At 70.0% G+C, this 56,670-nt stretch carries 52 protein-coding genes and 1 pseudogene (1 of these 53 running past the window's edge); 23 read left to right on the forward strand and 30 right to left on the reverse strand.

All coding sequences use genetic code 11. The annotated features are described in order from the left end of the window. Positions 1-563, reverse strand: partial view of a phosphoribosylformylglycinamidine synthase subunit PurL gene (gene purL, locus AC0NZN_RS11160; RefSeq protein WP_474592376.1) — the beginning only. It extends 1,792 nt beyond the left edge of the window; 563 of the gene's 2,355 nt are visible here — the first part of the coding sequence; it begins with the start codon at positions 561-563; its stop codon lies off the left edge, out of view. A gap of 153 nt (positions 564-716) precedes the next feature. Between purL and AC0NZN_RS11165 the strand changes: the two genes are divergently transcribed. From AC0NZN_RS11165 to AC0NZN_RS11190, 6 genes are all read left to right on the forward strand, one after another. Next, positions 717-1,874: an imelysin family protein gene (locus tag AC0NZN_RS11165; protein ID WP_474592377.1), complete on the forward strand. Its 1,158-nt coding sequence runs from the start codon at positions 717-719 to the stop codon at positions 1,872-1,874. Then, the gene (gene efeB / locus AC0NZN_RS11170) at positions 1,871-3,109 is read left to right on the forward strand and encodes an iron uptake transporter deferrochelatase/peroxidase subunit (RefSeq protein ID WP_474592378.1); all 1,239 of its coding nucleotides are present in this window, start codon (positions 1,871-1,873) and stop codon (positions 3,107-3,109) included. The genes AC0NZN_RS11165 and efeB overlap by 4 nt, the downstream gene beginning before the upstream one ends. 112 nt (positions 3,110-3,221) lie before the next feature. After that, positions 3,222-4,847, forward strand: a complete 1,626-nt coding sequence (locus AC0NZN_RS11175) for a phospholipase C (RefSeq protein WP_474592379.1) — start codon at positions 3,222-3,224, stop codon at positions 4,845-4,847. A gap of 114 nt (positions 4,848-4,961) precedes the next feature. Then, positions 4,962-5,348 (forward strand): ArsR/SmtB family transcription factor, encoded by a 387-nt coding sequence (locus AC0NZN_RS11180; protein WP_474592380.1) that lies wholly within the window; start codon positions 4,962-4,964, stop codon positions 5,346-5,348. Next, positions 5,323-6,306 (forward strand): SRPBCC family protein, encoded by a 984-nt coding sequence (locus tag AC0NZN_RS11185; protein WP_474592381.1) that lies wholly within the window; start codon positions 5,323-5,325, stop codon positions 6,304-6,306. The genes AC0NZN_RS11180 and AC0NZN_RS11185 overlap by 26 nt, the downstream gene beginning before the upstream one ends. Positions 6,307-6,327: 21 nt before the next feature. Further along, positions 6,328-7,185, forward strand: a complete 858-nt coding sequence (locus tag AC0NZN_RS11190; RefSeq protein WP_474592382.1) for an alpha/beta fold hydrolase — start codon at positions 6,328-6,330, stop codon at positions 7,183-7,185. A 59-nt stretch (positions 7,186-7,244) separates the two neighbouring features. Here the strand turns inward: AC0NZN_RS11190 and sufU are convergent, their stop codons facing one another. Both sufU and AC0NZN_RS11200 read right to left on the reverse strand, forming a co-directional pair. After that, positions 7,245-7,691, reverse strand: a complete 447-nt coding sequence (sufU, locus tag AC0NZN_RS11195; protein ID WP_474592383.1) for a Fe-S cluster assembly sulfur transfer protein SufU — start codon at positions 7,689-7,691, stop codon at positions 7,245-7,247. Continuing rightward, on the reverse strand, positions 7,688-8,953 hold the full coding sequence (locus AC0NZN_RS11200; protein WP_474592384.1) for an aminotransferase class V-fold PLP-dependent enzyme: 1,266 nt from the start codon (positions 8,951-8,953) through the stop codon (positions 7,688-7,690). Before AC0NZN_RS11200 ends, sufU begins: the two co-directional genes overlap by 4 nt. Positions 8,954-9,036: 83 nt before the next feature. On the opposite strand from AC0NZN_RS11200, the gene AC0NZN_RS11205 reads away from it, so the two are divergent. Next, positions 9,037-10,437: a sodium/glutamate symporter gene (locus AC0NZN_RS11205; RefSeq protein ID WP_474592385.1), complete on the forward strand. Its 1,401-nt coding sequence runs from the start codon at positions 9,037-9,039 to the stop codon at positions 10,435-10,437. Here AC0NZN_RS11205 and AC0NZN_RS11210 read toward each other — a convergent pair. The 14 genes from AC0NZN_RS11210 to purS all read right to left on the reverse strand — a co-directional run bounded on the left by AC0NZN_RS11210 (position 10,416) and on the right by purS (position 26,803). Further along, positions 10,416-11,090, reverse strand: coding sequence for a response regulator (locus AC0NZN_RS11210; RefSeq protein ID WP_474592386.1), 675 nt, complete (start codon positions 11,088-11,090; stop codon positions 10,416-10,418). The two genes, AC0NZN_RS11205 and AC0NZN_RS11210, sit on opposite strands and share 22 nt — an antisense overlap. Further along, the gene (locus AC0NZN_RS11215) at positions 11,087-13,609 is read right to left on the reverse strand and encodes an ATP-binding protein (protein ID WP_474592387.1); all 2,523 of its coding nucleotides are present in this window, start codon (positions 13,607-13,609) and stop codon (positions 11,087-11,089) included. Before AC0NZN_RS11215 ends, AC0NZN_RS11210 begins: the two co-directional genes overlap by 4 nt. Positions 13,610-13,642: 33 nt before the next feature. Next, positions 13,643-14,203, reverse strand: a complete 561-nt coding sequence (kdpC, locus tag AC0NZN_RS11220; protein WP_474592560.1) for a potassium-transporting ATPase subunit KdpC — start codon at positions 14,201-14,203, stop codon at positions 13,643-13,645. A 113-nt stretch (positions 14,204-14,316) separates the two neighbouring features. Next, complete coding sequence (gene kdpB, locus AC0NZN_RS11225; RefSeq protein WP_474592388.1) at positions 14,317-16,470, reverse strand: potassium-transporting ATPase subunit KdpB; 2,154 nt, start codon at positions 16,468-16,470, stop codon at positions 14,317-14,319. Continuing rightward, entirely contained in the window at positions 16,467-18,149 is a 1,683-nt protein-coding gene (gene kdpA, locus AC0NZN_RS11230; RefSeq protein ID WP_474592389.1) for a potassium-transporting ATPase subunit KdpA, read from the reverse strand. Before kdpA ends, kdpB begins: the two co-directional genes overlap by 4 nt. Then, positions 18,149-18,238 carry a potassium-transporting ATPase subunit F gene (locus AC0NZN_RS11235; protein WP_474592390.1) on the reverse strand — a complete coding sequence of 30 codons (90 nt, stop codon included), beginning with the start codon at positions 18,236-18,238 and terminating at the stop codon, positions 18,149-18,151. The genes kdpA and AC0NZN_RS11235 overlap by 1 nt, the downstream gene beginning before the upstream one ends. After that, a complete protein-coding gene (locus AC0NZN_RS11240; RefSeq protein WP_474592391.1) occupies positions 18,235-18,375 on the reverse strand; it encodes a hypothetical protein in 141 nt (46 codons plus the stop codon). The genes AC0NZN_RS11235 and AC0NZN_RS11240 overlap by 4 nt, the downstream gene beginning before the upstream one ends. Positions 18,376-18,624: 249 nt before the next feature. Further along, complete coding sequence (locus AC0NZN_RS11245) at positions 18,625-20,763, reverse strand: APC family permease (RefSeq protein WP_474592561.1); 2,139 nt, start codon at positions 20,761-20,763, stop codon at positions 18,625-18,627. Between the two features lie 104 nt (positions 20,764-20,867). After that, positions 20,868-22,082 carry an amidohydrolase gene (locus AC0NZN_RS11250; RefSeq protein ID WP_474592392.1) on the reverse strand — a complete coding sequence of 405 codons (1,215 nt, stop codon included), beginning with the start codon at positions 22,080-22,082 and terminating at the stop codon, positions 20,868-20,870. Positions 22,083-22,125: 43 nt separating this feature from the next. Beyond that, a complete protein-coding gene (locus AC0NZN_RS11255; protein WP_474592393.1) occupies positions 22,126-23,151 on the reverse strand; it encodes a LacI family DNA-binding transcriptional regulator in 1,026 nt (341 codons plus the stop codon). Positions 23,152-23,217: 66 nt separating this feature from the next. Beyond that, the gene (locus AC0NZN_RS11260; protein ID WP_474592394.1) at positions 23,218-24,855 is read right to left on the reverse strand and encodes a glycoside hydrolase family 13 protein; all 1,638 of its coding nucleotides are present in this window, start codon (positions 24,853-24,855) and stop codon (positions 23,218-23,220) included. Between the two features lie 48 nt (positions 24,856-24,903). Then, positions 24,904-25,839 (reverse strand): 2-hydroxyacid dehydrogenase, encoded by a 936-nt coding sequence (locus AC0NZN_RS11265; protein ID WP_474592395.1) that lies wholly within the window; start codon positions 25,837-25,839, stop codon positions 24,904-24,906. An 11-nt stretch (positions 25,840-25,850) separates the two neighbouring features. Then, complete coding sequence (gene purQ / locus AC0NZN_RS11270; protein WP_474592396.1) at positions 25,851-26,558, reverse strand: phosphoribosylformylglycinamidine synthase subunit PurQ; 708 nt, start codon at positions 26,556-26,558, stop codon at positions 25,851-25,853. Next, positions 26,555-26,803, reverse strand: coding sequence for a phosphoribosylformylglycinamidine synthase subunit PurS (gene purS / locus AC0NZN_RS11275; protein ID WP_474592397.1), 249 nt, complete (start codon positions 26,801-26,803; stop codon positions 26,555-26,557). Before purS ends, purQ begins: the two co-directional genes overlap by 4 nt. A 257-nt stretch (positions 26,804-27,060) precedes the next feature. Between purS and AC0NZN_RS11280 the strand changes: the two genes are divergently transcribed. From AC0NZN_RS11280 to AC0NZN_RS11300, 5 genes are all read left to right on the forward strand, one after another. Beyond that, a complete protein-coding gene (locus tag AC0NZN_RS11280) occupies positions 27,061-28,389 on the forward strand; it encodes an ABC transporter substrate-binding protein (protein ID WP_474592398.1) in 1,329 nt (442 codons plus the stop codon). An 84-nt stretch (positions 28,390-28,473) separates the two neighbouring features. Continuing rightward, on the forward strand, positions 28,474-29,529 hold the full coding sequence (locus tag AC0NZN_RS11285) for a carbohydrate ABC transporter permease (RefSeq protein ID WP_474592399.1): 1,056 nt from the start codon (positions 28,474-28,476) through the stop codon (positions 29,527-29,529). Continuing rightward, the gene (locus AC0NZN_RS11290) at positions 29,526-30,446 is read left to right on the forward strand and encodes a carbohydrate ABC transporter permease (RefSeq protein ID WP_474592400.1); all 921 of its coding nucleotides are present in this window, start codon (positions 29,526-29,528) and stop codon (positions 30,444-30,446) included. Before AC0NZN_RS11285 ends, AC0NZN_RS11290 begins: the two co-directional genes overlap by 4 nt. Before the next feature lie 29 nt (positions 30,447-30,475). Continuing rightward, positions 30,476-31,915: a GH1 family beta-glucosidase gene (locus AC0NZN_RS11295; RefSeq protein WP_474592401.1), complete on the forward strand. Its 1,440-nt coding sequence runs from the start codon at positions 30,476-30,478 to the stop codon at positions 31,913-31,915. Positions 31,916-31,918: 3 nt separating this feature from the next. Beyond that, a complete protein-coding gene (locus AC0NZN_RS11300) occupies positions 31,919-32,956 on the forward strand; it encodes a LacI family DNA-binding transcriptional regulator (protein ID WP_474592562.1) in 1,038 nt (345 codons plus the stop codon). A gap of 243 nt (positions 32,957-33,199) precedes the next feature. On the opposite strand, the gene AC0NZN_RS11305 is transcribed toward AC0NZN_RS11300, so the two are convergent. The 6 genes from AC0NZN_RS11305 to AC0NZN_RS11330 all read right to left on the reverse strand — a co-directional run bounded on the left by AC0NZN_RS11305 (position 33,200) and on the right by AC0NZN_RS11330 (position 38,176). Next, positions 33,200-34,099, reverse strand: coding sequence for a VOC family protein (locus tag AC0NZN_RS11305; RefSeq protein WP_474592402.1), 900 nt, complete (start codon positions 34,097-34,099; stop codon positions 33,200-33,202). Between the two features lie 68 nt (positions 34,100-34,167). Next, positions 34,168-35,505 carry a uracil-xanthine permease family protein gene (locus AC0NZN_RS11310; RefSeq protein ID WP_474592403.1) on the reverse strand — a complete coding sequence of 446 codons (1,338 nt, stop codon included), beginning with the start codon at positions 35,503-35,505 and terminating at the stop codon, positions 34,168-34,170. An 84-nt stretch (positions 35,506-35,589) separates the two neighbouring features. Next, a complete protein-coding gene (locus tag AC0NZN_RS11315) occupies positions 35,590-36,459 on the reverse strand; it encodes a hypothetical protein (protein WP_474592404.1) in 870 nt (289 codons plus the stop codon). A gap of 6 nt (positions 36,460-36,465) precedes the next feature. Continuing rightward, positions 36,466-37,350: a phosphoribosylaminoimidazolesuccinocarboxamide synthase gene (locus AC0NZN_RS11320; protein WP_474592405.1), complete on the reverse strand. Its 885-nt coding sequence runs from the start codon at positions 37,348-37,350 to the stop codon at positions 36,466-36,468. Positions 37,351-37,380: 30 nt separating this feature from the next. Next, entirely contained in the window at positions 37,381-37,734 is a 354-nt protein-coding gene (locus tag AC0NZN_RS11325; protein WP_474592406.1) for a hypothetical protein, read from the reverse strand. Positions 37,735-37,753: 19 nt separating this feature from the next. Then, a complete protein-coding gene (locus tag AC0NZN_RS11330; RefSeq protein WP_474592407.1) occupies positions 37,754-38,176 on the reverse strand; it encodes a pilus assembly protein CpaE in 423 nt (140 codons plus the stop codon). 97 nt (positions 38,177-38,273) lie between these two features. Here AC0NZN_RS11330 and AC0NZN_RS11335 point away from each other — a divergent pair, with 97 nt between their 5' ends. Genes AC0NZN_RS11335 through AC0NZN_RS11345 form a run of 3 tightly spaced genes read left to right on the forward strand, consistent with a single transcriptional unit; the run spans position 38,274 to position 41,295 of the window. After that, positions 38,274-38,903, forward strand: coding sequence for a PadR family transcriptional regulator (locus AC0NZN_RS11335; protein WP_474592408.1), 630 nt, complete (start codon positions 38,274-38,276; stop codon positions 38,901-38,903). Then, the gene (locus tag AC0NZN_RS11340; protein WP_474592409.1) at positions 38,900-40,483 is read left to right on the forward strand and encodes an MDR family MFS transporter; all 1,584 of its coding nucleotides are present in this window, start codon (positions 38,900-38,902) and stop codon (positions 40,481-40,483) included. Before AC0NZN_RS11335 ends, AC0NZN_RS11340 begins: the two co-directional genes overlap by 4 nt. Beyond that, complete coding sequence (locus AC0NZN_RS11345) at positions 40,483-41,295, forward strand: shikimate 5-dehydrogenase (protein WP_474592410.1); 813 nt, start codon at positions 40,483-40,485, stop codon at positions 41,293-41,295. Before AC0NZN_RS11340 ends, AC0NZN_RS11345 begins: the two co-directional genes overlap by 1 nt. A gap of 22 nt (positions 41,296-41,317) precedes the next feature. Here the strand turns inward: AC0NZN_RS11345 and AC0NZN_RS11350 are convergent, their stop codons facing one another. The 3 genes from AC0NZN_RS11350 to purD all read right to left on the reverse strand — a co-directional run bounded on the left by AC0NZN_RS11350 (position 41,318) and on the right by purD (position 44,216). Further along, the gene (locus AC0NZN_RS11350; RefSeq protein WP_474592411.1) at positions 41,318-42,070 is read right to left on the reverse strand and encodes an alpha/beta fold hydrolase; all 753 of its coding nucleotides are present in this window, start codon (positions 42,068-42,070) and stop codon (positions 41,318-41,320) included. A 74-nt stretch (positions 42,071-42,144) separates the two neighbouring features. Further along, positions 42,145-42,945, reverse strand: coding sequence for a siderophore-interacting protein (locus tag AC0NZN_RS11355; protein WP_474592412.1), 801 nt, complete (start codon positions 42,943-42,945; stop codon positions 42,145-42,147). Then, positions 42,945-44,216: a phosphoribosylamine--glycine ligase gene (purD, locus tag AC0NZN_RS11360; protein ID WP_474592413.1), complete on the reverse strand. Its 1,272-nt coding sequence runs from the start codon at positions 44,214-44,216 to the stop codon at positions 42,945-42,947. The genes AC0NZN_RS11355 and purD overlap by 1 nt, the downstream gene beginning before the upstream one ends. A gap of 54 nt (positions 44,217-44,270) precedes the next feature. Between purD and AC0NZN_RS11365 the strand changes: the two genes are divergently transcribed. Together AC0NZN_RS11365 and AC0NZN_RS11370 are read left to right on the forward strand one after the other, a co-directional pair. Further along, the gene (locus AC0NZN_RS11365; protein WP_474592414.1) at positions 44,271-44,624 is read left to right on the forward strand and encodes a sterol carrier family protein; all 354 of its coding nucleotides are present in this window, start codon (positions 44,271-44,273) and stop codon (positions 44,622-44,624) included. Between the two features lie 36 nt (positions 44,625-44,660). Next, positions 44,661-45,005 (forward strand): potassium transporter Trk, encoded by a 345-nt coding sequence (locus AC0NZN_RS11370; protein ID WP_474592415.1) that lies wholly within the window; start codon positions 44,661-44,663, stop codon positions 45,003-45,005. Positions 45,006-45,029: 24 nt separating this feature from the next. On the opposite strand, the gene AC0NZN_RS11375 is transcribed toward AC0NZN_RS11370, so the two are convergent. Then, positions 45,030-45,647, reverse strand: coding sequence for a zinc-binding alcohol dehydrogenase (locus tag AC0NZN_RS11375; RefSeq protein ID WP_474592416.1), 618 nt, complete (start codon positions 45,645-45,647; stop codon positions 45,030-45,032). A gap of 114 nt (positions 45,648-45,761) precedes the next feature. Here AC0NZN_RS11375 and purM point away from each other — a divergent pair, with 114 nt between their 5' ends. After that, complete coding sequence (gene purM, locus AC0NZN_RS11380) at positions 45,762-46,880, forward strand: phosphoribosylformylglycinamidine cyclo-ligase (protein WP_474592417.1); 1,119 nt, start codon at positions 45,762-45,764, stop codon at positions 46,878-46,880. A gap of 22 nt (positions 46,881-46,902) precedes the next feature. Next, positions 46,903-48,396, forward strand: a complete 1,494-nt coding sequence (purF, locus tag AC0NZN_RS11385) for an amidophosphoribosyltransferase (protein ID WP_474592418.1) — start codon at positions 46,903-46,905, stop codon at positions 48,394-48,396. A 165-nt stretch (positions 48,397-48,561) separates the two neighbouring features. Here purF and AC0NZN_RS11390 read toward each other — a convergent pair whose 3' ends face one another. Next, positions 48,562-48,762, reverse strand: a complete 201-nt coding sequence (locus AC0NZN_RS11390; RefSeq protein ID WP_474592419.1) for a DUF3073 domain-containing protein — start codon at positions 48,760-48,762, stop codon at positions 48,562-48,564. Between the two features lie 210 nt (positions 48,763-48,972). Between AC0NZN_RS11390 and AC0NZN_RS11395 the strand changes: the two genes are divergently transcribed. Continuing rightward, complete coding sequence (locus AC0NZN_RS11395) at positions 48,973-49,590, forward strand: universal stress protein (RefSeq protein WP_474592420.1); 618 nt, start codon at positions 48,973-48,975, stop codon at positions 49,588-49,590. A 9-nt stretch (positions 49,591-49,599) separates the two neighbouring features. Here the strand turns inward: AC0NZN_RS11395 and AC0NZN_RS11400 are convergent, their stop codons facing one another. Both AC0NZN_RS11400 and AC0NZN_RS11405 read right to left on the reverse strand, forming a co-directional pair. Then, entirely contained in the window at positions 49,600-50,202 is a 603-nt protein-coding gene (locus AC0NZN_RS11400; RefSeq protein ID WP_474592421.1) for a PadR family transcriptional regulator, read from the reverse strand. 1 nt (position 50,203) lies between these two features. Then, on the reverse strand, positions 50,204-51,067 hold the full coding sequence (locus AC0NZN_RS11405; protein WP_474592422.1) for a DUF4097 family beta strand repeat-containing protein: 864 nt from the start codon (positions 51,065-51,067) through the stop codon (positions 50,204-50,206). A gap of 145 nt (positions 51,068-51,212) precedes the next feature. Between AC0NZN_RS11405 and AC0NZN_RS11410 the strand changes: the two genes are divergently transcribed. From AC0NZN_RS11410 to AC0NZN_RS11420, 3 genes and pseudogenes are all read left to right on the forward strand, one after another. Beyond that, complete coding sequence (locus AC0NZN_RS11410; protein ID WP_474592423.1) at positions 51,213-51,968, forward strand: MerR family transcriptional regulator; 756 nt, start codon at positions 51,213-51,215, stop codon at positions 51,966-51,968. Between the two features lie 188 nt (positions 51,969-52,156). Further along, positions 52,157-53,152 carry a DNA topoisomerase IB gene (locus tag AC0NZN_RS11415; RefSeq protein WP_474592424.1) on the forward strand — a complete coding sequence of 332 codons (996 nt, stop codon included), beginning with the start codon at positions 52,157-52,159 and terminating at the stop codon, positions 53,150-53,152. A 63-nt stretch (positions 53,153-53,215) separates the two neighbouring features. After that, a pseudogene (locus AC0NZN_RS11420) lies at positions 53,216-56,371 on the forward strand (efflux RND transporter permease subunit); the annotation flags it as partial. Positions 56,372-56,670: the final 299 nt, after the last annotated feature.

Consider the following 56,670-nt stretch of genomic DNA (forward strand, 5'->3'; position numbering starts at 1 on the left):
CCGATGTTGGGCAGGCCGAGGCAGTTGCCGTAGAACGAGATGCCGCTGACGACGCCGTGCACGACGCGCGCGGTGTCGGGGTTGTCGATGGCGCCGAAGCGCAGCTGGTCCATCACGGCCACCGGGCGCGCGCCCATCGAGATGATGTCGCGGACGATGCCGCCGACGCCGGTCGCAGCGCCCTGGAACGGCTCGATGTAGCTGGGGTGGTTGTGCGACTCGACCTTGAAGGTGACGGCCCAGCCCTCGCCGATGTCGACGACGCCGGCGTTCTGGCCCATGCCGACCATGAGCCGCTCCTTCATCTCGTCCGAGACCTTCTGCCCGAACTGACGGAGGTAGATCTTGCTCGACTTGTAGGAGCAGTGCTCGCTCCACATGACCGAGTACATCGCCAGCTCGGCGCCGGTCGGGCGGCGGCCGAGGATCTGGGTGATCTGCGCGTACTCGTCGTCCTTCAGGCCGAGGGCCGCGTACGGCAGCTCTCGCTCCGGGGTCGATGCGGCGTTGTCGACGGTGTCGACGGCCGACTTCGTGGCGGTCTCAGAGGCTTTGGCGGTCACGCGGCTGAACTCCAGGAAAATCGGGGATGCCGGACCCCTTCAGTCTAGGTGCTGGGTCCGTCGTCGACGGCGGGGGAGACCGCCCGATGACGGGAAGGTGAACATCGGGCGAATCCGCGCGTCACGCGGGCGCGCGATGCCTACGCTGACCCGGTGCCCGACCTGCGTCTCCGCCCCTGGCTCACCGCCGCCGGGACGGTCGTGATCGCAGCGGCGCTGGCGGGGTGCACCGGGGCGGGCGCAGCATCCATCGCCTCCTCCCCGACCCGGATCGAGGTTTCGGTCGACCGCTGCGGGTCCGGGTGGACGAACCCGGTCGCGGGTGCGGAGCGGTTCGTCCTCGACAACACGGACACGCGGGCGGGCGAGGTCTATCTCACGGATGCGGGCACCGGAGACGTGTTCGCCGAGGTCGACCCGCTCGCGGCGGGCACGACCGAGGCGATGGAGATCACCCTCGGTGCGGGCACCTACGCGTTCCGCTGCGCCATGGAGGACGAGCAGACGGTGGTCGGCCCGACCGTCACGATCGCCACGGGGCCGAAGGTCTCGCCGACCGCGGTGCCCCCCGTCGCGCAGGCCGATCTCATCGACGCGACGCGCGCCTACGAGTCGTACGTCACTGCGCAGCTGCCGACTCTGGCCTCGCTCACCGCGCGGCTGCAGGCGGACCTCGTCCGCGGCGACCTCATCGCCGCGCGGGGCGACTGGCTGCCCGCGCACCTGGAGTACGAGCGTCTCGGCGCCGCGTACGGCGCCTTCGGCGACCTCGACGACGCGATCGACGGGCTCCCGGCCGGGCTTGCCGGCGGCACGGCCGATCCCTCGTGGACCGGCTTCCACCGGCTCGAGTACGGGCTGTGGCACGGGCAGGATGCGGCGACCCTGCGCGCCGTCGCCGACGCGCTCGCGGCATCCATCGGCCGGCTGCGGCAGACGTTCACGACGGCGCAGGTCGATCCGCGCGAGCTCGCGCTGCGCGCCCACGAGATCACCGAGAACGCGCTCCAGTTCGAGCTCACCGGCCGCACCGACTTCGGCAGCGGCTCCACGCTGCAGACCGCCGCGGCCGAGCTCGACGGCACGGCGACGGTGCTCGGCATCCTGAACCCGCTCCTCGCCGATCGGCTCCCTCAGCTGCCGCAGACGCTCGCCCTGCTCGGCAGAACCCGAGCGCAGATCGCGGCCGCGCCGGCTCTCGCGGCCCTCACGAGGGCCCAGCGGGAGCGGATCGACGCCGACGTCTCGCAGCTCGCGGAGGACCTCGCGCCCGTCGCATCGATGCTCGAACCCCGGAGGGTGAACCAGTGAGCGACTCCTCGAAGCCCTCGCTCGGCCGTCGTCAGTTCCTGCGCGGGGCGGTCGGGGCGGCGACCGTGTCCGGCGCCGCGCTCGCAGGGTACGGAGTCGGATCGTTCGCACTGCCGGCGCGCGCCGAGTCGCCCACGTCGGCGGATCGCGTCGTCGCCTTCCACGGGGCGCACCAGGCGGGGATCCTCACGCCGAGTCAGGCGGCGGCGGCCTTCGTCGCCTTCGACCTCACGGTGACCACTCCGGACGAGGCGAGGCGGCTGCTGCAGGAGATCACCGACCGTGCCCGGTTCCTCACGTCGGGCGGCACGCCGCCGAATCTGGGGATCTTCGCACCGCCGTCCGACTCCGGGCTGCTCGGTGCCGACGTGCCGGCCGGCGGCCTCACCGCGACCCTGGGCGTCGGCTCGTCGTTCTTCGACGTGCTCGGCATCCAGAACGAGCGCCCCGCGCAGCTGCGCGCGATGGATGTCTTCCCGAACGACGATCTCGACCCCGCGCGCTGCGGAGGAGACCTCCTGCTGCAGCTGTGCGCCGACAGCAGGGACGTCGTCCTGCACGCGCTGCGCGACATCGCCCGGCACACGCGCGGCGGGATGCAGGTGCGCTGGCGCATCGACGGATTCCAATCGCCGTCCCGCCCCAGCGGCGCCTCGCGCAACCTCCTGGGGTTCAAGGACGGCATCGTGAACCCGCCCGCCGCGGAGGCCGACAAGCGGGTGTGGGTGCCCGCCGGCGGTGCGGGACCGGCCTGGACCGCGGGCGGCTCGTACCACGTCGTGCGCGTCATCCGGATGCTCGTCGAGTTCTGGGACCGCGTCACGATCTCCGAGCAGGAGCGCATGATCGGAAGGCGCCGCGACTCGGGCGCGCCCCTCAGCGGCAGTCGCGAGACCGACAGACCCGACTACGCCGACGACCCGAAGGGCTCGGCGATCCCGCTCGACGCGCACATCCGGCTCGCCAATCCGCGGACGAAGACGACGGATGCCTCGCGCCTCCTGCGGCGCGGCTACAACTACGACCTCGGCACGGACACGAACGGCAACCTCGACATGGGTCTCGTCTTCAACGCCTACGTGCAGGACCTGGACCGGCAGTTCGTGGCCACGCAGAAGCGGCTCGCGGACGAGCCTCTCGTGGACTACATCTCGCCCGTCGGCGGCGGATACTTCTTCGCTCTGCCCGGCGTGCGCGACGCATCCGACCACTACGGGCGGGCGCTGTTCGCCTGACCCGCATCGGCCCGGCATCGTTCATCCGATGTTCAGGCCGCGGTCGCCGAGCACTTCACACGCGCGAACGAAGATGAACCCGCATCCCCTCCCGATTCGAAAGGACTCCGTCGTGGCATCCACTCGGAAGCGCACTCGCCGCGCGGTCATCGCGACAGGCGCCGCCCTCGCGGCCGTCGGTCTCGCGATCGCCGGCACCTCCGCGGCATCCGCCCAGCCCTCCGCCGACCACTCCACGAAGACGACGACGCCCATCACCCACGTCGTCGTGATCTTCGGCGAGAACGTCTCGTACGACCACTACTTCGGCACCTACCCCCAGGCCGCGAACACCGACGGCACGACGTTCACCGCCGCATCCCAGACGCCCCGCAACGACAACCTCGTGACCGCGGGCGCTCTGACGAACAACCCGAACCTGTACCCGCCGACGCGGCTCACGCCCAGCCAGGCGGCCACGTGCGACCAGAACCACGCGTACACGCCGGAGGAGAAGGCGATCGACGGCGGTGCGATGGATCGCTTCGTGCAGAGCGTCTCGGTCGACACCTGCTCCGGCCTCTACGGCGCTCCGGGGCTCGCGATGGGCTATTACGACGGGAACACCGTCACCGCCCTGTGGAACTACGCCCAGCAGTACGCCATGTCCGACAACTCGTGGGATGCCACGTTCGGCCCCTCGACCCCCGGCGCGCTCAACCTCATCTCGGGCCAGACGCACGGCTTCACCGAGGTCGACTCGAAGACGCTGCAGCAGGTGCCGATGCCGGGCACCTACACCCTGGCCGACCCGGATGCCGCGGGCGTCGGCACGGTCATCAACGACCCCGACCCCGCCTTCGACGACTGCTCGGACAAGAACCACACCTCGACCAACACGCTCGCCGCAGGCAGCGGCAAGAACATCGGCGACCTGCTGAACGCCGAGGGCGTCACGTGGGGCTGGTTCCAGGGCGGCTTCCGTCCGACGACGACCGCCGGAAACGGCGTGACGTATGCCGTGTGCGGCGCGTCGCACACCAACCTCGCCGGCGCCTCGGTCGTCGACTACAGCCCGCACCACAACCCGTTCTCGTACTACAAGTCGACGTCGAACCAGCACCACCTGCCGCCGACGTCGGTGGCGATGATCGGCAAGACCGACCAGGCGAACCACCAGTACGACCTGACCGACTTCGATGCGACGCTGAAGGCCGGCAACCTGCCCGCCGTCAGCTTCCTCAAGGCATCGGAGTACCAGGACGGCCACGCCGGCTACTCCGACCCGATCGGCGAGCAGCACTTCATCGTCGACACGATCAACACGCTGCAGAAGTCGAAGGAGTGGAAGTCCACCGCGGTCGTCATCGCATACGACGACTCGGACGGCTGGTACGACCACGTCGCCCCGGCGATCTCGAACGCGTCGCACAGCGCCGCGCACGACGTCGCGGTGTGCGCCGACTCGACCGCTCCGGTGCTCGGCGGCTACCAGGACCGGTGCGGCCCCAGCCAGCGCCTGCCGCTGCTCGTCATCTCGCCCTACGCGAAGTCGAACTTCGTCGCGCACACCGAGACGACCCAGGCCTCGATCCTGAAGTTCATCGAGGACAACTGGAAGACCGGCCGCATCGGCGACGCGTCGTTCGACGCGACGGCCGGCTCGCTCGGCTCGATGTTCGAGTGGGGGCGGCCCGACCGCAAGCACGTGCTGCTGAACGCCGATGGCTCGGTGCAGTCGATCACCGCGACGCACTGAGGTCTGACGGACGGCCCCGGGATGACGCAGCCCGGGGCCGTTCTGCTGTCTCGCGGCGGCCGATTCGCATGGGGGGGTTGACACCGGGAAGCCCGCGGTCTAACCTACAACCAAATGGTTGCACAACAAGAGCTCGCCGACGACGAGGTGGACCGGATCTTCCGGGCGCTCGCCGACGCGACGCGGCGTGACATCCTGCGCCGCACGATCGAGGCCGAGCAGTCGGTCTCGACGCTCGCCGCGGCCTACGACATGTCGTTCGCCGCGGTGCAGAAGCACGTCGCCGTGCTCGAAGCCGCCCGCCTGATCGTCAAGCGGGCCGAGGGAAGGGAGCGACTCGTGCGCACCGACCCCGCGCGCATCGCCCGGGCGCAGCAGCTGCTCGAGCGCTACCAGGAGCTCTGGCGGCACCGCATCGACGCGATCGACGCGCTGCTGGCCGAACCGCCCCGACCGGACACCCCAGGAGGAAGCAATGCCCGTCACCCAGATCACCAGTGATCCCGAGGCGCTGACGATGAACATCGCCGCCGAGTTCGACGCATCCGTCGATCGCGTGTGGTCCGTGTTCACCGACCCGCGCCAGCTCGAGCGGTTCTGGGGCCCTCCGGGATGGCCCGCCACCTTCAGCCGTTTCGATTTCACGCCCGGCGGACTGGCCCAGTACTCCATGACCGGACCCAGCGGTGACACGCACCACGCGCGCTGGGAGTTCCTGCGCATCGACGCCCCGGACTCGTTCGAGGTGCTCGACGGGTTCGCCGACGAGAGCGGCGAGCTGCTCACCGAGATGCCGGCGATGCGGATGGTGTTCTCCTTCACCGAGGACGGATCGCGCACCCGATTCAGCGGCGTGACGCACTTCGACTCGCTCGCCGCGCTGGAGCAGTCCGTCGCCATGGGCATGGTCGAGGGCACGCGGATGGCGATGGCCCAGCTCGACACGGTGCTGCAGGACCTGCGCGCCTACGCGCAGGGAAAGGGCACCCAGGTCGAGATCCTCGACGACCAGCACGTGCGCATCACGCGGCTCGTGGAGGGGCCGCGAGAGCTCGTCTGGCGCGCGCACACCGAGCCGGAGCTCCTCCAGCAGTGGCTGCTCGGACCGGACGGCTGGCGCATGAGCGTGTGCGAGGTGGACCCCACCGTGGGCGGCCGCTACCGCTACGCGTGGGAGCCGGTCGACGGCACCCCGGGGCAGGCATTCGGCTTCGACGGTGAGACCCTCGTCGTCGACGCTCCGCGGCGCAGCGTGACGACGGAGCACATGACGGGCACCGACTACCCCAGCACGGTCAACGACCTGCAGCTGTACGAGGAGGACGGCGCGACGCTGCTCACCCTCCTCATCGAATATCCGGATGCGGTCACCCGCGACGCCGTGCTCGCCACGGGCATGGTCGAGGGCATGGAGACCAGCTACGGGCGTCTCGAACGAGAGGTGCTCGCCTCCGTGTGAGGCGGGCGGAGAGGATCAATGATGACGGAGATGACGATCGCCACCCACATCGTGGGCGACGGCGAGGACGCGATCACCTACGACGTGCGGGGCGACCTGACGTCGGGCGTGCCGCTGTTCCTGTTCGGCGCGCCGATGGATGCCTCGGGCTTCCAGCAGCTCGCCGCGCACTTCGCCGACCGGCCCGTCGTGACGTACGACCCCCGCGGCGCGGGCCGCAACCCGGTGGGCACGAGCGACATCAGCACCGCGCAGCACGCCGACGACATCCACCGGGTGATCCAGGCGCTCGGCGTCGGGCCGGTGGATGCCTTCGGGTCGAGCGGCGGAGCCGTGAACCTGCTCGCGGCGGCTGCCACGCATCCCGAGGACTTCCGCACGGTCGTCGCGCACGAGCCGCCGAACGCGCCGCTCCTCCCGGACGGCGACACGGTGCTGGAGGTCATCTCCGACCTCAAGAAGACGTACGCCGAACAGGGCGACGGCGCCGCGATGGCGAAGTTCGTCGCGTTCGTGATGTACGACGGGCCCGTGCCCGACGGCTACCTCGAGCAGCCTGCGCCCGACCCCGCGATGTTCGGGATGTCGTCCGAGGACGACGGCTCGCGCACCGACCCGCTGTTCCGCAACATGCCGGCGATCATCGAGTACCGCGTCGACACGGAGGCCCTGCGCGCCTTCGGCGACCGGCTCGTGCTCGCGGCCGGCGTGCAGTCCGGCGACACGATGGCCGCGCGCGGAGCGCGGGCGGTCGCGGCTGCGCTGGGGATCGAAGCGACGGAGTTCCCGAGCCACCACGGCGGGTTCCAGGACTCGCCCGGCTATCCCGGCGACCCGGACGCCTTCGCCGCCCGGCTTCGCGAGGTGCTTCCCGAGTAGGACCGTCCGCACGGATGGCGGGGCATCCCGCCATCCGTGCGGTGACGGCCGACTGGGGCTCAGGCCTCGACGGCGCTCTCGGCCTGAGCCAGCGCGGCCTCGAGCGCGACCCACGGCAGCATCGCGCACTTGACCCGCATCACATAGCGGGCGACGCCCTGGAAGACCTCGGCATCCCCGAGCAGCTCCGGCGGCTCACCCTCGCCGCGCGAGCGCATCATCGCGCGGAAGGCGTCGATCGTCTCATGGGCGTCAGCGGCGGATGCGTCGGTCAGCAGCTCCGACATCGCCGACGCGGACGCCGTGGAGATGCTGCATCCGCGCCCCTCCCACACCAGGTGGACGTGCCCGGCATCCACCGTCGCACCGACCGTGATCTCGTCGCCGCACGTGGGATTCACCTCGTGATGCGTGTGCGCCCAGCCCGCGGTCGAGCCCGCGCCGACCTTGCGCTTCGCGTGATCGAGGATGACCTCCTGGTACAGCCCCTCGAGCCCGGCGCTCATCGGTCGGCTCCGAAGAACGGGCGGACCTCGGCGAGTGCGGCGGCGAAGGCGGCGATGTCGTCCGCCGTCGTGTACAGGTAGGCGCTGGCGCGGGTGGATGCCGTGATCCCGAGCCGGCGGTGCAGCGGCTGCGCGCAGTGGTGTCCGACGCGGACGGCGATGCCGCGCGAGTCGAGGAACTGCCCGACGTCGTGCGCGTGCACGCCCTCGACGTCGACGCTCACGAGCGACGCGCGCTCGCGGCCGGGCGCGGGCCCGAGCAGTCGCACGCCGGGCGCCGAGGCCACGGCATCCGTCAGGAGCCCGGCGAGCTCGCGCTCGTGCGCGTGCAGGCGGTCCATGCCGAACGCGGAGAGGTAGTCGACGGCTGCGCCGAGTGCCACGACCTGCGACACCGGCTGCGTGCCCGCCTCGAAGCGATGCGGAGCCGGCAGGAACTGCGCATCCGTCATCGTCACCGTCGTGATCGTCGACCCGCCGGTGCGAGCGGGCGTCAGCACGTTCAGCAGCGCGCTGCGGCCGTAGAGCACGCCGATGCCGGTCGGCCCGAGCATCTTGTGCGCGGAGAACGCGGCGAAGTCGACGCCGAGGGCGCCGAGATCCAGCGACAGGTGCGGAGCCGACTGGCAGGCGTCGAGCACGGTCAGCGCGCCGAGCTCACGAGCGAGCGCGACGACGTCGGCGACCGGCGCGATGTAGCCGGTGACGTTGGAGACATGAGCGAAGGCGATGATCCGCGTGCGGGGGGAGGATGCCGCCCGCAGCGCGTCGATCGTCCACGTGCCGTCGTCGGCGACCTCCGCCCAGCGCAGCACCGCGCCGGTGCGCGCCGCGACGCGCTGCCACGGGATGAGGTTGGCGTGGTGCTCCGCCTCGGTGACGAGGATCTCGTCTCCGGCGCGCAGCGCGAGGTCGGGCGCGCCGAGACCGGCGCTCGCGTCGGAGATCCCGAGCGCGACGATGTTCAGCGCATCCGTCGCGTTCTCGGCCCACACGATCTCGTCGGGCTGCGCCCCGACGAACCGTGCCACGCGCTCGCGGGCGCCCTCGAACGCCTCGGTCGAGCGCCCGACGGCCTCACTCGCGCCGCGATGCACGGCGGCGTAGTCGTGCTCGAGGAACGCGCGCTCGGCGTCGAGGACGGATGCGGGGCGCTGCGACGTGGCGGCCGAGTCGAGGTAGACGAGCTCGGGTCGCGCGGCCAGCAGCGGGAAGTCGGCGCGGGTCACGGTAACCGTTCGGATCGGGGAGAAGGGATGCATCAAGTCTGCCCTGTGCGGGACGGCCCCGGGGCTGTGCGTGTCGGACTCTGGTGACGACCACCGGCCGCCGCCATGATGAAGCCATGTTCGGTGAGTACACGGATGCCCAGTGGGTCGGGCTCGCCTTCGTCTATCTCGGCATCATGCTCGTCCTGGCGCTGGTCATCCGGCGCTGGGTGCCGCTGCTCGCGCGGCTCTATCTGCCGGCGAGCATCATCGCGGGGTTCCTGATCCTGCTGCTGGGGCCGCAGGTGCTCGGGCTCACCGGCTGGAGTCTCATCCCGGTGCAGGCGACGGCCGTCATGGCCCGGCTGCCCGGCCTCATGATCAACATCGTCTTCGCGGGCATCATGATCGGAAAGACGCTGCCGTCGGTCAGGCAGATCTGGAACGACGCCGCGCCGCACGTCATCCTCGGCTCCGTGTTCTCGTTCGGCCAGTTCGCGCTGGGCGCGTTCGCGGTCGTGTTCATCCTGACGCCGCTGTTCGGCGTGCCGGATGTCGCCGGTTCCATCATCGAACTCGCCTTCGCCGGCGGCCACGGCACGATCGCGGGCATGAGCGGGCTCCTCACCGATGCCGGCGCCCCGGAGATGGTGGACGTCGGGCTCGGGCTCGCGACCATCAGCATGCTCACGGGCGTCATCGGCGGCTCGATCCTCGTGAACTACGCGATCCGCAGCCCCCGCATCTCGGTCGCCCGCACCCGGCCCGCGCGCGGCGACGGTGCCGGACGGCTCCAGGAGGTGCGTCCCAACGAGGGCGACCAGGTGGGCGACGTCGGCTTGGGATCGCTCAGCCGCAGCTTCGGGGCGATCGCCATCGCGATCGCCCTCGGCATCGTCCTCCTGAATCTCCTGCGGACGATCGGGCACGGGCTCGGCACCGACCTCTTCGACAGCTTCCCGCTCTTCCCGTTCACGGTGATCGGCGGGTTCATCGTGCAGCTCCTCCTGACCCTCACGAAGCAGGAGCGGCTCGTCGACCGACGCAGCGTGAACGACATCACGGGCCTCGCGCTCGACATCCTGATCGCGGCCGCGATCGGGACGATGTCGCTCGCGGCTCTCGGCTCGAACATCCCCGCGCTCGTCGTCCTCACCGTCATCGGGTTCGCCTGGAGCGTGATCGGGATGCTGTGGCTCGGCCCCCGCATCCATCGCGTCGACTGGTTCGAGCACTCGATCGCCGACTACGGGCAGTCGCAGGGGAACGTCGCCACCGGCTTCGTGCTCGCCGACATGGCCGACCCCGACCGGGCGACGAACTCCGCCCGCGCGTACGGGTACAAGCAGCTGATCTACGAGCCGCTCCTCGGCGGCGGCATCATCACGGCGTTCAGCATCCCGCTGATCCTCGCGATCGGGTCGCTGTGGTTCGGGGTGATCTCGGCCGTCATCACGGTCGGTCTCATCCTGTGGGGCGTGCTGCGCAAGCGTCGCACGCCCGTGAGCCGGCCGGATCAGTCGGTGACGAGACGGTAGCCCATCCCCGACTCGGTGAGGAGGAAGCGGGGGTGGGATGCGTCGGGCTCCAGCTTCTTGCGCAGCTGCGACATGTACAGCCTCAGGTAGCCGGAATCGGCGATCTGCTCGGTGCCCCAGATCTCCTTCAGCAGCGTCTGCCGGGTGACGAGCGCACCCGGGTTCCGCGAGAGGAACTCGAGCATCCGCCATTCCGTCGGGGTGAGGTGCACCAGTGACCCGTCGCGGGTCACGGAGCGCGACACGAGGTCGACCGTGACGTCCCCGAAGCGGACGGCCGTGGTGCCGGGCGCGACGACGGTCCGGCGCGACAGCGCGCGCAGGCGGGCGAGCAGCTCGTCTATCTGGAAGGGCTTGGTCACGTAGTCGTCGGCGCCGGCGTCGAGTGCGTCGACCTTGTCGCCCGAGCCGGTGCGGCCCGACACGACGATGATCGGCACATCCGTCCAGCCGCGCAGCGCGTGGATGACCTCGACTCCGTCGAGTCGCGGCATGCCGAGATCGAGCAGCACGATGTCGGGGCGGGACTGCGCGGCGAGCGTGATCGCGGCGGCACCGTCGGGGGCGGCGACGACGTCGTATCCGTGGGCGCCCAGGGTGATGCGGAGAGCGCGCACGAGCTGCGGATCGTTGTCGGCGATCAGGACCTTCACGAGTCCACTCTTCCGGATGCGGCACGAGCGTGAGCGGATGCCGTGGCCGCCGGCAGCGACACGACCATCGTGAGGCCGCCGCCGGGCGTGTCCTCGGCCGTGAGCGATCCGCCCATGCCCTCGGCGAAGCCGCGCGACAGCGCGAGGCCGAGGCCGAGGCCGATCGTGTTGTCGGTGTCGCCCATGCGCTGGAACGGCGCGAACATCGCGTCGCGCTGATCGGTGGGAACGCCGGCCCCGCGGTCGACGATCCTGATCTCGACCGCATCGCCGAGGCCGCTCGTCGCGACTCGGGCGCGCGTGCCGGGAGGCGAGTGCCGCACCGCGTTGGCCAGCACGTTCACGATCACGCGCTGCAGCAGCACGGGGTCCGCACGAACCGCGGGGATGGCCTCGTCGAGGGCGAGCTCGACCTCTGCGGGCCCGAGTCCGAGCTCGTCGACGGCCGCGAGCACGACGTCGGCGGCGTCGAGGTCGGCGAGCGACACGGCGAGCACGCCCGCCTGGACGCGGCTGACATCGAGCAGGTCGGTCACGAGCTGAGACAGAGTGCCGAGGCTTTCGTCGGCCGTCGCGAGGAGTTCTGCGCGATCGGCATCGGAGAGCGACGCACCAGCGGCGCGCAACCCGCCGACGGCCGCGACCGCGGCGGCGAGCGGGCGACGGAGGTCATGACTGACAGCTGACAGCAGCGCCGTGCGCACGTGGTCGGCGGCCGCCAGGGCATCGACCTCGCGCGCGGTCTCTGCGAGGGTCGAATGCTCCAGCGCCGCCTCGAGCTGCGCCGCGATGACGTCCAGCAGGCGGCGGGCCGCCGCATCCAGCTCCGCCCCATGGAGCTCGAGTACGTGATCGGCTCCCACGGGCACGCGCTCGACGTGCTCGTCGGGGAGGGGCTCGCCGTCGGTCGCGACGACCGTGCCGTCGGCGTGGAGCAGGCGCACGACGGCGAGTCCGAACGCCTCCCGCGCGCGCGACACGAGCGCGGGCACCGCCGACTCGCCCCGCAGGACGCTACCCGCGACCGTGGCGAGCAGCTCGGACTCGGCGGCGGCACGCTGGGCCGCCCGCGTCCGCCGGGCGGATCGGTCGACCACGAGGCTCACGAGGATTGCGTTCACGACGTACAGCGCCAGGGCGAGCGCGTGCGCCGGTGCCGCGATCGTCACCGTGAACAGAGGCGCCACGAAGAGGTAGTCGAGCGTCAGGCCGGACAGCACGGCCGCGAACAGGGCCGGCCAGATGCCGCCGATGAGCGCGACGATGACGACCAGCAGCTGATACGCGAGCACTTGGGCGGTGATCGCGTCGCTGCCCCGCCACGTGTACAGCACCAGCGACAGCAGAGGTCCGCAGACGAGGGCCACGGCGAATCCGAGGATGCGGCGGCGCGCGCTCAGGGCGCCGCCGCGCACGCGGGGCAGGGCGAAGCGGTCGGCCGCCGCCGAGTGGGTCACGATGTGCACGTCGATGTCGCCGGACTCCCGGACGACCGTCGCGCCGATGCCGGGTCCGGTCAGGGCCGCAGCCAGCCGTCCGCGGCGGCTCGCGCCGATCACGAGCTGCGTCGCATTGACCGAACGTGCGAACTCCACGAGCGTGACAGGGACGTCGTCTCCGACGACCTGGTGATACGTGCCGCCGAGGGTCTCCACGAGGGCGCGCTGCTCGGCCAGCGCACTCGGGGGACCCGCCCGCAGGCCGTCCTGACTCGACACGTGCACGGCGAGGAGCTCGCCGCCCGCGGCCCTCGCGGCGATGCGCGCCCCGCGGCGGATCAGGGTCTCGCCCTCCGCGCCGCCGGTCAGTGCGACGACCACGCGCTCGCGGGCGCGCCAGGTGCCCTCGATGCCATGCTCGGCACGGTAGAGGTTCAGGGCGCTGTCCACCTCGTCGGCGAGCCAGAGCAGCGCGAGTTCGCGGAGCGCCGTGAGGTTCCCCAGCCGGAAGTAGTTCGACAGGGCGGCGTCGATCCGGTCGGCGGGGTAGACCTGCCCGGCGTCGAGCCGGTCGCGCAGCGACTGGGGGGCGAGGTCGACCACCTCGATCTGATCCGCACCGCGGACCACGGCATCCGGAACCGTCTCGCGCTGCACGACGCCCGTGATCTGCGCGACGACGTCGCTCAGCGATTCGATGTGCTGCACGTTCACGGTCGTGATGACGTCGATGCCGGCATCCAGGATCTCGTCGACGTCCTGCCAGCGCTTCTCGTTCCGCGATCCCGGGGCGTTCGTGTGCGCGAGCTCGTCGATGAGCGCCAGCTGCGGGGAGCGCTCGAGCACGGCGTCGACGTCGAGCTCGTCGAGGTCGACCTCGCGGTAGCGCACCGACCGGCGCGGCACATGCTCGAGCCCCTCGGTGAGGGCGGCCGTCGCGGCGCGGCCATGCGTCTCGACGATGCCGATCACGACGTCGACGCCGTCGGCTCGGCGGGTGCGGCCCTCCTCGAGCATCTCGTAGGTCTTGCCGACGCCGGGTGCGGCGCCGAGCAGGACGCGCAGCCTGCCGCGTTTCATGCTGTCATTCTCCCCGTCGCCGGTCTCGGACGGTCATCGCTTCAACGCATCCAGGGCGAGGTTGAGCGTCAGCACGTTCACCCGGGGCTGGCCGAGGAAGCCGAGATCGCGCGGGATGACGTGCGCCTCGACGAGATCGTGCACTGCCGCCGTCGTCAGGCCACGCGCGTGAGCCACACGGTCGACCTGGAGCAGTGCGTACGCCACGCTGATGTCGGGGTCGAGGCCCGAGCCCGACGAGGTCAGCGCGTCGGGCGGGATCTGCGACGGCTCCACGCCGTTGAACGCGGCGAGGGCGGCCCGCGTCTTGTCGATCTGCGTCACGAGGGTCTGGTTGTTCGGCCCGAGGTTGCTGCCGCCGGATGCCGTGCCGTCGTACCCCTTTCCGGCCGCCGACGGCCGGGGCTGGAAGTACTGCGGCAGAGGCGTGCCGTCGGCATCGGCGAAGCTCTGCCCGAGCAGCGCCGAGCCGACCGTGGTGCCCTGCCCGTTCGCGACGAGCGAGCCGTTCGCCTGACCGGGGAAGACCGTCTGGCCGATCGCGGTGATGAGCAGCGGGTAGCCGACACCGAGGACGACGGTCGCGACGAGCATGGCGCGCAGTGCGGCCCACAGCGTGCGCAGCGATCCGCGCCGGCTCGGGCGCGTCGGCCGCAGGGGCCGGACGGGTGCGGTGGTGGTGGACACGATGACTCCTTCGGACCGGGTCAGAAGCCCGGGATGAGGCCGACCACGAGGTCGATGAGCTTGATGCCGACGAACGGCGCGATGATGCCGCCGAGGCCGTAGATCAGCAAGTTGCGATTGAGGATCTGCGACGCGCTCGCCGGGCGGTAGGCGACGCCGCGGAGGGCCAGCGGGATCAGCAGCACGATGATGATCGCGTTGAAGATGATCGCGCTCGTGATGGCGGATGCGGGCGAGTGCAGGCCCATGACGTTCAGCACGCCGAGCCCCGGGTACACGACCATGAACATCGCCGGGATGATGGCGAAGTACTTCGCGATGTCGTTCGCGAGCGAGAAGGTCGTCAGGGCGCCGCGCGTGATGAGCAGCTGCTTGCCGATGCGCACGATGTCGATCAGCTTCGTCGGGTCGGAGTCGAGGTCGACCATGTTGCCGGCCTCCTTCGCCGCAGAGGTCCCGGTGTTCATCGCGACCCCGACGTCCGCCTGGGCGAGCGCCGGTGCGTCGTTGGTGCCGTCGCCGGTCATCGCGACGAGGTTGCCGCCCTCCTGCTCGCGGCGGATGAGCGCGAGCTTGTCCTCGGGGGTCGCCTCGGCGAGGTAGTCGTCGACGCCGGCCTCGTGCGCGATGGCCTTCGCCGTCAAGGGGTTGTCACCGGTGATCATGACGGTGCGGATGCCCATGGCGCGCATCTCGGTGAAGCGCTCGCGCAGGCCGTCCTTGACGATGTCCTTCAGGTGGATCACCCCGAGCGGCCGTGCGCCCGACGCGTCCGCGATCGCGACGACGAGCGGCGTGCCGCCGCTGGCGGCGATGCCGTCGACGATTCCGGTCAGCGCCGTGCGCGTCGCATCCGTCACCTGCGCGCCGTTCTCGTCGAGCCAGGCCAGGACGGCCGAGCCGGCGCCCTTGCGCAGCTGCGAGCCGTCCGGCAGGTCGAGCCCGCTCATGCGCGTCTGCGCGGTGAACGGCACCACGACGGCGTCGGCCGGCTCGGAGACGTGGATGCTGCGAACCGCGGCGAGCTCGACGACCGACGTCCCCTCGGGGGTGGGGTCGGCGAGGGAGCACTCGGCGGCGATGCGGGTGAGCTCGTCCTGATCGATGCCCGGCAGGGCGACGAACTCGGTCGCGCGCCGGTTGCCGTACGTGATCGTGCCGGTCTTGTCGAGCAGCAGCGTGGTCACATCGCCCGCGGCCTCGACGGCACGCCCCGACATGGCGAGCACGTTGTGCTGGACCAGGCGGTCCATGCCCGCGATGCCGATCGCCGACAGCAGGGCGCCGATCGTCGTCGGGATGAGGCACACGAGCAGCGCGACGAGCACGGCGATGCTGGCCGGCTTCGCCGCGTACGAGGCCACGGGGTTCAGGGTGAGCACCACGATGAGGAAGATGATCGTGAGGCTCGACAGCAGGATGCTGAGCGCGATCTCGTTCGGAGTCCGCTGGCGTGCGGCTCCCTCGACGAGGGCGATCATGCGGTCGACGAACGTCTCACCCGGCTTCGAGGTGATCCGCACGACGATCCGGTCGGACAGCACCCGCGTCCCGCCCGTCACGGCGCTGCGGTCGCCTCCCGACTCGCGCACCACCGGAGCCGACTCGCCCGTGATCGCCGACTCGTCGACGGTGGCGATGCCGGCGATGATGTCGCCGTCGCCGGGGATGAGCTCTCCCGCGGTCACGATGACCACGTCGCCCAGTGCGAGGTCGGTCGAGGCGACCTGCTCTGTCGCAGAGGCCGAGGCCGCCGCATCCCGCGTCCCGTCGTAGCCGGCCACCCGCGTCGCCATCGTCGCCGCACGCGTCGTGCGGAGCGTGGCTGCCTGGGCCTTGCCGCGCCCCTCGGCAACCGACTCGGCCAGGTTCGCGAAGATCACGGTGATCCAGAGCCAGATCGCGATGCCCCACGTGAACAGCAGGGGGACCGGTGCACCTCCCGAGGTCTGCATCGCCGGGATGAACGGCTCCGCGATGGCGATGATCGTCGTCAGCACGGCGCCGACCCATACGAGCATCATGACGGGGTTGCGCCACTGATCCGCCGGGTTGAGCTTGCGCAGCGCGCCGGGGAGTGCCTGCACGAGCTGCGACCAGCCGAACGCGCGGTTCTTCCTGGGCGCCGGCGGAGTCGCCGATTCTGTTGCGTGTCCGTACACCGCGGTGGTCATGAGAGTCCTTCTGCGAGGGGGCCGAGCGCGAGCACCGGGAAGTACGTGAGCGCGACGACGGTGAGGGTGACGGCGACGAGCAGTCCGACGAACTGCGGTCGGTGGGTCGGCAGGGTGCCTGCCGTCGAGGGCACGATGTCCTGCTGGGCGACGGAGCCGGCGAGGGCCAGGATCAGCACGATCGGCACGAACCGGCCGAGGAGCATCACGACCCCGAGCGCCGAGTTCAGCCACGGGGTGTTCGCGGTCAGCCCGGCGAAAGCCGAGCCGTTGTTGTTCGCCGCCGAGGTGAACGCGTAGAGCACCTCGCTGAGACCGTGCGCGCCCGGGTTGAGGATCGAGACGTTCTCGACGTCCTGCCGGACACCCGGGATCGCGAAGCTCAGGGCGGCGCCGGCCAGCGCCAGCGTCGGGGTGACGAGGATGTAGAGGCTTGCGAGCTTCATCTCCCGCGGGCCGATCTTCTTGCCGAGGTACTCCGGTGTGCGACCGACCATGAGCCCGCCGACGAAGACCGCGATGATGGCGATCACGAGCATCCCGTACAGGCCCGAGCCGACGCCGCCCGGCGCGATCTCGCCGAGCATCATGTTGAACATCGGCATCATGCCGCCGAGCGCCGTGTACGAGTCGTGCATCGAGTTGACCGCGCCGGTGGAGGTCAGGGTCGTCCCTGTCGCGAACAGCGTGGAGCCGAAGATCCCGAAGCGCTGCTCCTTGCCCTCCATCGCGGCTCCCGCGGCCTTCACCGCGGTTCCGCCCGTCGTCGTCTCGAACCAGGTCAGCACGACGAGGGATGCGGTGGCGATGACGGCCATGGCGGCGACGATGGCCGTTCCCTGGCGGTCGTCGCCGATGATGCGGCCGAACGCGCGCGGGAGGCTGAACGGGATGACGAGCAGCAGGAAGACCTCGAAGAGGCTGGTCCAGGGCGTCGGGTTCTCGAAGGGATGCGCCGAGTTGGCGTTGTAGAAGCCGCCGCCGTTCGTGCCGAGCTCCTTGATGGCCTCCTGCGAGGCGACGGGGCCGCCGGGGATCGCCTGCGTCGCGCCGGCGAGCGTGTGGACGTCGGTGAAGCCCGCGAAGTTCTGCACCACGCCGCCCGCGATCAGGACGATCGCCGCGACGACCGAGAGCGGGAGCAGGATGCGCCCGCACGTGCGCACGAGATCGACCCAGAAGTTGCCGATGGTGCCGCTGCGCCGCGAGGCGAGTCCGCGCACGAGCGCGATCGCGACGGCGATGCCGACGGCGGCGGAGACGAAGTTCTGCACGGCCAGCCCGGCGAACTGGACGGTGTATCCCATCGTCGCCTCAGGGGAGTACGACTGCCAGTTGGTGTTCGTGACGAACGACACCGCGGTGTTGAACGCGAGTCCCTCGGGGACGGCCGGCAGACCCAGCGACCACGGGAGCACCGCCTGGATGCGCTGCATCCCGTAGACGAGCAGCACCCCCACGACCGAGAACGCGATCACGCCGCGGGCGTATGCGGGCCACGACTGGTCGGCGCTCGGGTCGACGCCGATCAGGCGGTAGACCCCGCGCTCGAGGGCCCAGTCGCGGCGCGACAGGAAGACCCATGCGAGGTAGTTCCCGAGCGGGCGGTACAGCAGGACGAGCACGACGATCAGCGTCGCCGCCTGCAGGATGCCGAAGGCGAGCGAATCCGGCGCCATCAGAAGCGCTCCGGCATGAGGAGTGCGATGACGAGATAGACGATGGCGGCGATGCCGAGCCCGGCCGCGACCAGCGAGAAGACGATCATCGACGCTCCTCCGGGCGCATCGCGACTCGCGCAGCCGAGCCGCGGACCGGTGGGACCAGCCGCTCCGCCCCCTTCACGATGAGGGTGACGAGCGCGAAGAGCGCGATCACCACGGCGACGTAGATGACATCGAGCACGGAGAGCCTCCATCCGGGGCGCCGAGTGCGTCCCGGAAGACGATGCAACCCCGGCGTGGGCGATGGATGCGGCGTCCTCACGGAATCCATACGCGGTCCGGTGCGTTCCTCACGCGCCCCTCACGCCCCTGCCCCCGCCCCGCCCCGCGAGCCCGCACCCAAATGTCGAGCCCGCACTCGTTTCGCGCGAAACGAGTGCGGGCTCGGGAAACGGGTGCGGGCTCGCGAAGGCGACCCGGCGGAAGGGCGTCAGTGCTGCTCGGGAGTCTTGGTCTCCACCGCGGCGGTCTTCGGCGGACCCGCGGGACGCATCGCACGTCGGCCCTTCTGGACGACCCCGTCCTCGAACGGGCGGCCGGAGCGCTCCTGACCGGGCAGCGGGCGGGAGCGGCGACCGTAGATGAGCTCCGACGAGTCGAGGAGCCAGGGCACGAGCGTGATCGAGACGCCGTGCAGCAGCATGAGCTGCTGGGCGATCCGGCTCGCGCGCCGGTTGTGCAGGATCGACTCCCACCAGTGCCCGACGATGTACTGCGGCAGGTAGACGGTGACGATCGACGAGCCGTGCTCTGCGCGGTACTTCTTGATGTAGTCGGCGATCGGGCTCGCATACGTGCGGAACGGCGACTCGATGATCTTCAGCGGAATGGGCATGCGATGCATCCGCCATTCCTTCTCGAGGTCGGCCGCATCCTCCTTCGTCACGGCGATGTGGATGGCGAAGGTGTGCTCGTGCTTGGCGGCCAGCGCGTAGTCGATCGCCTTCACGACGGGCTTCTGCAGCTTGTTGATGAGGATGAGCGCCACGTCTCCGGTCGAGCCGAAGTGGAGCGTGTCGTCCATCTCGATCTCGTGCTCGACATCGCGGTAGTAGCGGTGCACGCCGATCATGAGGAACGACAGCACCGGGATGGCGAGGAACACGAGCCACGCGCCGTGCGTGAACTTCGTGATCGTGACGATGATGAGCACGATCGAGGTGAGCGTGGCACCGAGAGAGTTGATCGCGAGGCCCTTGCGCAGCCCGAACCTCTCCTTGCTGGTCGCCTTGGTGTTGCGCAGGTTCTCGGGCATGAGACGGATGCCGCGCAGCCCGCGGCGCCAGTGCCGGATCATGCCGATCTGTCCGAGGGTGAACGACACGAACACACCGATGATGTACAGCTGGATGAGGTTGGTGAGGTTGGCCTGGTAGATGATCAGCACGCCGATGGCCACGAGGCCGAGGATGATCATGCCGTTCGAGTAGACGAGACGGTCGCCGCGCGTGTTGAGGGCCTTGGGGGCGTAGCCGTCGCGGGCGAGCACGGAGCCGAGCAGCGGGAACCCGTTGAATGCCGTGTTGGCGGCGAGCAGCAGGACGACGGCGGTCGCCGCCTGGATGATGAAGAACGGGATGCTGTTCATGCCGAACGTGGCTGCGGCCACCTGGGCCATGAGGCTCGGCTGGGGGTTGTTGCAGTTCCAGCCGATGAGCTCGGTGCACGGATCCTCGGCGTAGTGCACGCCCGAGATCAGAGCGAGGGCCGTGAGACCGGAAAACAGCAGGATGGCGATCGTGCCCATCAACGCCAAGGTCGTCTGCGCGTTGTGGATCTTGGGCTTGCGGAAGGCCTGCACGCCGTTCGACACCGCCTCGATGCCGGTGAGCGCGGAACAGCCGCTCGAGAACGCGCGGAGGACCAGCAGGATGACGGCGGCCTGCATGAGGTCGGTGCCCTTGACGCCGTACTGGGCGCTCGAGGCGACGGGCGGGAAGCCGAGGACGGTGCGGCCGAGACCGACGAGGACCATGACGCCGACGGAGCCGATGAAGACATACGTGGGGATCGCAAAGGCTCGCGACGCCTCGCGCACGCCGCGCAGGTTGACCACGACGATGAGGATGACGAACCCCACCGCCATCTCGACGCGCCACGGGTTGAGCACCGGGACCGCGGAGATGATGTTGTCGACGCCGGATGCGACCGAGACCGAGACCGTGAGCACGTAGTCGACGAGCAGCGCCGCGGCGACCACGACCCCCGGGATCTCGCCGAGGTTCTTGCGCGCGACCTCGTAGTCGCCGCCGCCGGACGGGTAGGCCTTGATCAGCTGGCGGTAGCTGAGCACGATCACGGCCAGGAGCACCACCACGGCCAGCGCGATCCACGGGCTGAACGCCAGGAAGGCGAGTCCTCCGGTCAGGAGGATCATCATCATCTCCTGCGGGCCGTACGCCACAGACGACAGCGCGTCGGACGCGAAGATCGGCAGCGCCATCCGCTTCGGGAGCAGGTGCTCGTCGGAATTCGTCGACGCCAGCGGGTCGCCGATCAGGATGCGTTTCGCGATCGGAGTCTCATCGACTTCGGTCTCGCGACTGTCGTTCGTCACGGCGTGCGACAGTACGCTTTTCGGCGTTCGGATGCAACGCGGCGCGGCGTGCGTTACCTGCTCGTTGGCTGGGCGCTCGCTCTAAGTCGTGCGGCGCCGGACGCGAGCGAGCCTGATCAGCCCAGGAATTCGCGCGCCGCGACCACGAGCGCGTCGACGCCGCGCGAGAGTGTCGGCTCGATGACGGGTGCGAAGTACGCGGAGTGGTTGGTGGGGATGTCGGTCTCGATCGTGCCCTCGGCGAGAGCCCGCGCGTAGGCGTCGGCATCCACCCCGCCCCAGAACCAGAACACGAGAGGCACCCCGGCGTCGCGGGCGAACCGCGACACGTCCTCGCTGCCGGTGAACATGCCGGGGTCGATGACGCTGCCCTCGCCGAACGACGCCTCGAACGCCGAGACGACCCGGGCGGTGGCATCCACGTCGTTGACGGTCGGGGGGAGCGTGTGGTCGGTGACGATGAGCGGCGGGACGGTGGCACCGGATGCGGCGGCCTCGGCGTGCACGATGCGCTCGAGCTTGGCGAGCACGGCCTCCCGCAGCTGATCGGTGGGGTAGCGCAGGCTGATCTCGAGCGTCGCCTCGTCCGAGATGATGTTGTTCTTCAGCCCCGCATGGATCGAGCCCACGGTCACCACGGCGACGTCTCGGGGGTCGACCTCGCGCGACGCGATCGTCTGCAGGCGCATGACGGTCGCAGCCGCCATGACGATCGGGTCGATCGTCGCCTGGGGGCGCGACCCGTGGCCGCCGCGACCGTACATCGTGACGGTGAGACCGTCGGAGGCGGCCATCTGGGTGCCGCTGCGCACGCCGATCGTGCCGGCCGGAAGCGGAGTCACGTGCTGGCCGAGCACGATGTCGGGGCGCGGGAACCGCTCGAGGGCGCCGTCGTCGAGCATCGCCTGCGATCCGGCGCCGAACTCCTCGGCGGGCTGGAAGACGGCGACGACCGTGCCGTGCCACGAGTCCCTCTCTGCGACGAGGCGCTCGACGGCGCCCAGGAGGCAGGTGACGTGCATGTCGTGGCCGCAGGCGTGCATGACCGGTACGTCGGTCCCGGCGGGGCTCGTTCCGCGCGCCGTGCTGGCGTAGGGCAGGCCGGTGAGCTCCTCGACGGGCAGGCCGTCCATGTCGGCGCGCAGCCACACCGTCGGGCCGACGCCGTTCGAGAGGACTCCGACGACACCCGTCCGCCCGACCCCCTCGGTCGTGTCGACGCCGAGCGCGCGCAGGTGCTCGGCGACGATGCCGGCGGTGCGGTGCTCCTGGAACGACAGCTCGGGATGACGGTGCAGATCCGTGTAGATGCCCTCGAGGTCCATGCTCATGACCCGAGCATACGGGGCCGCGCAGGCGGCCCAGCCGGGCCCGTCAGCGGTCGAGGCGGGCGGTCGTGCTGCGCACGACGAGCTCGAACGGCAGCTGCCCGGGGACGACGGTCGGCGACTCTCCGTGCTGCTCCCGCGCCTCGAGGGCGGCGAGCAGGGCCTTGGCTGCGCGCACGCCCTGGTCGGCCGGGAACTGGTCAACGGTCGTCACTTGGAAGAACTTGCCCAGCTCGTGGCCGTCGATGCCGATGATCGAGAGGTCCTCCGGCACGCGGTAGCCGAGCTCGCGCGCGGCCAGGAGCGCGCCGATGGCCATCTCGTCCGACGCGGCGAAGATGGCGGTCGGCCGGTCGCCCGGCCGGCCCAGGAGCTGCTTGCACGCCCGGAACCCGCCTTCGATCGTGAAGTCGGCGGGCTCGTACAGCGCGGGATTGGGTGTGATGTCCGCCGCACCGAGCGCCAGCTCGAAGCCCTGGCGGCGCTGGGTGGGGATGTGGAAGTCGATGTCGAACTCGGGGCTCGCGCCGATGTGCGCGATCTCGCGGTGGCCGAGCGCGAGCAGGTGCTCGGTCGCGAGGCGCGCCACCGCGACGTCGTCGACGGTCAGGGTGGCCAGGCCCGGGTTGGGGCCGCCGATCGCGATGACCGGGAGGCCGAGCTCGCCGACGCGACCGCTCTCCTCCGACCCGAGCTCGATGGAGATCGCGATGACCCCGTCGACGCGCTGGCGCCTGAGCGACGTCTCGAAGACCTCGCGCCGCTGCTCGCGATCGGCGGACAGCGAGTACAGCGTGATGTCGTAGCCGTGCGCCATGAGCTCGCGCGCGATGCCCGACAGCACGGTGCTGAAGAACCAGCGGTCGAGGTAGGGGACGAGGACCCCCACGTTGCGCGTGCGCCCGGAGGCGAGGCTCGACGCTGACGCCGAGACGACGTAGCCCAAGGTCTGCGCCGCCGCCTCCACACGGGCGCGCGACGCGTCGGACACGTTGCCGCGGCCGCTCAGTGCGCGCGAGACCGTCGCCGTCGAGACGCCGGCGAGGCGTGCGACCTCATCGATGCCGACCATTCCGCCCCTCCGTCAAGCCCGGCCGGTGCGTCTTCGCTCACCGGTCCGGGCACCCCAGCATCCGGATCAGTCCCGGACGAGCCACGCTGTCGCGTCCACCGGAAGCACGCCGTCGTCCGCCGGCGAGCTCGCCGCGACCACGCGCCCCGCAGGCAGGGCGACCGGCTCGGGTCCGATGTTCGCGACGACGGTGATGGCGCCGTTGCGGAACGAGAGCGTGCCGTCGCTCGTCGGGATCCACTCCAGGCTACCCGTGCCGAGACCGTGGACGCGTCGGGTCTCGAGCAGTGTCTTGTACAGCGAGAGAGTGGATGCGTCGTCCGCCGCCTCGACGTCGCGGGCGTGCGCGGCCCACTCGGCCGGCTGCGGGAGCCACGTCGAGCCGGTCGGGCTGAAGCCGTAGGCGGGGGCGTCGGCGTTCCAGGGGAGGGGGACCCGGCATCCATCGCGTCCATAGCGCTCGCCCTCGGTGCGGAACCACGTCGGGTCCTGGCGGGCGTCGTCGGGGATGTCGATGACCTCGGGCAGCCCGAGCTCCTCGCCCTGATAGAGGTAGGCGGAGCCGGGCAGCGCGAGCATGAGCGTCGATGCGGCGCGGGCGCGGCGCAGGCCGACCTCGGGGACCGGCTGGCCGGGCGAGTTCGGGCCGATGCCGTGGCCCTGCGGGTTGACGGCGGTCAGCGCGAGGCGCGACGCGTGGCGCACGACATCGTGGTTCGACAGCACCCACGTGCTCGGCGCGCTCACGCTGCCGAAGGCGCGCAGCGACTCGTCGATGACCTCGCGCAGGGCCGCGGCATCCCACTCGGTCTCGAGGTAGATGAAGTTGAACGTCTGGTGCAGCTCGTCGGGGCGAACCCACAGCGCCGTCTGCTCGAGCGTCGGCAGCCAGGCCTCTCCGCACAGCGCGCGGTCGCCGTCGTACTCGGCGACGAGGGCATTCCAGTCGCGGTATACGTCGTGCACGCCGTCCTGGCCCCAGAACGGCACGTCGGCGGCGTCGCCGCCCATCGAGCCGCCTTCGGGCTCGGGGAAGTGGTCGGGCAGGCCGTCCTTCTTGATGAGACCGTGGGCGACATCGATGCGGAAGCCGTCGACGCCGCGGTCGAGCCAGAAGCGCAGGATGCGGCGGAACTCGTCGCGGACCTGCTCGTTGGACCAGTCGAAGTCGGGCTGGGACTCGTCGAAGATGTGCAGGTACCACTGGCCGGGCGTGCCGTCCGGCTCGGTGATGCGGGTCCAGGCGTCGCCGCCGAACACGGACTCCCAGTTGTTCGGCGGGAGCTCGCCGTGCTCGCCCTTGCCGTCACGGAAGAGGTAGCGCGAACGGGCCGGGCTGCCCGGCGTCGCCGCAAGCGCTTCCTGGAACCAGATGTGCTGGTCGGACGAGTGGTTGGGGACCAGGTCGACGATGACCCGGATGCCGCGCTCGTGCGCCGCGGCGAGCATCTCGTCGAAGTCGGCGAGCGTGCCGAACAGCGGGTCGACGTCGCAGTAGTCGGCGACGTCGTAACCCGCATCCTTCTGCGGCGACGTGTAGAACGGGCTCAGCCAGATCGCGTCGACGCCGAGGTCGCGGAGGTCGTCCAGGCGCGACGTGATGCCGGGCAGGTCGCCGATGCCGTCGCCGGAGCCGTCCGCGAAGGAACGGGGGTAGATCTGGTAGATGACGGCGCTGCGCCACCACTCGGAGCCGGAAGTCATGCACCCAGAATACTGCAAGCGCTTACATGAAAGCGCTGACAGCCGGAGTCAGGTCGTGAGGACGACGTTGACCGGCTCTTCGCCCTGCAGCATGCGATCGATCTGCCGGCGCACGAGGCGCGCGATCCTCGGCTGCATGGCGGTGGATGCGCCGCCGACGTGCGGCGCGATCAGCACCCCGGGCAGCGACCAGAGCGGATGGTCCGCGGGAAGCGGCTCGGGGTCGGTGACGTCGAGTGCCGCGCGGATCCGGCCGCGTGAGACGTGGCGGACGAGGGCGTCGGTGTCGATGAGGGAGCCGCGGCCGACGTTGATCACGAGAGCGCCGTCCGGCAGGGCCGCGAGCACCTCGTCGTCGATGATGTGCCGCGTGGCCTCGCCTCCGGGGAGGGTCGCGATGACGATCTCGGCATTCGGGAGCAGGTCGGGCAGCTCCTGCACGCCGTGCACGGTCACCCCGTCCTCGTCACGGGCCGTGTGGGCCACGACGGTGAGATCCACCTCGAAGGGCCGCAGCCGGTCGGCGACGGCCTTGCCCACGCCGCCGTAGCCGAGCAGGAGCACGCGCCGGTCGGCGAGGCTCGTCGCGAAGACCGGCGCCCAGCGGCGCGCGTCCTGTGCGCGCACGAAGTCGGGGATGTGCCGCTGCGCCGCGATGGCGAGCCCGACCGCGAGCTCGGCGGTGGAGGTCTCGTGCACGCTGGCCGCGTTGGCGAACACCATGCCGGGCGGCAGGTAGGCGGAGACGCCGTCATAGCCGATCGACTGCCCCTGCACGAGGCGCACGTCGACGTCGGCGAGCATCGGCAGGATCTGCGACACGCTCATGTACGGCGGCACCACGATGTCGATGTGGTCGCGTGGCGGGGGCGTCGTCATGTCCCACAGGAGCAGCTCGACGCTCTCGGGCAGGGGCTGGAGGTCGTGGGCGAGGTCCTCGTGCGGGACCGAGACGACGAGCGAGGGGATGCCGACGGCGACCACGGTTCGCCCGCTCAGACCGCCGCGGAGACGACCGCGTCGATGGCCGACGTGAAGAAGCCGAGACCGTCGACGCCCGAGCGCATCGCCGAGCGGGTGTCGGGACCGAAGCCCGGCTCGACGGCGTGCTCCGGGTGCGGCATCAGTCCGACGACGTTGCCGCGCTCGTTGGTGAGTCCGGCGATGTCGTCGAGCGAGCCGTTGGGGTTCACTCCGACATAGCGGAAGGCGACCAGACCCTCGCCCTCGATGCGGGCGAGGGTGTCGGCATCCGCTATGTAGCCGCCGTCGCCGTTCTTCAGGGGCGTGACGATCTCCTGCCCCTGCGTGAACGCGGACGTCCACGCGGTGTCCGCGTTCTCGACGCGCAGACGCTGGTCACGGCGGATGAACTGCTGGTGCGCGTTGCGGATGAGGCCGCCCGGCAGCAGGTGGGCCTCGACCAGCATCTGGAAGCCGTTGCAGATGCCGAGGACGGGCATGCCCGCGGCCGCGGCCTCCTTGACCTCGGTCATGATCGGCGAGAGCGCGGCGATGGCGCCCGCGCGGAGGTAGTCGCCGTAGCTGAAGCCCCCGGGCAGGACGAGGGCGTCGACGCCCTCCAGGTCGTGCGAGCCGTGCCAGAGGGCGACGGGCTCGGCGCCGGCCACCCGGATCGCGCGCTGCGCGTCGCGGTCGTCGAGCGAGCCCGGGAAGGTGATGACTCCGATGCGGACGGTCATTCCACGACCTCGACGCCCACGACGTCCTCGATCACCGAGTTCGACAGGACCTCGGCGGCGATGCCGCGCACCTGCTCGAGCACGGCGTTGTCGACGGGGCCGTCGACCGTGAGCTCGAACCGCTTGCCGATCCGCACGCCGCTGAAGGACTCGACGCCGAGGCGGGCGAGCGCGCCGGCGACCGCCTTCCCCTGCGGGTCGAGAAGCTCGGCCTTGGGCATCACGTCGACGACGATGGTGGGCATTGCGGCTCCCTACTGCGGAGTGGGCGACGTGCAGATGCGCTCTGCGCCGGCGGTGAACAAAGCGACTTCGTCGCGGGTGGGGATGCGTCCAGTCTACGGGGGTGACCAGGATGCCCGTCGTGCGCTGTGACACACAGACTGGGAGCGCTCCCTTGACATCGTGGGAGCGATCCCATAACGTGTGATCCCATGCAGTGGGAGCGCTCCCACGGCCTCCGAAACTGCATGACAGCACCAGACCCACAAAGGAGTGACACGTGAACGCACGCGCACTGCGCCGCACCGCGATCATCGCGGCCGCGGCATCGACCACGGCCATCGTCCTCGCCGGCTGCGCCGGCGGCGGCGGATCGTCGTCGAGCGACTCGAACGAGAAGATCACGCTGACCGTCACGACGTTCGGCACCATGGGCTTCGACAAGCTCTACAAGGAGTACGAGAAGTCCCACCCCAATATCACCATCAAGGCCACCAACATCGACACGGGCGGCAATGCCCAGACCGACTGGCAGACCAAGCAGGCGGCGGGATCGGGGCTTCCCGACGTCCAGGCCGTCGAGGAGGGCTGGCTCTCCAAGGTCATGCAGGTCAGCAGCTCCTTCGTCGACCTGCGCGACTACGGCGCCAACGACATCAAGAGCCGCTGGGTCGACTGGAAGGTCGCGCAGGCGACCGACAAGAACGGCCGCCTCATCGGCTACGGCACCGACATCGGCCCTGAGGGCATCTGCTACAACCAGAAGCTCCTCGCTGCGTCGGGCCTCGCGACCGACCGCGCGAGCTTCGAAGCACTCCTCGGCGGCTCCAACGCCACGTGGGACACCTTCATGAAGGCCGGCGAGGAGTACAAGGCCAAGACGGGCAAGGCCTGGTACGACCAGTCCGGGTTCGTCTGGAACGCGATGGTGAACCAGCTGCCCGAGGGGTACTACACCAAGGCCGGCAAGCTCAACGTCAAGGACAACGCCGACCTCAAGGCCCGCTGGGACATCCTGGCCCAGGGCGCGGCGGCCGGTCTCTCGTCGAACCAGACCCAGTGGGACTGGGGCAAGGGCAAGGCATTCACCGACGGCTCGTTCGCGACCTTCGTCTGCCCGGGCTGGATGCTCGGCGTCGTCAAGGGCCAGGTCGAGTCGGCCGGCGGCGACGCCTCCAGCGGATGGGACTTCGCCGACGTCTTCCCCGGCGGCGCGGCCAACTGGGGAGGCTCGTTCCTGACCGTCCCCACGACGTCGAAGCACCCGAAAGAGGCCGCGGCACTGGCCGCGTGGCTGACCGAGGCGAAGCAGCAGGTCGCGACCTTCCAGGCCGCGGGCACCTTCCCGAGCGTCGTCCAGGCGCAGAGCGACCCCGGTGTGACCGGCCAGAGCGACCTGACGACCTTCTTCCAGGGCGCGCCCGTCGGCCAGATCCTCGCCAACCGCGCGAAGGGCGTCGTCGCCCAGTTCAAGGGCCCGGACGACTCCGTCATCCAGGAGCAGGTCTTCGGCCCCTCGATTCAGCAGCTCGACGCCGGCAAGGCGAACGGCCAGCAGGCATGGAACAACGCCATGACGCTGCTCGACCAGCTGGTCGTCAACAAGTAAGAGCTCCGGCCCCGATGCGGTCCCCCGGGGCAATGCCCCGGGGGACCGCATCCCGAAGCACCTCTTTCCACGAGAAGAACCGACATGACCTCGACACTGACCTTCCGGCAGCGGCTCAGCCGCTGGGACGTGCGGTACTCGCCGTACGCCTACGTGGCGCCCTTCTTCCTGCTGTTCGGGCTCGTCGGCCTGTTCCCGCTCGTCTACACGTTCGTCGTGTCGCTGAACGACTGGAACCTGCTGACCGGGCCGGGCGACTGGGTGGGCTTCAAGAACTTCACCACCGAGCTGACCGATCCGCTGTTCTGGAACTCGGTCTTCAACACCTTCAGCATCTTCCTGCTGTCCGCCGTCCCCCAGCTCGTCGTCGCGATCGTCATCGCCGCGGTGCTCGACCAGAACCTCCGCGCCAAGACCTTCTGGCGGCTGTCGGTGATCCTGCCCTACATCGTGACCCCCGTGGTCGTGACGCTGATCTTCTCGAGCATGTTCGACGAGAAGTACGGCCTCATCAACAACGTGCTCACGGCCATCGGGCTCGACCCCGTCATGTGGAAGACCGACACCCTCCCGAGCCACATCGCCATCGCGACGATGGTCAACTGGCGCTGGACCGGGTACAACGCCCTCATCCTGCTGGCCGCGATGCAGGCCGTGCCGAAGGACATCCACGAGGCGGCGGCCATCGACGGCGCCGGAGCCGTGCGCCGGTTCTTCTCGGTCACCGTTCCCGGCATCCGTCCGACGATCATCTTCGTGATCATCACCGCCACGATCGGCGGCCTGCAGATCTTCACCGAGCCGAAACTGTTCAACGCCGCAAGCTCGATCCCCGGAGGCCCGCAGCGGCAGTACCAGACCACCGTCCTCTACATGTGGGACCTCGCCTTCAACCGGGAGTCGTTCGGCAAGGCGGCGGCCGTGGCCTGGATCCTCTTCCTCATCATCGTCGCCATCGGCGTGCTCAACTTCCTCATCTCGCGGTCGATCGCGAGCGGCGAGGCGAAGACGTCGGGCCGACGGATGCAGCGCAGGCTGGCGCGCCTTCAGGCCCACGCCCAGACCTTGCGCCCCGCCGCGACCGCCGGCCCCATCCTGTCCCCGCCTCTCGAGCCCGTCCTCCCGGAGGAGCGCGCATGACCACCCTGAGCAGGCCGCCGGCAGCGCCCGCGCCGCAGACACCCCCGATGACGTCGTCGAAGGCGCCCGGCCCCATCGGTCGCCGCAACCGCGGATTCGGCGTCGAGCGCCGGCCCGGATGGCTGACCTACACGCTCGTCGCGGTGTTCTTCATCGCGGGCGCCTACCCCCTGTACTGGACGTTCATCATGGGGTCGAGCGACAAGTCCGCCATGACAGACACGTGGCCGCCGCTGCTTCCCGGCGGTCAGTTCTGGAAGAACGTCGCCGTCGTGTTCGACACCGTGCCGTTCTGGCAGGCGCTCATGAACTCGATCATCGTGTCGACGGTGGTCGCGGCATCCGTCGTCTTCTTCTCGACGCTCGCCGGCTACGCGTTCGCGAAGCTGCGCTTCCGCGGGCGCGAGGGGCTCATGGTCTTCGTCGTCGCGACCCTGGCCGTGCCGACGCAGCTCGGCATCATCCCGCTCTTCATGCTCATGAAGCAGCTCGGGTGGACGGGCACGATCGGCGCGATCATCATCCCGTCCCTCGTCACGGCGTTCGGCGTCTTCTTCATGCGGCAGTACCTCGTCGACGTCATCCCTGACGAGCTCATCGAGGCCGCGCGCGTCGACGGCGCCAGCATGATCTCGACCTTCTGGCACGTCGGCGTCCCCGCGGCGCGCCCGGCCATGGCGATCCTCGCCCTCTTCACGTTCATGACCGCATGGACCGATTACCTGTGGCCGCTGCTCGTGTCGCCCCAGAATCCGACGCTGCAGGTGGCGCTCAGCCAGCTGCAGTCGGCCAAGTACGTCGACTACTCGGTCGTGCTCGCGGGCGCCGTCCTCGCGACACTTCCCCTGCTCGTCGTGTTCATACTCGCGGGCAAGCAGCTGGTCAGTGGCATTATGGCGGGCGCGGTGAAGGGATGACCCTCATCGCATCCGGAAAGGAAACACAGATGTACTCGACGCCTCGTGCGTTCCCCGACGACTTCCTCTTTGGGGCGGCCACCGCCGCCTTCCAGATCGAGGGCGCCGCGCGCGAGGACGGTCGCCGGGACTCGATCTGGGACGCGTTCTGCCGCGTGCCCGGCGCGGTCATCAACGGCGACCACGGCGACATCGCGTGCGACCACTACAACCGCTACCGCGACGACGTGGCCCTCATGAAGGAGATGGGCCTGCAGACCTACCGGTTCTCGACATCTTGGGCGCGGGTGCGTCCGGACGGCGGCGCGGTCAATGCGGCCGGGGTCGACTTCTACTCGCGTCTGGTTGACGAGCTCCTGGATGCGGGCATCCTGCCCTGGCTCACGCTCTATCACTGGGACCTCCCGCAGGCGCTGCAGGAGAAGGGCGGCTGGACCAACCGCGACACCGCGGAGCAGTTCACCGAGTATGCGCTCGGAATGCACGATGCCCTCGGCGACCGCGTGAACGTGTGGACGACGCTGAACGAGCCGTGGTGCTCGTCGTTCCTGAGCTACACGGCGGGCATCCACGCTCCGGGGCACTACAGCATCGCCGAGGGGATGCTGGCATCCCACCACCTCCTGCTCGGCCACGGCCAGACCGTGCGCGAGCTGCGCCACCGCGACGAGAAGCTGAACCTCGGGCTGACCCTCAACCTCACGGTGGCCGACCCGGTCGACCCGGCCGATCCGGCCGATGTCGACGCCGCGCGCCGCATCGACGGGCAGTTCAACCGCTGGTTCCTCGACCCGGTGTTCCGGGGCGCATACCCGGCCGACGTCATCGAGGACATCCGCGCGGTCGACTCCGCCGCGGTGGCGGAATTCGAGGATGCGGTGCACCCCGGCGACCTCGAGGCCATCGCCACGCGCATCGACACGCTCGGCGTGAACTACTACCACGGCGAGTACGTCGGCGGGCATGAGCCGGCCGACCCGCCGACTCCGGGCGATGCACCGACCGACCGCCGCACCGCGTCCCCCTTCCCGTCGAACGAGGGCATCCACTGGCATGATCGCGGCTTGGAGCGCACCCCCATGAACTGGGAGGTGCAGCCCGAGGGACTCACGCGCCTGCTGGTGCGCATGTGGGAGGAGTACGCGGCCGAGCCGGGTGTCGCGCTGTACGTCACCGAGAACGGCGCCGCGTACGACGACGTGGCCACGATCGAGGACGGCGAGACGCGCGTGCACGACGACGAGCGGGTGGACTTCGTCGAGGGGCATCTCGCCGCGATCCTGGATGCGGTGGACGCCGGCGTCGATGTGCGGGGCTACTTCTACTGGTCGCTGCTCGACAACTTCGAGTGGGCGTGGGGCTACGAGAAGCGGTTCGGCATCGTCCGGGTCGACTACGACACCCAGGAGCGATCGGTCAAGGACAGCGGCCTCGCGTACAGTCGGATCGCAGAGGCGCGCGCGATCTGAGTGCTGCGGCGCCGCAGGCGGAGGGAAGACATGACGGACAGGCTGCATACGCCCGTCACGATCGAAGAGGTCGCCGCGGCTGCGGGCGTCTCCCGCTCGACGGTGTCGCGCGTCGTCAACGGCGCAAGCTCGGTGAGCCCCTCCGCGCTGGAGGCCGTGACCAAGGCCATCTCGGACCTGAACTACGTCCCCAACCGCGCGGCGCGCTCGCTCGCGAGCCGGCAGACGCTGGCGATCGCCCTGGTCGTCCCCGAGGAGACCACGCGGTTCTTCGGCGACCCGTTCTTCGCCGCCATCGTCTCGGGCATCAACGCCCGCATCGCCCGGTCGGACTACGTGCTGAACCTCTTCATCGCCAACAGCGACCCCGGCGACAAGATGACGAGCTACCTGAGCCGTGGCAACGTCGACGGCGCGATCATCGTCTCGCACCACACGAGCGACACGTTCATCGACCGCATCGCCGCCGCCGTGCCCGTCGTCTACGGCGGCCGGCCGGTCAAGGTGCGCGAGGACGATTACTACGTCGACGTCGACAACGTGCGCGGCGGCCGCGAGGCGACGGAGTACCTCATCGGGCGCGGCCACAGGCGCATCGCGACGATCACCGGACCGCTCACGATGCGCGCGGCCATGGAGCGCCTCACCGGATGGCGCGAGGCGCTGACGAGTGCGGGCCTCCCGCTCGGCGCCGTGGAGGACGGCAACTTCACGGATGACGGCGGGGCCGAGGCGATGCGCCGCATCCTCGCCTCCGGGGAGCGGCCGGATGCGGTGTTCGCGGCGAGCGACCTGATGGCCCGCGGGGCGCTGCACGCGCTTGCCGCGGCCGGGCTGCGCGTGCCTGAGGACGTCGCGGTCATCGGCTTCGACGACTCGCCCATCGCGACCTCGGTGACACCGGCGCTCACGACCATGCGCCAGCCGTCGTTCCTGCAGGGGGAAGAGATGGCGAGCATGCTCATCGACCGGCTGGCGGGGATCCCCACCCCGCACTCGCGCATCATGCCGACGGGCCTCGTGGTCCGCGAGTCCGCCTAGCCCTTTTCCGCGAACCCGCCCAGCCTCTGCCGCGAGCCCGCACTGCCTCTTCCGCGAGTCCGCCTAGCCTCTGCCGCGAGCCCGCACTCGTTTCCCGAGCCCGCATCCTTTTCGCGTGAATCGGATGCGGGCTCGGCCATCGGATGCGGGCTCGCGGATGTGAGGGGGTCTCGCGTCACCCGGCGACGACGATGTGGAGGGGTCTCGCGTCACCCGGCGACGACGGCGTGGAGAGGTCTCGCGTCACCCGGCGACGACGGCGTGGAGGGCGTTGTTCCACGGGTCGTCGAAGCTCAGCGTGCGACCGTCGTCCCGGACGGCGAAGCCGTGGTGGCGCAGCCGCTCCTCGAGCGAGCCGAGGGCGTCGGCATCCGGAAGCGCGAGATCGATCCGGCCGAGCCCGAGCGCCGGCATGCGGGGACCCGCGCCCCGGGAGTTCCACACGTTCATCGCCATGTGGTGGTGGTAGCCGCCGGCGCTCACGAACAACGCGGTGTCTCCGAGGCTCGCCGTCGCGTCGAAGCCGAGCGCGTCGACATAGAAGGCGCGTGCGGTGCGGACGTCGCCGACCGACAGATGGACATGACCGACGGATGCCGCATCCTGAGCCGTCGATCCGGCCAGCGCCTCCTCGGTGAGGTGCTCGTGCAGATACCGGTTCGGGTCGAGGTAGACCGTGTCCATCTGCACCTGTCCGTGCGCCCAGGACCACTCGGTGCGGGCCCGATCCCAGTACAGCTCGACGCCGTTGCCCTCGGGATCGGTGAAGTAGAACGCCTCGCTGACGAGGTGGTCGGCGCTGCCGGTGAAGGTCCCCGGCGCGTGGCGCGCCACCGAGGAGAGCGCTGCTGCGAGAGCGGTCTGCGACTCGAACAGGATCGCCGTGTGGTACAGCCCGGCCGATCCGTGAGCCGCATGGCGCAGAGCCGGCTCGTGCTCGAGGATGACGATGGGCCGGCCGGCGCGACCGAGCACGGCCGTGTCTCCGTCGGCGGACAGGAGCTGGAGGGTGACGGCATCCCGATAGAACGCGATCATGCGGTCGAGGTCGGCGACGAGCAGCGTGACCGCCCCCATCGCCGTGTCGGCGGCGATGCGCTCCCGGGTCGCGCGCTGTCCGGATTCCGTCGTGAACTCGCTCATGCAGGAGACAACGCGCACCCACCGGAGATTGTTCCCGCGGCAACAATCTCCGGTGCGGCGGCGAGGATCTATTCGGCCTCGACGGGGTCTCCGCCGAGGGGTCCGACGGCCGGGATCGGCCCGCCGTCATCCGCCCCCGTCTTCCGCGCCCGGGCGATCGCGTTGCCGAGGTGGTAGATGAGCAGCGCGGCAGCAGCGCCCAGCACGATGCCGGTGAGCTGGAACTGGCCCCAGCTCATCGTGAAGTTGGCGATCGCGATGACGAGCGCGACGGCGCCGGTGTACTGGTTCACGGGACGAGAGAAGTCGACGCGGTTGTCGACCCAGATCTTGATGCCGATGATGCCGATGAGGCCGTACAGTGCGGTCGTCGCGCCGCCCAGCACACCAGCGGGGATCGTGTTGAAGAGCGCGCCGATCTTCGGCGAGAGGGCGAGCAGCACCGCGACGAGCCCCGCCACCCAGTACGCGGCCGTCGAGTACACGCGGGTCGCGGCCATGACCCCGATGTTCTCGCCGTAGGTCGTCGTGCCCGATCCGCCGAACAGACCGGCGACCGTCGTCGAGACGCCGTCGGCGATGAGAGCGCGACCGGTCTCCTTGTTGACCGTGCTGTCGGTCATCGTCGCGACCGCACGCACGTGCCCGACGTTCTCGGCGATCAGCACCAGGACGACCGGCAGGAACATCGCGATCGCAGCCCACGTGCCGGGCGCGGTGAAGTTCGCGACGTGGAACTCCGGCAGGCCCACCCAGTCCGCGGTGTTCACGGACTTCCAGTCGATCTGGCCCTGGATGCCCGCGGCGATGTAGCCGACGATCACGCCGAGGAAGATCGAGATGCGCCCGAGGAATCCGCGGAACAGCACGCTGAACAGGATGACGGCCGTCAGCGTGATCGTCGCCGTCAGCGGCTGCACCTTGAAGTTGTTCCACGCGGCGGGAGCGAGGTTCAGGCCGATCAGGCAGACGATCGCACCCGCCACGACGGGTGGCATGAACCGGTCGACCCAGCCGACGCCCACGAATTGGACGAGGAAGCCGACGAGGGCGAGCAGGATGCCGACGGCGACGATGCCGGCGAGGGCCGTGCCCATGCCCGTCTCCTTCGACGAGGCCACGGCCGCCGTCACCGGAGCTATGAAGGCGAACGACGACCCGAGATAGCTGGGGAGGCGGTTGCGCGTGATGAGCAGGAAGAGGATCGTGCCGACGCCGGAGAAGAACAGCGTCGTCGAGACCGGGAAGCCGGTCAGGATCGGCACGAGGAACGTCGCGCCGAACATCGCGACGACGTGCTGCGCGCCGATCGCGATCGTCGCGGGCCAGTTCATCCGCTCGTCGGGACGCACGACCTCCCCGGGTTCGACGGTGCGGCCGTTGCCGTGGATCTTCCAGATGGCCATGCATCGCTCCTCGCGTTCAGGGGAAAGGCTGATTCACGATATCGGCGGCGCACAGGGCGTGCATAGGGATGCCGGCCGCCGCCGTCACGTGGTCGGACAGCGCGCGCCCTCGTCGATTCCGACCGGTACCCGGACCGTGTAATGGGTCGTGCCGTCGACCGTGAACTCGAGCGTCACGCACGCGGGCGCCCGCGCGAGGATGAACCCGGGATAGCTGTCCGGCCGATCGCACACCGGCAGGACGATGCTCGGCTCGCTGTTCGCGATGATCTCATCGGGAGTGGGCCGTGTGGTCCAGAGCCTCACGGTCGTATAGAACAGGCGCGCCGTCGTCGGGCTCACGACCTCGACGTCGGAGATGATCCCCGGAGACACGTCGAGGTTCGCCCACACGCCGACCATCCGTGCGCCCCGGACGGGCGTGACCCACCGCTCACTGATCGGGAAGTCGAACTGCCGGCTCCACACCGGCTTGCCCTCGGGCGTGGAGAGGGGGCCGGACAGCCCCCACCCGTCTCCGCACTCGGGTGCGGCCAGGGCGCGCGGCGCTGCACGCGCGACGGTGGGGCTGGCCGACGCCGCGGGTTCCGGCGACGGGATCAGGATGCTGCGCACCCCCGCCGCGAGGGCGACCACGGTGATGACGACCCCGACGACGAGCAGGATGCCGCGCTGTGCGCCTGTCCGCGGTGTGCTCGCCGAACTCGTCGAGGCGCCGCCGGGCACGGGTGCATCGTCAGGCCTCGGGTCGTCGTGCTCGTTCCCCGCGCGCTCGATGACCGGTTCGGCCTGGAGCGCGTCGGGACGAGGTCGCTCGGCGGCCGGGGCCGGCCGGGCCTTCTGCTCCAGCTCCTCGAGCCGCGCGAGTGCGGCGTCGTCGAGGACGTCGGGATCCGCCCCCCAGGCGCGACGGCGGAGTTCCGCCAGTTCCGCGGACTCCTCCTCGCTGAGCATGGCTGCTCAGTCGGTCAGGCGTTCCAGGAGCTCGCGGTAGCGGTCGGCGGTGCGGGCGACGACATCCTGCGGCAGCTCCGGCGGCTCGCCGGTCTTGTCCCAATGGGCCGCGAGCCAGTCGCGCACGATCTGCTTGTCGAAGCTCGCCATGCGCTCGTCGGGGGTCGTGCCGGAGGCCCAGGCCTCGGCATCCCAGTAGCGCGACGAGTCGCTCGTGAGCACCTCGTCCGCCAGGGTGAGCACGCCGTCCTCGTCGACACCGAACTCGAACTTGGTGTCGGCAAGGATCAGCCCGTGCCGTTCGGCCGTGGCGGCCGCCCGCTCATAGATCTCGAGCGACAGGTCGCGCAGCTCCTCCGCGCGCTCGGGCCCGACGAGCCCGACGGTCTGCTCGAACGTGATGTTCTCGTCGTGCTCTCCGAGCGGAGCCTTGTACGCGGGCGTGAAGATCGGCGCAGGCAGCCGGTCGCCATTGCCGAGGCCGGACTCCAGACGGATGCCGCACACCGTCCCGTGCTCGCGGTACTCGCTCCAGCCCGAGCCGGTGAGGTATCCGCGGACGACGCACTCGATCGGCTGCATGTCGAGCGATCGCACGATCATCGAGCGCCCGGCGACCGCATCCGGGATCTCGCCCGCCAAGAGGTGATTCGGGATGCTGCGCCCGTCGTCGCCGCCCGCGAGCCGGTCGAACCACCACAGCGACAGGGTGGTGAGCAGCTCGCCCTTGCCCGGGATGCCGGGGGAGAGCACGTGGTCGAACGCGCTCACGCGGTCGCTGGCGACGACCAGCATCCGCTCCGGACGAGCGCCGTCGGCCGTGTCGTCGGGAACATACAGGTCGCGTACCTTGCCGGAGTACACATGCCGCCAGCCGGAGAGTCGGGTCACGAGCCCATTATCCCGCGGGGGAACCCGCACTCACGGCGTGATGGCGTCGACGAAGTCGTATGCCTCGCCCACGATGGCCGACCATGTGTCGGGACGGTCGACCCGCACCGTCACCCACTCGCGCATCGGCCGGTCGCGCATCACAGCGGGGTCGGCATCCCCGCTCTCGATGAGCTCGCCGACGCGCTCCTCGGGGAGCTTCGCGAAGAGGCTGCCGGTGAACCCGACGAAGGCGAACACCTTGCCGCGGATGCTGAGACCCTCCGAGCCGAACATCCGCCCGAGCGCGACGCCGTCGCGCTGCACGTACTCCGCGGTCAAGCGGTCGAAGATCGCGTACGACTCCGGGAACTTCTCGCGCCGCGGCTCCCCGTTCGAGGCCATGCGCCACAGAGTACCCCTGTCAGCGCGACCGGCGGACGAGCTCGAGCAAGGCCATGCCGTAGGCCTCCGAGGCATCCGGATGCTCGAATCGGAGCCGCTCGCCGGCGATCTCGGCCTCCACCTCGTACGCGTCCGGGAGCCGGCGCAGGCTGCGGAGCGCTCCGCGCAGCAGCTCGCGCAGCTGCTCCTCGCTCGGCAGCCAGATCGCCTCCTCGACGGTGACCGCGTCGAGCGCCCACTCGGTGGTGCCGTTGAAGGCGAGGATCGTCACGCCGCTCGGGGTCTGACGCGACTCGATGGTCATCTCGCTGACCGTGAAGATGTCGGCCTCGGCCTCGGCCTCGACGTCGCTCGGCAGGTCGAGCTGGAAGCGGTCGCCCGATTCCGGGTGCCAGCGCAGGCCGGCATCCTTCAGGGCGATGGCGAGGTCGCGGCTGATCATGACGACAGGGTACGCGGGTGTGCGACGACGGGATCGGCCGTGGCGCGAGGTGGTCGATCTGGTATAGTCCATCTGGACTAATCGGAATGGAGCACTCATGCGGGATGCCGTCGCCAAGCTCACGCCACTGGGCGTGATGGTGCTCGCGCTCCTTCGTGAGGGCGAGATGCATCCCTACGAGATGATGCGGCTCATGCGCCAGCGCCGTGACGACCAGCTCGTCACGATCACGAACGGCACCTTCTACCACACGGTCGCCCGGCTCGGACGGCTGGGTCTGCTCGCCGAGGTCGGCGTGGACCGGGAGGGCAACCGTCCCGAGCGCACCACGTACCGGCTGACCGACGCCGGCCGCGATGCCGTGTCCGAGTGGGTGCAGGCGGAGCTGCCGCGGGTCGATCGCCCGATGGAGTTCCGGATCGCCCTCGCCGAGTCGCACAACCTGGATCGCACCGTCGTCATCGACCTCCTCGGCCTGCGCCGGGCGGCGCTCGCGGGTGCTCACACCCTGTACCGCGAGGGACTCGCGAAGGCCGAGCTCCGAGGCGTCCCGCAGCAGTACCTCGTCGAGTCCGCGCGTCAGGAGGCGCTGCTCAGCGCCGAACTCACGTGGCTCGACGACCTCCTCGAGCGTCTCGAGCTCTCCGAGTTCCCGTGGGGGGCGGACGAGCTCCCCGAAGAACACTTCGACACCTACCACGCTCAGCGAAAGGCAGCCCGGCAATGACCGAACCTTCGGCAGGCCCCGGAACCGACCTCCGGTCGGACCGCAAGGCCGCAGTGAACCCGCCCACCGGTGCATACGCCGTCGGGCACAAGCCCCGCAGCCCGTGGCCCGCCCTGTGGGCGCTGGTCATCGGCTTCTTCATGATCCTCGTCGACACGACGATCGTCTCGGTCGCGAACCCCGCCATCAAGGCGGCGCTCGACCCGAACTCCGCCAACCTCGACAACGTCGTGTGGGTGACGAGCGCCTACCTCCTCGCCTACGCCGTGCCCCTGCTCGTCACCGGCCGCCTCGGCGACCGCTTCGGCCCGAAGAACATCTACCTCATCGGGCTCGCGGTCTTCACGCTCGCCTCGCTCGGCTGCGGCCTGTCACCGACCCTCGGGATGCTGATCCTCTTCCGCGCGGTGCAGGGCCTCGGCGCCTCGATGATGACCCCGCAGACGATGGCGGTCATCACCCGCACGTTCCCGGCAGAGTCACGCGGTGCGGCCATGGGCCTCTGGGGTGCCACGTCGGGTGTCGCGATGCTGGTCGGGCCGCTGGCCGGCGGCCTCCTGGTCGACGGTCTCGGCTGGGAGTGGATCTTCTTCGTCAACCTGCCGGTCGGCATCGTCGGCTTCGTGCTCGCGGCGATCCTCGTGCCGAAGCTCAAGACGCACGAGCACAAGTTCGACCTCGTCGGCGTGTTCCTCAGTGCGGTCGCGCTCTTCCTCATCGTGTTCGGTCTGCAGGAGGGCCAGTCCTGGAACTGGGATGCGCGCATCTGGACGATGATCATCGCCGGCGTCATCCTCCTGGCCCTGTTCATCTGGCAGCAGGCGAAGACCAAGAGCGAGGCGCTCGTGCCGCTCGCCCTGTTCCGCGACCGCAACTTCTCGGTCTCCAACGGCGGCATCGCGATCGTGGGGTTCGTCGTCACGAGCATGTCGCTGCCGTACATGTTCTATCTGCAGCTGGCCCGAGGCCTCACCCCGACCGAAGCCGCGCTCCTGATGGTGCCGATGGCGCTCGCGGCCGGCGTCCTCTCGCCGATCGCCGGACGCATCCTCGACCACGTCGACCCGCGCGTCCTCCTCGTGCCCGGCCTGTCGCTGATGGCCCTCGCGATCGGCTGGAACGCGTGGCTCATGCGCGACCCGAACACCGCGGTGTGGCTGTTCCTGGTGCCGTCGCTGCTCATCGGCATCGCGAGCGCAGGCATGTGGGGGCCGCTCGCCACGACCGCAACCCGCAACCTTCCGCCGCGCCAGGCGGGCGCCGGTGCGGGCATCTACAACACGACGCGAACCGTCGGCTCGGTGCTCGGCTCGGCGGCGATCGCCGCGTTCATGCAGGGGCGGCTGGACGCGCAGTTCCCGAATGCCGGCAGCCAGTCGAGTGGGTTCGGCAGCGGCAAGCTCCCGCCGTACGTCGTGGACGGCTTCGCCACCGCGATGGCGCAGGCGATCCTGCTGCCTGCCGCCGTGATGGTCCTCGGCGTCATCGTCGTGCTGTTCATGAAGCGGCCCGCGCACCTGCTCAAGCGGGGGCAGCGCCACGAGTGGGTCGACGCGCAGACGACCGCCGAGGAGGCGTAGTGCCGATTCTCAACAAGGACATGTCCCTCTGCATCTCGCTGTCGGGACGCCCGTCGAACCTCGGCACGCGGTTCCACAACTACCTCTATGACGAGCTCGGGCTGAACTTCATCTACAAGGCGTTCACGACGAACGACATCGAGGGCGCGATCCGGGGCGTGCGAGCACTCGGCATCCGCGGATGCTCGGTGTCGATGCCCTTCAAGGAGGCGGTGATCCCCCTCGTCGACACGCTGGAGGAGTCGGCCGCCGCCATCGAGTCCGTCAACACGATCGTGAACGACGGCGGATGGCTCACGGCATCCAACACCGACTACGAGGCGGTGGCGCAGCTGCTCGACGAGCACGCCGTCGACCCGGCTCTGCCGGTGCTCGTGCGCGGATCGGGCGGCATGGCGAAGGCCGTGGTCGCCGCGTTCCGCGGCGGCGGCTTCGACGACCTCACCGTCGTCGCCCGCAATCGGGAGGCGGGAAGTGCGCTTGCCGACAGGTACGGCTACCGCTGGGTCGAGTCCGACCCGGCGCCGGTCGAGGGCGTCATCGTCAACGTCACGCCCCTCGGGATGGACGGTCCGGATGCGCAGACCCTCGCCTTCGATCAGGCGCAGGTGGATGCCGCGCACACGGTGTTCGACGTCGTCGCCTTTCCCGCGGAGACACCGCTGATCGTCGCCGCGCGCGCGGCCGGCACGCCGGTCATCACCGGTGCCGAGGTCATCGCGCTGCAAGCCGCACGTCAGTTCGAGCGCTACACCGGCGTCGCGATCACGCCGGACCAGGTCGCGCGGGCGTCCGCTTTCTCGCGGGAGTGACGGTTCTCGCGGGGGTGACGATTCAGCGCTCGACGACCCGCGGGTGATCGAGCGGTGCGACGCCCGTGCGCAGGAACCCGTCGATCATCGGGTTCGCGATGCCGGGCAGGTCGCGCATCAGGAGGTGCGTGCCGCGGCGGACGATTCGCAGCTGCGCGCCCGGGATGACGCGCGCGATCATGCGCGTGTGCGCGCGGCGGACGATGTCGCGCGTGCCGGCGACGACGAGCGTCGGCACGGGGATGCGGGCGAGTGCCGTGCGCGCGATGCCGGGCTGATCGAGCATGAGCCGGTTGAGCTCGCGCCGTCGCCGTATCGGGGGCGACGGATGCCGCCTCCACAGCAGCGCGTCGACGAGCCGCACGTGGGCCCGGACCACCAGGTGCATCCCCGACCGCTTCGTGTTGCCCGCATTCAGGACGAGCGCCGACACCAGCTCCGGGTGATGGATGCCGAGCGACATGGCCACGTTCGCGCCGTCGGAGAACCCGACGACGGCGAACGGCTCGCCGTCCTCCTGGAGTGCCCGGATGACGGCGGCCGCGTCATCCGCCATCCGACGGATCGTCAGCGGACCGCTGCCGCGCGCGGAGCGGCCCTGCCCGCGGCAGTCCATCCGAATGACGCGGAAGTGCCGCTGCAGGACGGGAACGGTCCGGTCGAAGTAGTGCAGGTCGCCGGAGTTGCCGTGGATCAGCAGCACGGGCGCTCCAGTGCCGCTCACCTCGACGTGCAGATCCCCGACCCGGAGGGCGGCGGGGCACGTCTCTGACATGCCCCCAGTCTGCTCGCCTCACCGCAACAGCGGGCATGCCCCGGCTATGCGACCCCTCTGCGGCTGCGAAGGGGTCAGTCGGGGTCGTAGGGGTCGATCGGGGCGTGGTGATCCCACGCGACAACGCCCCTGCGCCAATACCCGCTCATGACGACCTGCTGGGCCGACAGGCCGAGTTCGCGCCGCAGATACCGCCGCAGCGGCGCGAGGGCGGATGCCTCGCCCGCCGCGAAGACGAAGGTGCCGGCATCCGGAGCAAGATCGCGCGCCTCGGTCACGAGGTCGCCCGCCGCCTCGAACACCGCGACGGCCCGCTCCGAGTCGATGTACGACTCAGCGGCCTCGGCGGTCAGGTCGCCGTAGGCGAGCACGTCGACCGCCGTCGACTCGGGCAGGTCGTCGAGGAAGCGGGATGCTGCGGGCAGCGACGTCCCGTCCACGACCAGTAGAGCGCGCTCGGCGTCCTGGGGCGCGCGGGCCGATCCGCGCGGACCGACGACGACGAGCCGGTCGCCGACCTGCGCCCGCTCCGCCCATGCGGCGGCCGGTCCGGCGTCGGCGTGACGGAGCACGTCGAGGTCGAAGCTGCGGCTCGAGTCGGTGTCGCGGACGTTCAGCGGCGTGAAGTCGCGGCCGAAGGTGGGGCCGTCGGGTCGGATGACCCCCTCCTCCCCGTCCGCCACGGGTGCGAGCAGCTCGCCTGTCAGCGGGTTCGGGAAGTAGACCCGGGCGTGGTCGGTCGGGCCCGTGCTGACGAAATCGGCGAAGTCGGGGCCGGTGAGGGTCACGCGGACGTAGTCGCCGACCGTGTCGACGGCAGAGACCGTCGCCTCCCTCGCGGTGAAGCGGTGACGTGTGCGCTCGCGGTCGAACATCAGTGCTCCACGACCCTCTCGGCGATGTCGGTGCGGTACTGGCCGCCCTCGAGTTCGACGCGCGTCAGCGCGCGGTAGGCCCGGTCGCGGGCGTCGGCGAAGGTGGTGCCGAGTGCGACGACGTTGAGCACCCGTCCGCCCGTGGCCACCAGCCCTTCGTCGGTCAGGGCGGTGGCGGCGTGCGCCAGGTGGACCCCGTCGACGGATGCCGCGGCATCCAGCCCCCTCAGAGGCCGACCCGTGATCGGGTTCTCGGGGTAGCCCTCGCTGGCGAGCACGACCGTGACCGCGGTCGCCTCCGCGAACGCGGGCTGGGCGAGGTCCTCGAGCGTGCCCGAGGCCGCGGCCATGAGCAGCCGCGACAACGGGTCGACGAGCCGCGGCAGCACGACCTGCGTCTCGGGGTCGCCAAAGCGGGCGTTGAACTCGATGACCTTGACGCCCTGCTCGGTGATGATGAGGCCGGCGTAGAGCAGTCCGATGAACGGCGTACCCTCACGATCCAGCTGGCGCACCACCGGCTCGGCGACCTCACGCGTGACGAGCTCGACGAATTCGCGCTCGCTGCCGAAGGGCCCGTCGAGCCAGGGGAGCGGCGAGTAGGCGCCCATACCGCCGGTGTTCGGGCCGGCGTCGCCGTCGCGGAGGCGCTTGTAGTCCTGCGCGGGCGAGAGCGGCAGCACGTGGTCGCCGTCGCTCAGGAAGAAGAGCGAGACCTCCGGGCCCGATAGGAACTCCTCGACGAGCACCGGTCCCAGCGGCAGGTACGACTCGGCGTGCGCGAGCGCGGCTGCGCGGTCCTCGGTGACGATGACGCCCTTTCCCGCCGCGAGGCCGTCGGCCTTCACCACGTGCGGCGCCCCGAACTCGTCCAGGGCGGCGGCCGCCTCGGCGCTGGTGCGGGCGCGGACGGCACGCCCGGTCGGCACGCCCGCGGCATCCATGATGCGCTTCGCGAATGCCTTGGAGCCCTCGAGCTGCGCGGCCGCCTTGCCGGGGCCGAAAACCGGGATGCCCTGCTCGCGCACCGCGTCGGCCACCCCCGCGACCAGCGGCGCCTCCGGCCCGATGACGACGAGGTCGACGGCGTGCTCGATCGCGAACTCGGTGACCGCGTCCGGGCCGGTGGGATCGAGCTCGACGAGCGTCGCGTCCCGCGCGATTCCGGCGTTGCCGGGGGCCGCGAAGATCTCATGGTCCGCCTCCTCCGAACGAAGGGCGAGGATGATGGCGTGCTCGCGCGCGCCCGAGCCGAGGACCAGGATCTTCACCCCGTCAGCCTATCCGCGGGGCTCGTCGTCGTTCCCCGGGATTACCGTGGGAGCGTGGCCCGAGGCATCGACACCGAGACCGGACGCGCCGCCCTCGCGGCGGTGCGCGACGGCTCGATCGCACGCACCGACCGCGCCACCGCCGTGCGGTACCTTCTGCAGCTGCTCGCCGAGAAGGCACCGGGCCACACCGTCGAGGTGCGGGTGCCGCCGTTCGGCGCCGTGCAGGTCGTGGAGGGCCCGCGCCACACGCGCGGCACGCCCCCGAACGTGGTCGAGACCGATGCCGAGACCTGGATCGCGCTGGCCCTCGGCGACGAGCAGTGGGCGGATGCGGCGGCCGCCGGCCGCATCTCGGCCTCCGGCACGCGCGCGGACATCTCCGACCTCCTGCCTCTGCGCCCCTAGGGTCCGAGGCTCAGGCAGCGGTGAGACAATGGAGTCATGGCCAAGAAGATGGACGATTCCTCCGAAGTGGTCGTCAGCGACGGCATCGAGACCGCCCGCGTTCGCCGCGCTCCGAAGTACTCGGTCTTCCTCGTGCTCGGCGCCGCCGTCGGCGTCTTCGTCGCGATGATCCTGACGTTCGCGTTCGACGGCCAGCCGGACCCGGCACTCGGCCAGAGCATGCAGTTCTCGCAGAGCCAGATCTTCGGATTCCTCGCCCTCATCTGCGGGGTGATCGGACTCGGCATCGGCGGCATCGTCGCGATCATCTTCGACCGCACCATCGGGCGCCGCACCCGACCTGTCGCCGTCGAGCGCGAAGAGCATCTCTCGATCGACTGACGCTCCGCGCGCGTCGGTCCGCGACTACGCGAGCTCCGCGATGATCGGATGGATCGCCGCGTCGAACGCGACCACGTCGCCGCGCAGGCCGTCGGTCACCGCGACGGTCAGGGCGCCGATCCACCACACCCCGCGCTGAGCGAGCGGCAGCACCTGCACATTGAGCTCGAAGGCGTGCGCGCGACGGCCGACCTGCCGCTCGTGCTCGGCGATGGCGCTCGCGTAGGCACGGTAGGAGACGCCGGGCTTGGCCGCGGCATCCTTCGCGTATCTGGCGTTGACGGACTGGGCGTAGGCGACCGCCGCGGGTCCGAAGGGGAGGATTGCGGCGTGGAGCTCGGCGGCGCCGTCGACGGGCAGAGCCACCAGCGTGTCGAAGCCCTCGACGAGCTCGAGCGGCACCGTCGAGCGATGGCCGAGCGGCTCGACGGTCATCTCCCAGAAGCTGCGCCACTGGGCCTCGAGCACGTCCTGCTCGGCCTCGGTGCGCGCAGCCATCGGCGGCACGGCAGGGATGCCGCGCAGTGCGGGCAGCTCGTCGGGAGAGCGGAGCCCGAGCATCTGGCGCAGATAGAGCGCCACGAGGACGGGCTGTCCCGCGTCCTCGCGGATCACCCAATCGGGAGCCCCGGCACCGCTCATGCCGCCATTCTAGATCTGCCCTGGTACACCGGAACGGGATCCCCGTATCTCTCCCCGCGTCCGTGCGCGCTTCCCCGAGCGTCTCGGGGCGCGCGGGCCCAGTAGGGTGGACGGGTGGCGTCTTCCACCGATCCTTATGCCGCGGCCGGCGTGGACACTGCAGCCGGCGACCGCGCGGTAGAGCTCATGAAGTCGGCGGTTCGCCGCACTCACGGTCCCGAGGTCCTCGGCGGCGTAGGCGGATTCGCCGGTCTCTTCGATGCGAGCGCGCTGCGCGGCTACGACAAGCCGCTGCTCGCCTCGAGCACCGACGGAGTCGGCACGAAGGTCGCGATCGCGCAGGCCATCGACAAGCACGACACCATCGGGCGCGACCTCGTCGGCATGGTCGTCGACGACATCGTGGTGGTGGGCGCGAAGCCGCTCTTCATGACCGACTACATCGCCTGCGGCAAGGTCGTCCCCGAGCGGATCGCGAGCATCGTCCACGGCATCGCGGCGGGTTGCGCGGAGACGGGAACTGCCCTGGTCGGTGGCGAGACGGCGGAGCACCCGGGGCTGCTCGGCGTGAACGACTACGACGTCGCGGGCGCCGCGACCGGAGTCGTCGAGGCCGATCGCGTGCTCGGCGCCGAGCGTGTCCGCCCCGGCGATGTCGTCCTGGCGCTCGCCAGCAGCGGACTGCACTCGAACGGCTACTCCCTGGTCCGTCACATCGTGTCGGGTGCCGGCATCCAGTACGCCGACAACGCGGCGGAGTTCGGCACGACGTGGGGTGAGGCGCTCCTCGAGCCGACCCGCCTGTACACGACGCCCCTTCTGCGGCTCGCCGACGAACTGCACGATTCCTCGGGCGAGAACAGTGCCCTCCACGCCCTCAGCCACGTCACCGGCGGCGGCATCGCGGCGAACCTCGCCCGCGTGCTCCCGCCGAGCGCCTGGGTCGAGGTCGACCGGTCCACCTGGACGCCGCCCGCGGTCTTCCAGGTGCTCGCCGAGCGCGGCCACCTCGACCTCGTCGCCACCGAGGGCACATGGAATCTCGGCATCGGCTTCCTCGCCGTCGTCGATCCGGCGTCGGCGCAGGCCGCCGCATCCACTCTGTCCGCCCAGGGCATCGCCACCTGGCAGGTGGGAGTCGTGGGTGACGGGGAGCGGCCGGACGGCGACTGGGAGCAGGGCGCCAAAGGCGTCGACGGCGGTGCTGTGCGGCTCGTCGGTTCGTACAGCTAGACACAGGAGCAGGGCAACACCTATGTGCGGCATCGTCGGAACGGTCGGGCACGGCCCGGTCAACCAGGAGATCTACGACGCCTTGCTGCTCCTGCAGCACCGCGGACAGGACTCGACGGGCATCGCGACGGCCGAGCCGTCCGGCGTCTTCCACATGCACAAGGTCAAGGGACAGGTGCGCGAGGCGTTCCGCACCCGCGACATGCGCGCGCTCCTGGGCACGATCGGTCTCGGCCACGTGCGCTACGCGACGAAGGGCACGGCGTCGAGCGAGGAGGAGGCGCAGCCGTTCTACGTGAACGCGCCGTACGGTCTCGTCCTGGTGCACAACGGCAACCTCACCAACACCCGCGAGCTGACGGATGAGCTGTTCCACAAGGACCGCCGGCACCTGAACACGAGCTCCGACACCGAGCTGCTCGTCAACGTGCTCGCCAACGAGCTGCAGTCCACCCTGACCGCTGGTCAGAGCGACCGGACCGGGGGAATTCCCGAGGGCGAGCTCGACCCGTCCCAGGTCTTCCAGGCGGTGTCACGCGTGCACGAGCGCGTCGAGGGTTCCTACGCCGCGATCGCGCTGATCGCCGGCCACGGCCTTCTCGCCTTCCGCGACCCGTTCGGCATCCGCCCGCTCATCCTCGGCGTCCGCGCCGACGCGGAGGGCCGCGACGAATGGGTCGTCGCATCCGAGTCGCTCGTCCTGGACAACGCGGGCTTCGACGTCGTCCGCGACATCCGCCCCGGCGAGGCCGTCTTCATCCAGCTGGACGGGACGCTGTGGGCCCAGCAGTGCGCCGAGGCGCCGCAGCTGACGCCATGCTCGTTCGAGTACGTGTACCTCGCACGCCCCGACTCGGTCATGAACGGCATCGCCGTCTACGAGTCGCGGCTGCGGATGGGGGAGCGCCTCGCCGACACCATCGCGAAGTACACGCCGCGCGAGGTCATCGACGTCGTCATGCCGATCCCGGACTCGTCGCGGCCCGCTGCCATGGAAGTCGCGCGCAAGCTCGGCATCGAGTACCGCGAGGGCTTCTACAAGAACCGCTACGTCGGCCGGACGTTCATCATGCCCGGGCAGGCGGTGCGCAAGAAGAGCGTGCGGCAGAAGCTCAACGCGATGCCGAGCGAGTTCGCCGGCAAGAACGTCCTGCTGATCGATGACTCGATCGTGCGCGGCACCACGAGCCGCGAGATCATCCAGATGGCGAGGGATGCCGGCGCCAAGAGCGTCACGTTCGCCTCGGCGGCGCCGCCCGTGCGCTACCCGCACGTCTACGGCATCAACATGCCCTCGCGCCAGGAGCTCGTCGCCTACAACCGCACGATCCCCGAGATCGCCACGGAGCTCGGCTGCGACTACCTCGTCTACCAGGAGGTCGACGACCTCAAGGCCGCGATCCTCGAGGGCTCGGACATCACCGACCTCGACATGAGCTGCTTCGACGGACGGTATGTCACGGGCACCGTGAGCGAGGAGTACCTCGCGTGGGTGGAGGGCTCTCAGGAGTCCTGAGGCCCTCGCCGTGTGATTGCGCCGCGGGCTTATCCGCTCGAGAGCCGACGCGGAGCGTCGCCACGGATCTCCGTGATCCGGTTGCGGCCGGCATCCGCCGGCGACGACGTCGCACGAATCGTGCCCGGCCCTCGAACAGCTCGAGGAACCGGGCACGCAACGGTCTCACACGGCGGAGTACTGGCCCTGTTCCTCGTCTTCGTCTTCGTCGTCGTACTGGTCAGCCCACTTGTCGACGAACTGCTCGCCGTCTTCGTCATGGTGACCGAGCTCTCGCTCGAGCGCGGCGTAGTTCACGCTCGGGCTGTACGACTTGAGTTCACGGGCGATTTTGGTGTGCTTCGCCTTCTGACGGCCACGCCCCATGCGCAACCCCCTCATATTGACTCGCGGGCAAGTGCGGGAGCCCGACGCATTCACGAAATCCGGTTCGAAACCGGGAAGAGTAGCATTCAGGATAACACGCGGCCCCCGCGACGGCCGCGCGCCTGACGGCGGAGCGCCGCGATCCGCCTGCGTCGCCGAGAGCGGGGGCACCGCGTCGCGGTTGCGTTGCCGAGAAGGGAATGTGCGCATATGTCGGACGAGGCATCCATCCCCCAGTCACCTCGAGACGACGCCGGTCTGTCCGCGGGAGTCCCGGGTGACGCAGAGGCGGTCCCGGGCGCCCACCCCGCCGAGACGGCGGAGGATGCGGCGACGGACTCTGCGATCCACGGTGCGGTGATCGTCGGGGTGGTCCCGGGTCAGTCGTCACGCGTCCTGAAGGAAGGCGCCAGGTACGCGAAGCTGCTGGGCGCGCACCTCCTGGTGGTGCACGTCGACGTCACGCGGTTCGTCACGTACGAGGATCCTGATGGCTACGTGCACTCCGCGCCGATCGACATCAACGTCGTCGCCGGCGAGTCCGACCTCCTGGCCGTCAAGCAGCAGGCGGCCGACCTGATGAGCGGTTCGACGGTGGAATGGTCGGTGCGGCAGCTCGTGGGCGACCCGGCTCTGGCCATCAAGCACCTCGCCGATGACATCGACGCGAAGCTCCTGGTCGTCGGCACCCGCAAGCGCGGGCTCGGCGAGTCGATCCGCGAGTTCTTCACGGGTTCGGTGGCCGCCCGGCTGTCGCACCGCCAGACACGCCCCGTCCTCGTCATCCCGCTCGGTGAGCCCGTGCCGGATGACGAGGACGTGTGGTGACGCCTGCGCCTATCGGCGCAGAGCGCGGGTGACCTCGCGCGCCGCCGTATCGAGTGCGTCGGCGAGCTCGTCGACGACGGCCGCGGCGAGCGCGCCGCCGCGGGCGAGGTGCGTGCGCAGGTCGGTGCGGATCTGAGCGCGGAACTCGTTGATCAGGGCATCGGCGCGGTGCAGCTCCTCGCGGCTGCGCACACGCGGGTCGTCCCAGTTCTTCGGTTCGCGCGCGGGCTCGGCCGTCCGGGCCGCCGCCAGGTCGGCCTGGAGGCTCTTCATCGCCTCACGCACGTTGCCGCGGACCTCGTCGGCGATGAGCCGGACCGAGTCGGCGAGCCCGGCCTCGATGCCCTCGAGGTCGGCCGCACGGGCTTCGACCTCGGCGTGGCCGGCCGGGGTGATCTCGTAGACCGTCTTGCGACCGTCCACGGTCTTGGTCACCAGGCCCTCCTCCTCGAGCTTCGCGAGGCGGGGGTACACCGTGCCGGCGCTCGGCGTGTAGGTGCCGCCGGTGCGGTCGGCGAGGGCCTGCATGAGGTCGTAGCCGTGCCGGGGCCCCTCGTCGAGGAGGCTCAGCAGGTACAGGCGCAGGTCGCCGTGTGAGAAGACGGGGGCCACGTCAGGCCTCCTCGCCGATCGCTGTCGCGTCTGCGGCCTGCCGGCGGAGGACGACGAGGTCGCCCGACACGGAGTGCACGCGCACGTCGACGAACTGACCGCTGAGCTCGCCGGCCGAGCCGGCGTAGCTCGTGCCGACGCCGATGCTGCCGGTGACGCCGCCGCTGCCCGAGCGCTTGACGCCGTCGATCTCGACCTTGCCGCTGACACTGCGGGCGACGTAGTTGGCGGGGATGCCGGCATCCAGTCGCACCATCGCGTTGCCGCTCACCGAGTTGAGACCGACGGCGGCGATGGGACCGTGCGCGTCCACGAGCACGTTGCCCGAGACCGAGTCGACGAAGATCTTGCGGATCTCGCCTGTGGTCGCGACATCGCCCGAGACCGTGTTGGCGTTGAGCATGCCGACGAGCCCGCGGATCTGGACGTCGCCCGAGACGCCGTTCAGGGCGAGGTCGCCCGTGACGCCGTCGACGATGATGTCGCCCGAGACGGTGTTGAGCTTGGCATCGGAGATGATGCCCGACACCAGCGCGCTGGCGCTGACGACACCGAGCGTGAGCGCGATCGTGCGGGGCACCGCCACGCTGATCTCCGCCTTGGGTCCGCCGCTGCCGAAGTTGCGGAACACCTCGAGGAAGTTGTCCCAGCCGAGCTGGGGGTGGTCGATCTCGACGAAGCCGTCGGTCGCCTCGATGCGCAGGTCCTTGACGGTGACGCCGTGCACCTCGATGCGCACGCCCGGCTCGTCGTGCGCGACGACGTCGACCTGGCCGCCCACGAGGCCGATCTTCAGTCTGCTCACGTCCTCGAGGTCGATCACCCGGGTCTCGCCCGGGTGGATGAGCCACTTCTCCTGGGTCATGTCCTTGCTCCTGTGGTCTGATGGATCGCGATATATCGCGTGTTGCCACTGTAACACGATATATCGCGTTCTCGTCAAGAATTCCGGGTTGACCTTGACGCAACGTCAACCTCTACCGTGGAGATCATCAGGGAAGGAGGACACCATGGACCGCTCGATCCAGGACGTCGCGCGGCTGGCCGGCACGACGAGCCGCACGCTGCGGCACTACGGCGACATCGGGCTGCTGCATCCGTCGCGCATCGGGCACAACGGGTACCGCTACTACGACGAGACCGCGCTCGTCCGGCTGCAGCGGATCCTGCTGCTGCGCGAGCTCGGTCTCGGGCTGCCGCAGATCGGCGACGTCATCGACCGGGAGACCGACGAGACGGATGCCCTCACGACCCACCTGGCGCTCCTGCGCCAGGAGCAGGACCGGCTGGCGCGGCAGATCGCGTCGGTCGAGCACACCATCGAGGCGCTGAGAGGAGGTGAACGACCCATGGCGGAGAACATGTTCGACGGCTTCGACCACACGCAGTACAAAGATGAGGTCGAGGAGCGCTGGGGTGCGGACGCGTACGCGCGCAGCGACGCCTGGTGGCGGTCGATGAGCGCCGACGAGAGGGCGCAGTCGCAGCAGCGCGTCTCGCAGCTCTCGAGCGACTGGACGGATGCCGCGGCCCGCGGCGTCGAGCCCGGCAGCGACGAGGCGCAGGCGCTCGCGAAGCGCCACGTGGAGTGGCTGAGCGACATCCCGGGAACGCCGGCGGGCGACGGCGGAAACCTCAAGGCGTACGTCACGGGACTCGGCGACATGTACGTCGCCGACCCGCGGTTCGGCAAGAACTACGGCGGCGTCGAGGGGGCGAGCTTCGTGCGAGACACGCTGCGCGCCTATGCCGAGGCGAATCTTTAGGGCCGGCATCCCCTCGCGAGCCCGCACTCGTTGCGCGAGCCCGCATGCGATTCACGCGAATCGGATGCGGGTTCGGCGATCGGGTGCGGGCTCGCGAGCTGTCAAGCCCCTCGTTGCCGTGCTGTGCGGTTCCCTAGGGTCGTCATCACAAGGCGGCGAGCGGACATCGCGAGCAGACAGGGGGCGGCATGGCACGACTGCGTCGCGTCCGCCCGCTGGAGGATGACGGCCTCCGGCGCCTGCGCCGCGGCCGCGGCTTCCAATACCTCGATGCGGCGGGCCGCCCCGTGAAGCACAAGGATCGGGACCGCATCGAGGCGCTCGTCATCCCGCCCGCGTGGACCGACGTGTGGATCAGCGCGCACGAGCGCGGGCACATCCAGGCCGTCGGCACCGACGACGCGGGGCGGCGGCAGTACATCTACCATCCGCGGTGGGTGAAGCACCGCGACCGCGGCAAGTACGAGCGGATGCTGGCGCTCGCGAAGGCGCTGCCGTCGGCCCGGGCTCGTGTGACGAGATCCCTGCGCTCCGACCAGCTCGACCGTGAGCGGGTGCTCGCGACGGCCTTCCGGCTGCTCGACGAAGCTGCCCCGCGCATCGGATCGGAGCGGTACTTCGCGGAGAACGGCAACCGCGGGCTCACGACGCTGCAACGGCGGGATGCGTCGGTCGATGGCACGACAGTGACCCTGGGCTTCCCCGGCAAGGGCGGCAAGCGGCAGGACATCGAGGTCGAGGACGCGGAGCTCGCGGCCGTCATCGGCGAGCTCGTCGGAGGTCCGCCGCGGTCGCCGCTCCTCGCATATCCCCGCGGGCGCCGCCGCATCGCCCTGAAGCCGAAGGACGTGAACGACTACGTCCGCGAGCTCACGGGCGGACGGTTCTCGGCCAAGGACTTCCGGACGCTGCGGGGAACCATCGCGGCCGCCGAGGAACTCGCCCGGACGGGGACCGCCGAGACGGAGCGCGATCGCCGGAAGGCCGAGCAGGCCGCGGTCAAGGCGACATCCCGACTGCTCGGGAACACCCCGACCGTCGCCCGCAGCTCCTATATCGACCCGCGCGTCTGGGCGCGCTACCGGGACGGGGATCTGCTCGATCTCTCTGGCTCTCCGGAAGGGGCCATCCAGCGGCTCCTGGAGCCTGATCGGCGGGAGGCGGTCACAGCGACCTTCAGGTGAACTCATGGGATACTTCACCCGATACGCATCCGTATCGAACCCTCCGCATCTCGAAGGCCGCCCGTGTCGAATCTCGCCGTCCTGAGCCTCAAGAACCGCGCGCTGATCGCGCTCGTCACCATCGTGGCGGCCGTGTTCGGCGGTCTCGCGCTCGTCAACCTCAAGCAGGAGCTGATCCCCTCGATCGAGTTCCCGCAGCTGTCGATCGTCTCGAGCTACCCGGGCGCGTCGCCGGAGGTCGTCAACAACGACGTGTCGACGCCGATCGAGACCGCGATCCAGGGCGTTCCGGGGCTGAAGACCACCTCGGCGACGAGCACGACGAACGCGTCGATCGTGCAGGCGCAGTTCACCTACGGAACCGATCTCGCCACGGCCGAGCAGAAGGTCACGCTGGCGATCGAGCGCATCAAGGACCGGCTGCCGACGGGCGTCGACCCGAATGTCGTCACGGTCAGCATCGATGACTTCCCGGTCGTCCAGCTCGCCGTCACCGGCTACACCGACGAGGTCGCCGTCCGGCAGCAGCTCGAGGCCACCACCATCCCCGCGCTCAACGAGCTGCCCGGCGTCAATGCCGCCCAGATCGTCGGCGCACGGGGGGAGCGTGTGACGATCACGCCCGACCCCGCGAAGCTCGCCGCCGCCGGATTCACCTCGAAGGCGATCAGCGACGCCCTCAAGCAGAATGGCGTGCTGTTCCCCGGCGGATCGATCACCGAGAACGACCAGACGCTGACCGTGCAGACCGGCGACAAGCTCGTGTCGGTCGATCAGATCGCGGCGCTGCCGCTGGTCCCGTCCACCCCCGCGCAGGCGCGCGCCGGCACGACGACCGTCGGGGACGTGTCATCCGTCGTCCAGGAGCAGGACCCGGTGACCTCGATCTCCCGCGTCAACGGAGAGCCGGCCATCACGATCGCCATCACGAAGCTCCCGTCGGCCAACACGGTCGACGTGTCGAAGGCCGTCAACAACGCGCTGCCCGGCATCGAGAAGAAGACCCCCGGCGTGCACTACCAGGTCGTGTTCGACCAGGCGCCGTACATCCAGCAGTCGATCGACTCGCTCGCGCAGGAGGGCCTGCTCGGTCTCGTCTTCGCGGTCATCATCATCTTCATCTTCCTGCTGTCGGTGCGCTCGACCCTGGTCGCGGCCATCTCGATCCCGACCAGCGTCCTGATCACCTTCGTCGGCATCCAGGCCTTCGGTTACAGCCTCAACATCCTGACGCTCGGCGCGCTCACGATCGCCATCGGGCGCGTGGTCGACGACTCGATCGTCGTCATCGAGAACATCCGGCGGCATTACGTCGGCACCGCCGACAAGCTCGCCTCGATCACCCGTGCCGTGAAAGAGGTCGCGACGGCGGTCTCGGCATCCACCATCACGACCGTCGCGGTGTTCCTGCCGATCGCCTTCGTCGGCGACGTGACGGGCGAGCTCTTCCGGCCGTTCGCGCTCACCGTGACGATCGCGATGCTGGCGTCGCTGCTCGTCGCCCTGACGATCGTGCCGGTGCTCGCGTACTGGTTCCTGAAGCCCGGCAAGCCGCTCGAGGACGCCGAGGGTCGTGAGGTCGACCCCGAGTCGCCGGATGCGCCGCCGTCGCGGCTGCAGAAGGTGTACCTGCCGATCATCCGCTGGACGCTGCGCCACTCGTGGATCACGGTGATGCTCGCCGTCCTCGTACTGATCGGCACGATCGCCGTCGCACCGCTCATGAAGACGAACTTCCTGGGCGACTCGGGGCAGAACACCTTCACGATGACGCAGCAGCTCGCGCCGGGCGCGAGCCTCGACGCGAAGGATGCCGCGGCGAAGCAGGTCGAGGGCGCGCTCAAGGACGTGAACGGCGTCGACACCGTGCAGACGTCGATCGGCTCGTCCGGCTCGGCCCTGCGTGACGCCTTCAGCGGCGGATCCGGCGGCATCACCTACTCGATCACGACCGACCCCAACGCCGACCAGACGCAGGTGCGGGCTGACGTCCAGAAGGCCGTCGAGGCGCTCCCGGATGCCGGCACCGTCACGATCTCGACGGGAGGCGGCGGTTTCGGCTCGAGCAACATCACGATCGACGTCAGCGCACCCGACGAGAAGACGCTGAAGACCGCGACGGATAACGTCGTGAAGGCCGTTACGGGCCAGCCGGGCATCGGCCCGGTGTCGTCGAACCTCTCGGCATCGCTCCCGTACATCGCCGTGCACGTCGACCTGAACAAGGCTGCGGCCATCGGTCTCTCCGAGGTCGCCGTCGGCTCGCTCGTCGCCAACGAGATGCAGCCGCAGCAGATCGGCACCGTCGAGATCGACTCGACGAGCCTCACGGTGTACCTCTCCTCGTCGAACCCGCCGTCGACCGTCGACCAGCTGAAGGCCATGGAGGTGCCGTCGATCGGCGGGCCCGTCCGCCTCGACTCGATCGCGACGGTCGGGCAGAGCGTCGGGCCGGTGTCGATCACGACCGACCGAGGCAAGCGCACCGCGACCGTCACGGTCACCCCGTCCACCGACAACCTCAGTCAGGCGTCGGCATCGGTGAACACCGCGCTGAAGACGGTCGACCTGCCCGCATCCGCGACCGCGACCCTCGGCGGCGTGCTGTCCCAGCAGACGGACGCCTTCGGCCAGCTCGGGCTCGCGATGCTCGCCGCCATCCTGATCGTCTACATCGTGATGGTCGCGACGTTCCGCTCCCTGCGGCAGCCGCTGCTGCTGCTCGTGTCGGTGCCGTTCGCGGCGACGGGTGCGATCCTGCTGCAGATCATCACGGGTGTGCCGCTGGGCGTCGCATCCCTCATCGGCGTGCTGATGCTGATCGGCATCGTCGTGACGAACGCCATCGTTCTCGTCGACCTCGTCAACCAGTACCGCGTGAAGGGGCTGTCGGCGCACGACGCCGTCGTCGCCGGTGGCTCGCGCCGTCTGCGCCCGATCCTCATGACGGCGCTCGCGACGATCTTCGCCCTGACGCCGATGGCGCTGGGCATCACAGGTCACGGCGGATTCATCTCGCAGCCGCTCGCGATCGTCGTGATCGGCGGTCTGTTCTCGTCGACGATCCTCACGCTGCTCGTGCTGCCGACGCTCTACAACCTCGTCGAGGGCGCGAAGGAGCGGCGCGCTGCCCGGCGGGAGGGCGGCGCTCCTGTCGCTGCCGAGCCTGAGCTCGTCGCGGTCGGGGCGTCGGTGACGGATGCTGCCGCAGGCGCAGGTGAGTCGGATGTCGTGTACCCGTCCCGACGTGCTCGGCGCGCGGCGGCGGCCGAGGATGGGGCGGTGGCGCCTGTGTCCGTGGAGCCTGCGGTTGCTGCGGAGTCTGCCGGTGAGCCGGTCGCTGCCGAGTCCGTGGCGGAGCCCGCTGCGGAGCCGGTCGTTGCTGAGCCTGCGGTTGCCGAGCCTGCTGCGGAGCCCGCCGTTGCGGAGCCTGCTGCGGAGCCTGTCGTTGCGGAGCCTGCGGTTGCCGAGCCTGCTGCGGAGCCTGCGGTTGCGGAGCCTGCTGCGGAGCCCGCTGC

Source organism: Microbacterium sp. sgz311019 (genome assembly GCF_056135325.1).

What these genes read in the sequence shown, in the direction of transcription:
- AC0NZN_RS11180 (WP_474592380.1), top strand. Translation starts at nt 4,962, where the DNA reads ATGGTTGCACAACAAGAGCTCGCCGACGACGAGGTGGACCGGATCTTC.
- AC0NZN_RS11185 (WP_474592381.1), top strand. Translation starts at nt 5,323, where the DNA reads ATGCCCGTCACCCAGATCACCAGTGATCCCGAGGCGCTGACGATGAAC.
- AC0NZN_RS11190 (WP_474592382.1), top strand. Translation starts at nt 6,328, where the DNA reads ATGACGGAGATGACGATCGCCACCCACATCGTGGGCGACGGCGAGGAC.
- sufU (WP_474592383.1), bottom strand. Translation starts at nt 7,691, where the DNA reads ATGAGCGCCGGGCTCGAGGGGCTGTACCAGGAGGTCATCCTCGATCAC.
- AC0NZN_RS11200 (WP_474592384.1), bottom strand. Translation starts at nt 8,953, where the DNA reads ATGCATCCCTTCTCCCCGATCCGAACGGTTACCGTGACCCGCGCCGAC.
- AC0NZN_RS11205 (WP_474592385.1), top strand. Translation starts at nt 9,037, where the DNA reads ATGTTCGGTGAGTACACGGATGCCCAGTGGGTCGGGCTCGCCTTCGTC.
- AC0NZN_RS11215 (WP_474592387.1), bottom strand. Translation starts at nt 13,609, where the DNA reads ATGAAACGCGGCAGGCTGCGCGTCCTGCTCGGCGCCGCACCCGGCGTC.
- kdpC (WP_474592560.1), bottom strand. Translation starts at nt 14,203, where the DNA reads ATGCTCGTCGCGACCGTCGTCCTCGGTGTCGGCTACCCGCTGCTCATC.
- kdpB (WP_474592388.1), bottom strand. Translation starts at nt 16,470, where the DNA reads ATGACCACCGCGGTGTACGGACACGCAACAGAATCGGCGACTCCGCCG.
- kdpA (WP_474592389.1), bottom strand. Translation starts at nt 18,149, where the DNA reads ATGGCGCCGGATTCGCTCGCCTTCGGCATCCTGCAGGCGGCGACGCTG.
- AC0NZN_RS11235 (WP_474592390.1), bottom strand. Translation starts at nt 18,238, where the DNA reads ATGATCGTCTTCTCGCTGGTCGCGGCCGGGCTCGGCATCGCCGCCATC.
- AC0NZN_RS11250 (WP_474592392.1), bottom strand. Translation starts at nt 22,082, where the DNA reads ATGAGCATGGACCTCGAGGGCATCTACACGGATCTGCACCGTCATCCC.
- AC0NZN_RS11255 (WP_474592393.1), bottom strand. Translation starts at nt 23,151, where the DNA reads ATGGTCGGCATCGATGAGGTCGCACGCCTCGCCGGCGTCTCGACGGCG.
- AC0NZN_RS11260 (WP_474592394.1), bottom strand. Translation starts at nt 24,855, where the DNA reads ATGACTTCCGGCTCCGAGTGGTGGCGCAGCGCCGTCATCTACCAGATC.
- purQ (WP_474592396.1), bottom strand. Translation starts at nt 26,558, where the DNA reads ATGACCGTCCGCATCGGAGTCATCACCTTCCCGGGCTCGCTCGACGAC.
- purS (WP_474592397.1), bottom strand. Translation starts at nt 26,803, where the DNA reads ATGCCCACCATCGTCGTCGACGTGATGCCCAAGGCCGAGCTTCTCGAC.
- AC0NZN_RS11285 (WP_474592399.1), top strand. Translation starts at nt 28,474, where the DNA reads ATGACCTCGACACTGACCTTCCGGCAGCGGCTCAGCCGCTGGGACGTG.
- AC0NZN_RS11290 (WP_474592400.1), top strand. Translation starts at nt 29,526, where the DNA reads ATGACCACCCTGAGCAGGCCGCCGGCAGCGCCCGCGCCGCAGACACCC.
- AC0NZN_RS11295 (WP_474592401.1), top strand. Translation starts at nt 30,476, where the DNA reads ATGTACTCGACGCCTCGTGCGTTCCCCGACGACTTCCTCTTTGGGGCG.
- AC0NZN_RS11305 (WP_474592402.1), bottom strand. Translation starts at nt 34,099, where the DNA reads ATGAGCGAGTTCACGACGGAATCCGGACAGCGCGCGACCCGGGAGCGC.
- AC0NZN_RS11310 (WP_474592403.1), bottom strand. Translation starts at nt 35,505, where the DNA reads ATGGCCATCTGGAAGATCCACGGCAACGGCCGCACCGTCGAACCCGGG.
- AC0NZN_RS11315 (WP_474592404.1), bottom strand. Translation starts at nt 36,459, where the DNA reads ATGCTCAGCGAGGAGGAGTCCGCGGAACTGGCGGAACTCCGCCGTCGC.
- AC0NZN_RS11325 (WP_474592406.1), bottom strand. Translation starts at nt 37,734, where the DNA reads ATGGCCTCGAACGGGGAGCCGCGGCGCGAGAAGTTCCCGGAGTCGTAC.
- AC0NZN_RS11330 (WP_474592407.1), bottom strand. Translation starts at nt 38,176, where the DNA reads ATGATCAGCCGCGACCTCGCCATCGCCCTGAAGGATGCCGGCCTGCGC.
- AC0NZN_RS11335 (WP_474592408.1), top strand. Translation starts at nt 38,274, where the DNA reads ATGCGGGATGCCGTCGCCAAGCTCACGCCACTGGGCGTGATGGTGCTC.
- AC0NZN_RS11340 (WP_474592409.1), top strand. Translation starts at nt 38,900, where the DNA reads ATGACCGAACCTTCGGCAGGCCCCGGAACCGACCTCCGGTCGGACCGC.
- AC0NZN_RS11350 (WP_474592411.1), bottom strand. Translation starts at nt 42,070, where the DNA reads ATGTCAGAGACGTGCCCCGCCGCCCTCCGGGTCGGGGATCTGCACGTC.
- AC0NZN_RS11355 (WP_474592412.1), bottom strand. Translation starts at nt 42,945, where the DNA reads ATGTTCGACCGCGAGCGCACACGTCACCGCTTCACCGCGAGGGAGGCG.
- AC0NZN_RS11370 (WP_474592415.1), top strand. Translation starts at nt 44,661, where the DNA reads ATGGCCAAGAAGATGGACGATTCCTCCGAAGTGGTCGTCAGCGACGGC.
- AC0NZN_RS11375 (WP_474592416.1), bottom strand. Translation starts at nt 45,647, where the DNA reads ATGAGCGGTGCCGGGGCTCCCGATTGGGTGATCCGCGAGGACGCGGGA.
- purF (WP_474592418.1), top strand. Translation starts at nt 46,903, where the DNA reads ATGTGCGGCATCGTCGGAACGGTCGGGCACGGCCCGGTCAACCAGGAG.
- AC0NZN_RS11390 (WP_474592419.1), bottom strand. Translation starts at nt 48,762, where the DNA reads ATGGGGCGTGGCCGTCAGAAGGCGAAGCACACCAAAATCGCCCGTGAA.
- AC0NZN_RS11395 (WP_474592420.1), top strand. Translation starts at nt 48,973, where the DNA reads ATGTCGGACGAGGCATCCATCCCCCAGTCACCTCGAGACGACGCCGGT.
- AC0NZN_RS11405 (WP_474592422.1), bottom strand. Translation starts at nt 51,067, where the DNA reads ATGACCCAGGAGAAGTGGCTCATCCACCCGGGCGAGACCCGGGTGATC.
- AC0NZN_RS11410 (WP_474592423.1), top strand. Translation starts at nt 51,213, where the DNA reads ATGGACCGCTCGATCCAGGACGTCGCGCGGCTGGCCGGCACGACGAGC.
- AC0NZN_RS11415 (WP_474592424.1), top strand. Translation starts at nt 52,157, where the DNA reads ATGGCACGACTGCGTCGCGTCCGCCCGCTGGAGGATGACGGCCTCCGG.